The 57,671-nt window shown below is 47.7% G+C and carries 54 protein-coding genes and 1 other RNA gene; 6 read left to right on the forward strand and 49 right to left on the reverse strand.

Features of this window, described 5'->3' with window-relative positions:
• Window positions 1–117: 117 nt before the first annotated feature.
• Window positions 118–522, forward strand: coding sequence for an IS200/IS605 family transposase (gene tnpA / locus OCV62_RS10440; RefSeq protein WP_262586532.1), 405 nt, complete (start codon window positions 118–120; stop codon window positions 520–522).
• Window positions 523–774: 252 nt separating this feature from the next.
• On the opposite strand, the gene OCV62_RS10445 is transcribed toward tnpA, so the two are convergent.
• The 3 genes from OCV62_RS10445 to OCV62_RS10455 all read right to left on the reverse strand — a co-directional run bounded on the left by OCV62_RS10445 (window position 775) and on the right by OCV62_RS10455 (window position 4,685).
• A complete protein-coding gene (locus OCV62_RS10445; protein WP_161234254.1) occupies window positions 775–2,016 on the reverse strand; it encodes an IS256 family transposase in 1,242 nt (413 codons plus the stop codon).
• A 184-nt stretch (window positions 2,017–2,200) separates the two neighbouring features.
• Window positions 2,201–3,265: a Gfo/Idh/MocA family protein gene (locus OCV62_RS10450; protein WP_118497576.1), complete on the reverse strand. Its 1,065-nt coding sequence runs from the start codon at window positions 3,263–3,265 to the stop codon at window positions 2,201–2,203.
• Between the two features lie 40 nt (window positions 3,266–3,305).
• Window positions 3,306–4,685 (reverse strand): FAD-dependent oxidoreductase, encoded by a 1,380-nt coding sequence (locus OCV62_RS10455; protein ID WP_262586534.1) that lies wholly within the window; start codon window positions 4,683–4,685, stop codon window positions 3,306–3,308.
• A gap of 138 nt (window positions 4,686–4,823) precedes the next feature.
• Here OCV62_RS10455 and OCV62_RS10460 point away from each other — a divergent pair, with 138 nt between their 5' ends.
• Window positions 4,824–5,759 (forward strand): AraC family transcriptional regulator, encoded by a 936-nt coding sequence (locus OCV62_RS10460; protein ID WP_021914365.1) that lies wholly within the window; start codon window positions 4,824–4,826, stop codon window positions 5,757–5,759.
• A gap of 139 nt (window positions 5,760–5,898) precedes the next feature.
• On the opposite strand, the gene OCV62_RS10465 is transcribed toward OCV62_RS10460, so the two are convergent.
• The 3 genes from OCV62_RS10465 to OCV62_RS10475 form a co-directional block, all read right to left on the reverse strand.
• On the reverse strand, window positions 5,899–6,741 hold the full coding sequence (locus tag OCV62_RS10465; RefSeq protein WP_262586537.1) for a sugar phosphate isomerase/epimerase family protein: 843 nt from the start codon (window positions 6,739–6,741) through the stop codon (window positions 5,899–5,901).
• Window positions 6,734–7,621, reverse strand: coding sequence for a sugar phosphate isomerase/epimerase family protein (locus tag OCV62_RS10470; RefSeq protein WP_262586539.1), 888 nt, complete (start codon window positions 7,619–7,621; stop codon window positions 6,734–6,736). The genes OCV62_RS10465 and OCV62_RS10470 overlap by 8 nt, the downstream gene beginning before the upstream one ends.
• A 137-nt stretch (window positions 7,622–7,758) precedes the next feature.
• Complete coding sequence (locus OCV62_RS10475) at window positions 7,759–8,010, reverse strand: hypothetical protein (protein WP_021914362.1); 252 nt, start codon at window positions 8,008–8,010, stop codon at window positions 7,759–7,761.
• Between the two features lie 228 nt (window positions 8,011–8,238).
• On the opposite strand from OCV62_RS10475, the gene OCV62_RS10480 reads away from it, so the two are divergent.
• The gene (locus OCV62_RS10480; protein ID WP_262586542.1) at window positions 8,239–9,699 is read left to right on the forward strand and encodes a sulfatase family protein; all 1,461 of its coding nucleotides are present in this window, start codon (window positions 8,239–8,241) and stop codon (window positions 9,697–9,699) included.
• 195 nt (window positions 9,700–9,894) lie between these two features.
• Here OCV62_RS10480 and ilvA read toward each other — a convergent pair whose 3' ends face one another.
• The 23 genes from ilvA to OCV62_RS10595 all read right to left on the reverse strand — a co-directional run bounded on the left by ilvA (window position 9,895) and on the right by OCV62_RS10595 (window position 34,934).
• A complete protein-coding gene (ilvA, locus tag OCV62_RS10485) occupies window positions 9,895–11,106 on the reverse strand; it encodes a threonine ammonia-lyase (RefSeq protein WP_117959681.1) in 1,212 nt (403 codons plus the stop codon).
• Between the two features lie 16 nt (window positions 11,107–11,122).
• Window positions 11,123–12,067, reverse strand: a complete 945-nt coding sequence (ftsY, locus tag OCV62_RS10490; RefSeq protein WP_021914359.1) for a signal recognition particle-docking protein FtsY — start codon at window positions 12,065–12,067, stop codon at window positions 11,123–11,125.
• A 30-nt stretch (window positions 12,068–12,097) separates the two neighbouring features.
• On the reverse strand, window positions 12,098–15,655 hold the full coding sequence (gene smc / locus OCV62_RS10495; RefSeq protein ID WP_262586544.1) for a chromosome segregation protein SMC: 3,558 nt from the start codon (window positions 15,653–15,655) through the stop codon (window positions 12,098–12,100).
• A 14-nt stretch (window positions 15,656–15,669) separates the two neighbouring features.
• Window positions 15,670–16,362, reverse strand: coding sequence for a ribonuclease III (rnc, locus tag OCV62_RS10500; protein WP_262586659.1), 693 nt, complete (start codon window positions 16,360–16,362; stop codon window positions 15,670–15,672).
• A 5-nt stretch (window positions 16,363–16,367) separates the two neighbouring features.
• The gene (gene acpP, locus OCV62_RS10505; protein ID WP_021914356.1) at window positions 16,368–16,601 is read right to left on the reverse strand and encodes an acyl carrier protein; all 234 of its coding nucleotides are present in this window, start codon (window positions 16,599–16,601) and stop codon (window positions 16,368–16,370) included.
• A gap of 5 nt (window positions 16,602–16,606) precedes the next feature.
• On the reverse strand, window positions 16,607–17,617 hold the full coding sequence (gene plsX / locus OCV62_RS10510) for a phosphate acyltransferase PlsX (protein WP_412270912.1): 1,011 nt from the start codon (window positions 17,615–17,617) through the stop codon (window positions 16,607–16,609).
• A 276-nt stretch (window positions 17,618–17,893) separates the two neighbouring features.
• Complete coding sequence (rpmF, locus tag OCV62_RS10515) at window positions 17,894–18,076, reverse strand: 50S ribosomal protein L32 (protein ID WP_021914354.1); 183 nt, start codon at window positions 18,074–18,076, stop codon at window positions 17,894–17,896.
• Between the two features lie 2 nt (window positions 18,077–18,078).
• A complete protein-coding gene (locus tag OCV62_RS10520) occupies window positions 18,079–18,603 on the reverse strand; it encodes a YceD family protein (protein ID WP_021914353.1) in 525 nt (174 codons plus the stop codon).
• A 109-nt stretch (window positions 18,604–18,712) separates the two neighbouring features.
• Complete coding sequence (locus tag OCV62_RS10525; protein WP_262586548.1) at window positions 18,713–19,738, reverse strand: GDSL-type esterase/lipase family protein; 1,026 nt, start codon at window positions 19,736–19,738, stop codon at window positions 18,713–18,715.
• A 59-nt stretch (window positions 19,739–19,797) separates the two neighbouring features.
• Complete coding sequence (locus OCV62_RS10530) at window positions 19,798–21,348, reverse strand: MBOAT family O-acyltransferase (RefSeq protein ID WP_262586549.1); 1,551 nt, start codon at window positions 21,346–21,348, stop codon at window positions 19,798–19,800.
• Between the two features lie 38 nt (window positions 21,349–21,386).
• The gene (locus OCV62_RS10535; RefSeq protein WP_021914350.1) at window positions 21,387–22,595 is read right to left on the reverse strand and encodes an acetate/propionate family kinase; all 1,209 of its coding nucleotides are present in this window, start codon (window positions 22,593–22,595) and stop codon (window positions 21,387–21,389) included.
• A gap of 312 nt (window positions 22,596–22,907) precedes the next feature.
• Complete coding sequence (gene pta / locus OCV62_RS10540; RefSeq protein WP_021914349.1) at window positions 22,908–23,909, reverse strand: phosphate acetyltransferase; 1,002 nt, start codon at window positions 23,907–23,909, stop codon at window positions 22,908–22,910.
• Between the two features lie 374 nt (window positions 23,910–24,283).
• Window positions 24,284–25,909 (reverse strand): chaperonin GroEL, encoded by a 1,626-nt coding sequence (gene groL, locus OCV62_RS10545; protein WP_021914348.1) that lies wholly within the window; start codon window positions 25,907–25,909, stop codon window positions 24,284–24,286.
• Between the two features lie 31 nt (window positions 25,910–25,940).
• Window positions 25,941–26,228: a co-chaperone GroES gene (locus OCV62_RS10550; protein WP_021914347.1), complete on the reverse strand. Its 288-nt coding sequence runs from the start codon at window positions 26,226–26,228 to the stop codon at window positions 25,941–25,943.
• Window positions 26,229–26,710: 482 nt separating this feature from the next.
• Window positions 26,711–27,268, reverse strand: a complete 558-nt coding sequence (gene efp, locus OCV62_RS10555; RefSeq protein WP_117959621.1) for an elongation factor P — start codon at window positions 27,266–27,268, stop codon at window positions 26,711–26,713.
• Window positions 27,269–27,336: 68 nt separating this feature from the next.
• Window positions 27,337–28,875: a sensor histidine kinase gene (locus tag OCV62_RS10560; protein WP_262586552.1), complete on the reverse strand. Its 1,539-nt coding sequence runs from the start codon at window positions 28,873–28,875 to the stop codon at window positions 27,337–27,339.
• Window positions 28,868–29,545 (reverse strand): response regulator transcription factor, encoded by a 678-nt coding sequence (locus OCV62_RS10565; RefSeq protein WP_262586554.1) that lies wholly within the window; start codon window positions 29,543–29,545, stop codon window positions 28,868–28,870. Before OCV62_RS10565 ends, OCV62_RS10560 begins: the two co-directional genes overlap by 8 nt.
• Before the next feature lie 174 nt (window positions 29,546–29,719).
• Window positions 29,720–31,075, reverse strand: coding sequence for an MATE family efflux transporter (locus OCV62_RS10570; RefSeq protein ID WP_262586556.1), 1,356 nt, complete (start codon window positions 31,073–31,075; stop codon window positions 29,720–29,722).
• 146 nt (window positions 31,076–31,221) lie between these two features.
• Complete coding sequence (bilS, locus tag OCV62_RS10575; RefSeq protein ID WP_021915307.1) at window positions 31,222–31,737, reverse strand: flavodoxin family protein BilS; 516 nt, start codon at window positions 31,735–31,737, stop codon at window positions 31,222–31,224.
• A 51-nt stretch (window positions 31,738–31,788) separates the two neighbouring features.
• Window positions 31,789–32,583 (reverse strand): J domain-containing protein, encoded by a 795-nt coding sequence (locus tag OCV62_RS10580; protein WP_262586558.1) that lies wholly within the window; start codon window positions 32,581–32,583, stop codon window positions 31,789–31,791.
• Complete coding sequence (locus tag OCV62_RS10585; RefSeq protein WP_117959616.1) at window positions 32,576–33,421, reverse strand: DUF5685 family protein; 846 nt, start codon at window positions 33,419–33,421, stop codon at window positions 32,576–32,578. The genes OCV62_RS10580 and OCV62_RS10585 overlap by 8 nt, the downstream gene beginning before the upstream one ends.
• Window positions 33,422–33,428: 7 nt before the next feature.
• Window positions 33,429–33,836, reverse strand: coding sequence for a TFIIB-type zinc ribbon-containing protein (locus OCV62_RS10590; RefSeq protein WP_117959615.1), 408 nt, complete (start codon window positions 33,834–33,836; stop codon window positions 33,429–33,431).
• A gap of 237 nt (window positions 33,837–34,073) precedes the next feature.
• Complete coding sequence (locus tag OCV62_RS10595) at window positions 34,074–34,934, reverse strand: DUF368 domain-containing protein (protein ID WP_262586560.1); 861 nt, start codon at window positions 34,932–34,934, stop codon at window positions 34,074–34,076.
• Between the two features lie 168 nt (window positions 34,935–35,102).
• Here OCV62_RS10595 and ssrA point away from each other — a divergent pair.
• The 3 genes from ssrA (at window position 35,103) to OCV62_RS18810 (ending at window position 36,192) form a co-directional block, all read left to right on the forward strand.
• Window positions 35,103–35,461, forward strand: a transfer-messenger RNA (tmRNA) gene (gene ssrA, locus OCV62_RS10600).
• Between the two features lie 184 nt (window positions 35,462–35,645).
• A complete protein-coding gene (locus tag OCV62_RS18805) occupies window positions 35,646–35,990 on the forward strand; it encodes a P-loop nucleotide/nucleoside kinase family protein (RefSeq protein WP_465245354.1) in 345 nt (114 codons plus the stop codon).
• 10 nt (window positions 35,991–36,000) lie between these two features.
• Window positions 36,001–36,192 (forward strand): hypothetical protein, encoded by a 192-nt coding sequence (locus tag OCV62_RS18810; protein ID WP_465245355.1) that lies wholly within the window; start codon window positions 36,001–36,003, stop codon window positions 36,190–36,192.
• Window positions 36,193–36,265: 73 nt separating this feature from the next.
• Here OCV62_RS18810 and OCV62_RS10610 read toward each other — a convergent pair whose 3' ends face one another.
• The 20 genes from OCV62_RS10610 to OCV62_RS10705 all read right to left on the reverse strand — a co-directional run bounded on the left by OCV62_RS10610 (window position 36,266) and on the right by OCV62_RS10705 (window position 57,587).
• The gene (locus tag OCV62_RS10610; RefSeq protein WP_330667364.1) at window positions 36,266–36,628 is read right to left on the reverse strand and encodes an MGMT family protein; all 363 of its coding nucleotides are present in this window, start codon (window positions 36,626–36,628) and stop codon (window positions 36,266–36,268) included.
• A gap of 257 nt (window positions 36,629–36,885) precedes the next feature.
• On the reverse strand, window positions 36,886–37,275 hold the full coding sequence (locus OCV62_RS10615) for a tetratricopeptide repeat protein (RefSeq protein WP_262586562.1): 390 nt from the start codon (window positions 37,273–37,275) through the stop codon (window positions 36,886–36,888).
• A gap of 110 nt (window positions 37,276–37,385) precedes the next feature.
• Window positions 37,386–37,625: a DUF6061 family protein gene (locus OCV62_RS10620; protein ID WP_262586564.1), complete on the reverse strand. Its 240-nt coding sequence runs from the start codon at window positions 37,623–37,625 to the stop codon at window positions 37,386–37,388.
• Window positions 37,626–37,817: 192 nt separating this feature from the next.
• Window positions 37,818–38,792: an SGNH/GDSL hydrolase family protein gene (locus OCV62_RS10625; protein ID WP_262586566.1), complete on the reverse strand. Its 975-nt coding sequence runs from the start codon at window positions 38,790–38,792 to the stop codon at window positions 37,818–37,820.
• Window positions 38,793–38,924: 132 nt separating this feature from the next.
• The gene (locus OCV62_RS10630) at window positions 38,925–39,404 is read right to left on the reverse strand and encodes a GNAT family N-acetyltransferase (RefSeq protein ID WP_262586569.1); all 480 of its coding nucleotides are present in this window, start codon (window positions 39,402–39,404) and stop codon (window positions 38,925–38,927) included.
• Window positions 39,401–40,372, reverse strand: a complete 972-nt coding sequence (locus tag OCV62_RS10635; RefSeq protein WP_262586571.1) for an acyltransferase family protein — start codon at window positions 40,370–40,372, stop codon at window positions 39,401–39,403. Before OCV62_RS10635 ends, OCV62_RS10630 begins: the two co-directional genes overlap by 4 nt.
• 48 nt (window positions 40,373–40,420) lie before the next feature.
• A complete protein-coding gene (locus OCV62_RS10640) occupies window positions 40,421–42,622 on the reverse strand; it encodes a hypothetical protein (RefSeq protein ID WP_262586574.1) in 2,202 nt (733 codons plus the stop codon).
• A 315-nt stretch (window positions 42,623–42,937) separates the two neighbouring features.
• A complete protein-coding gene (locus OCV62_RS10645) occupies window positions 42,938–44,770 on the reverse strand; it encodes a single-stranded-DNA-specific exonuclease RecJ (RefSeq protein WP_262586577.1) in 1,833 nt (610 codons plus the stop codon).
• Window positions 44,770–46,947, reverse strand: coding sequence for a protein translocase subunit SecD (gene secD / locus OCV62_RS10650; protein ID WP_262586578.1), 2,178 nt, complete (start codon window positions 46,945–46,947; stop codon window positions 44,770–44,772). Before secD ends, OCV62_RS10645 begins: the two co-directional genes overlap by 1 nt.
• Before the next feature lie 12 nt (window positions 46,948–46,959).
• A complete protein-coding gene (scfB, locus tag OCV62_RS10655) occupies window positions 46,960–48,351 on the reverse strand; it encodes a thioether cross-link-forming SCIFF peptide maturase (RefSeq protein ID WP_021916041.1) in 1,392 nt (463 codons plus the stop codon).
• A gap of 90 nt (window positions 48,352–48,441) precedes the next feature.
• A complete protein-coding gene (gene scfA / locus OCV62_RS10660; protein WP_021916040.1) occupies window positions 48,442–48,585 on the reverse strand; it encodes a six-cysteine ranthipeptide SCIFF in 144 nt (47 codons plus the stop codon).
• Between the two features lie 223 nt (window positions 48,586–48,808).
• Complete coding sequence (locus tag OCV62_RS10665) at window positions 48,809–49,198, reverse strand: TIGR04086 family membrane protein (RefSeq protein WP_262586583.1); 390 nt, start codon at window positions 49,196–49,198, stop codon at window positions 48,809–48,811.
• 168 nt (window positions 49,199–49,366) lie between these two features.
• A complete protein-coding gene (locus OCV62_RS10670) occupies window positions 49,367–50,035 on the reverse strand; it encodes a 4'-phosphopantetheinyl transferase family protein (protein WP_262586585.1) in 669 nt (222 codons plus the stop codon).
• Window positions 50,036–50,130: 95 nt separating this feature from the next.
• Window positions 50,131–51,117, reverse strand: a complete 987-nt coding sequence (locus tag OCV62_RS10675; RefSeq protein WP_117959604.1) for a diaminopimelate dehydrogenase — start codon at window positions 51,115–51,117, stop codon at window positions 50,131–50,133.
• A gap of 85 nt (window positions 51,118–51,202) precedes the next feature.
• Window positions 51,203–52,210, reverse strand: a complete 1,008-nt coding sequence (locus tag OCV62_RS10680) for a peptidoglycan recognition protein family protein (protein WP_262586587.1) — start codon at window positions 52,208–52,210, stop codon at window positions 51,203–51,205.
• A gap of 185 nt (window positions 52,211–52,395) precedes the next feature.
• Window positions 52,396–53,661: a histidine--tRNA ligase gene (gene hisS, locus OCV62_RS10685; RefSeq protein WP_118497384.1), complete on the reverse strand. Its 1,266-nt coding sequence runs from the start codon at window positions 53,659–53,661 to the stop codon at window positions 52,396–52,398.
• A gap of 61 nt (window positions 53,662–53,722) precedes the next feature.
• A complete protein-coding gene (locus OCV62_RS10690; RefSeq protein WP_262586590.1) occupies window positions 53,723–54,622 on the reverse strand; it encodes a metallophosphoesterase in 900 nt (299 codons plus the stop codon).
• 16 nt (window positions 54,623–54,638) lie between these two features.
• Window positions 54,639–56,078: a M20/M25/M40 family metallo-hydrolase gene (locus OCV62_RS10695; RefSeq protein ID WP_262586593.1), complete on the reverse strand. Its 1,440-nt coding sequence runs from the start codon at window positions 56,076–56,078 to the stop codon at window positions 54,639–54,641.
• Window positions 56,075–56,764, reverse strand: coding sequence for a hypothetical protein (locus OCV62_RS10700; RefSeq protein WP_262586595.1), 690 nt, complete (start codon window positions 56,762–56,764; stop codon window positions 56,075–56,077). The genes OCV62_RS10695 and OCV62_RS10700 overlap by 4 nt, the downstream gene beginning before the upstream one ends.
• A gap of 67 nt (window positions 56,765–56,831) precedes the next feature.
• On the reverse strand, window positions 56,832–57,587 hold the full coding sequence (locus OCV62_RS10705) for a DUF5058 family protein (RefSeq protein WP_262586596.1): 756 nt from the start codon (window positions 57,585–57,587) through the stop codon (window positions 56,832–56,834).
• Window positions 57,588–57,671 lie beyond the last annotated feature (84 nt).

Here is a 57,671-nt window from a genome sequence, read left to right on the forward strand (position 1 = left end):
TTTGAACTTTTGCTGTTATAGTCATCTGTTCCATAGATGTACTCCCTTCATTGATATTTCACTAGATATAGTATATAATAATAGCTAGTGAATGTCAATGATTATCAGAGGTAGGCTATGGACAATAGATATAATCGTCATAACAGACGAAAATACAGTCTAAAAGTACATATAGTTCTTGTAACTAAATATCGTAAGAAACTACTAAAAGGTTCTATTACTGACGATGTTAAGCAAAAAATTTTTGATATAGCCAATACTCGTGGCTACGAAATAATCGCTATGGAAGCAGACAAAGACCACTTGCATTTCTTAATAAGTTATGATACGACTGATAGGGTTTGCGACATTGTTAAGATTGTAAAACAAGAAACAACATATTACCTATGGCAAAAGTATGGTTCGTTTCTGTCTAAACAGTATTGGAAGAAAAGGATATTTTGGTCAGACGGATACTTTGCTTGCAGTATTGGAGAAGTATCGTCAGCGACTATACAAAAGTATATTGAAAGTCAGGGTTAATGGCGAAAGATTCACAAGGCTCCTCCCACCACCTGAAGGTAGTGGGAGGAGCCTATGGCAAACGAAAGGATTTAATTTATGAAACTACTTTCGAGACTGTGAGAAAAAGTCTGTAAATAAGATTCTTCTATGATATGCAAGGGTGGCAAGCCTGAAAATCAGGCTTCTCACCCTTGTTTTATATATAACAGTTGTTGAATGGCATGTCAAGAGCAGGCGGTTTTCCGCCCGTCTTATTCGCCCGTTTATTCGTTACTCTGGGAGGCGTCCTTCGTACATAATACTCAGTTCACCATACACCTGTGCCCAGTTGCGGATCGTACTGGTCCATTTCTTTGTAGCTTCAAATGTGGCAAGATACAGTGCCTTTAATAGAGCTGTATCGCTTGGAAATACGCTTCTCTGGCGATTCAGTTTCCGGTAGGTAGAATTCAGGGATTCAATAGCATTTGTAGTATAAATCACCGTTCTGACCGTCGTTGAAAATTTAAAGATCGGCGAGATTGCGTCCCAGTTATCCTTCCAGCGCTTCATGGAATTCGGATATTTCGGTGTCCATTTTTCTGTTACACGCTCTAAGGCTGCCAGAGCTTTCTTTTCATCTGTGGCCTGATAAATGGTTTTCAGATCCGCAGCGAAGGCTTTTCTGTCTTTATCCGGGACATATTTCAACGTGTTCCTTACCTGGTGTACAATACAGCGCTGGTATTCCGTCTTTGGAAAAGCTGCTGCGATCGCTTCTTTGATTCCGGTTAAACCATCGGCACAGATGATTAATACATCTTTGACACCACGATTTTTCAGTTCATTCATAACGGAAAGCCAGTATTTTGCGCTTTCGTTATCGCCAACACTGATGGTTAAAACTTCTTTTTTCCCTTCCGTGTTGATTCCCAGAATCACGTAAGCAGCAAGCTTTCGGATCACGCCATTATCCCTTACAGAATAATGGATTGCATCAATGTAGAGAATGGGATAGACCTCGTCCAGTGGCCGGTTCTGCCAGTCTTCGATCTGTGGCAGGATCTTATCAGTCACATCAGAAATAAAGCTTTCAGAAGTTTCAAAGCCATAAATATCTTCGATGGTTTCGGAAATCTGCCGGGTAGTCATTCCTTTGGCATACATGGAAATGATCTTCTGATCAATATCGGAAATATCTTTCTGACGTTTTTTCACAACCTGTGGTTCAAATGTTGATTTGCGATCCTGTGGCACTTCGATTTCCATCGAGCCATACCGGCTGTTGACCTGTTTCCGCTTATAACCATTGCGATAATCATCATTATCTGAGCGTTCGGATTTTTCGTAACCAAGATGATCATCCATTTCAGCTTCCATCATTTCCTTAATGGTGCCGCCTAAAAGATCCTTGAGCGCATCCTGAATGTCTTCTGCAGACTGGATATCGTACTCTTCCAGGAGCTGATGGATGATGTTTCGTTTTCCTTCTGTCATTTGTACACGATGTACAGGTTTCTTTTGTCTTGCCATAATAAAAGGCCCTCCTAATGATATTTATTGTATCATAGAAGAACCTTATAAACATTATTTTACAGAAAAAGTTTCATACTCTCCTACTTTCAAAAAAAGCTTTTTCTCTTTTCGCTTCTTACATTTCCTTATATAATTTATAAAGAATATCAGCTTCTGTAAAAACTCCACTGCCGTCCGAATTTTATGACTCCAGCACTACTTCCCTGTGTGTTGCAGCGGAATCATAAATCGCCTGCATAATCCTGGAGGTAAGCACTGCTGTGTCAATGTGGGACGGCAGCTTTTCCCCGGTACGGATACAGCGCACAAACGAATTGATTTCCGTTTCAAACATATTTCTGGTCTTTGCTTCCGGTACATATTTGACTAATGCTCCGTGTTCTGTCGTGTAAAGGGTGAACTCTCCTCCATACGTCAGCCGAATACCGCCCTTATCACCCATAAAGTCTATAAACTGTTCATTCTCGTCAATGTTCTGCGCCCATGCACCGTGTACGGTAAAGACCGGGCCTTCTGTCCGAACCAGCGCCGTCACAGAATCATCCACATCATAAACACCGTCATACTTCGGAGGACCAGCCCACATATCCCGGTACACATAACCTTCCATATTTTTCCCGAGCTTGCAAAATGTTTCGCCGGACACCGTAAGGGGCTTGGGATCATTTAAACAATACATGACAAGATCGAGATAATGTACACCCCAGTCAATCAAAGAACCACCGCCTGCAATTTCTTTCGTTGTAAACGCACCGCCAAGTCCCGGAATCGAACGAAATGCACGAAAACTCAGATAAACATGATATACCTCGCCCAAACGTCCGTCCTGAATATACTCCCGAATCAAGTTTACCATATCGTTAAACCGGTTCACGACGCCGATATTCAAGGTCATTCCCGTTTCATGCTGTACCTTCTGCATTTCCAACGCTTCCGGATAGGTTCTTGCTGCAGGCTTTTCACAGAGTACATGCTTGCCCGCACGCATCGCGTCGATCGCAATAATTGTATGCATCCGATTGGGCGTACAAACAGAGATTGCTTCCACTTCCGGATCTTCCAATACCCTATGATAATCCTCCACTGCAATGCCGCAGCCATATTTTTCTACTGCTGCCTTTGCGCGCTCCGGAATAATATCGCAGAAATATTTGATCTCTACGTCCTCATTTTTTAAATATGCCGGAATATGTGCACTATTGGCAATTGTTCCGCAGCCGATAATTCCAACCATCACTTTTTTCATTTTCAGTTCCTCCTATTTGCATTTTCAATGAATCAAGGCATCACACAAAAGCTGCTCCAAGCTCCTGCATTCTTGCCCGTACTTCCTGTCCCTTTATTTTTTTGACAGAAACAGCGTTTTGAATCGACATGGCAGCTGCAATACCGGCTGCTTCTCCTGTACTGTGACAGCAGATCTGGATCCGAACTGCAGATTGCGCAATAAAATCCGAGCTGATACATCGTCCCGCAGTCAACAAATTGTCAAACCCTTTCACCACCAGACATCGGAAGGGAATTTCATACCACGGTTTATTTGTATCTCCATGGGGTCTGTCATCCCGATACAGCTCCTTCATACCATGCACATCTACCGGATAATTTGCCTGGCTGATGGCATCCTCGAACTTTTTTTGTTCCAGCAGGTCCTCGCCGGTCAGCTCATATTCACCCAGAATCCGGCGACTCTCCCGTACACCGACCATAGCAGAAATATTGGAAACATAGGCATTTTCACATCCGGGAAAATATTTTTTATAAAAGTTAAGCTGTCTTAAGATGACCTGCTTTCCCTTCAGATGGATCTGCGTCAATTGTTTTGGATCACAGGCATCCGTATATTCAAAAAATTCCGGATTGTTGAGTGCCACTCCGTCTGTTCTTCCCGGAACATCGAACAGCTGCCAGTAAACCATATCCTCATAAACGAGCTCACCTGCTTCGATCGCCTTTTCAAAAAATGGAGTCAGACCGCTGACCCGCTTATTGGTCACATCTGCATACAGATTCTTTCCATCCTTTCCGGACTGTGCTGTGTTTGGATCCTTTAAGCTGTCAAAGAACTGTCCCAGTTTCTTTTTATCCACACCGCCCAGCAGATAACGTAAAGACATCGGCTGATTGATCTTACTTTCAGGCGCCCCGGCTTCATATTCTGCTCCTGCCAGAACGGATAGAATTCCATCTCCCGTACAATCGCTAAATACCTTGCCGCTGATTCTGCGGATTCCGCCCTGACACATCACCGCAATATCGCGAATAGCTCCTCCGTCTGTCGCCACATCGCATAAAACGGCATCCAGCAGAATATCTACCCCATTTTCTGTACACATCTGCTCCAAAACTGCTCCCAGGATCAGCGGATCAAAGCTGTTTTCATTGATTCTGTCCGGCAGATATGCTTCCAGATGCTTCATCATATCCTGATGCAGATAGGAACATCTGGGTTCTTCCTTCATGTGCACACTCATCATTGGCAGCACAAGCCCGTTCACTGCACTGCCTCCAAGTCCTCCCAGTGCTTCCACCAGCAATACAGAGACACCCTCCTTTGCCGCCGCAACTGCTGCAAATACACCTGCTGTTCCACCGCCACAGACTACAACATCCGCCTGAAGATATACCGGAAGTCCTTTGATGTCGATAATTTCTCTCTTGTCCATCCTCCTTTTCTCCTTCTCTCACTCCTTGAATTGTTGTAATTTTACCGACATTTATTCATTCATTGACAAGCCATTTGTAAAACGTGTATAATTTAGTTTATTAAAATAGATATTTTAAACAAAGAGAGGACCTTGATCATGGCACGAGCAACCCATTTTTTTGACCAGTCAGACTCTAACAGATATAAGAAAAAATATCATCTGAGCATGGAGTTTCTGGACAAGGCCCTGAATCTGGGTTTGTTTCAGGTTTTTCAGGTCTGTGACCTGTCCTGCTCCTCTGACTATCAATGTCCTCCTCATCAGCAGATCTGCTTAGAAATCTCTTATATTGTATCCGGTCATGGAATTTACGAACGAAACAATGTTCCGTATGAAGTCACTCCCAATACCGTTTTTTTGGTAAATGATCATGATCTTCATGCTGTCCGTTCCTCTAAGGATGATCCCCTGCGCTACATGTGTCTCGGTTTTTCCTTTTGTAAGGAACATCCTGATTTTGAAAAATATCTTCCACTCTACAATTTTTTTGAACATCTTGAAAATCCCATCGCAGAAGATCACTTCAAGCTATTTGACTGTTTTACCCTTGCTTTAAACGAGATTTCCGCACCTACGCTGTTCTCCATGGAAATGTTGGAATCCTGTATCCTGCAGATCATTGTCCATACCTACCGCGATCTTTCCAATTATCGCGCCAGAAGCTATACGAATACCCTTGAGCTGCACGCATCCAATCCGCTTGCATATGAGATCTGCAATTATATCGATACAAACTTAACCGATATCAAAAAGCTTTCCGATGTCAGTCAGGCACTTGGATACAGCTATGCCTATTTATCCAAAATATTTTCCCAGTCCATGAACCTGTCCATCAAGGATTACTATACACAGCGCCGGTTTGAAACCGCTGCCAAAATGCTCGCTCAGGATTTTACAATTGCAAGGATCAGCCAGGTGTTACATTTTTCTGATGATTCTTCCTTTTGTAAAGCCTTCAAAAAATATTATCATACAACACCAGCCAAATACCGGGAGCTTCTGTCAGGCAGCTCAGACCGGCTCTCCATTTAGCTTCTTTTCCAATATGTTCTTTATACCTCGATCCAGATACCCGGCTGGCGGGAGGCTTTCAGACAGGCTTCCCGGACTGCCATGATCCTGACCGTCTCCGAATACGTCACAGGAGTGTTTCATTTTTGTTATCTGTTATTTAGTGGATCAGCTTCTGTAAAAACTCCACTGCCGTCTGAATATCCTTTTCCGGCGTATCTCCCACCTCTCTTTCCACTGTCAAAAAGCCGTGATAGCCGATTTCATCCAGCGCTTTTAAGTATGCCGCAAAGTCCACATTTCCGGTTCCGAGAGGCAACTCTGTAAAGGACGGGCTTGCCAGCATCTCTGCCTCTACCAGTCCATAAACCTCTTCGGGAGCTCTGTAATAGTTGCGTCTGCCGTCCTTTGCATGGGTATGGACGATGTAATCCTTCAGGTTGTATACCGCCTGCACCGGATCGTCCCCCGTCACCATGACGAGGTTTGCAGGGTCCATATTGACTGCAACACCGGTGGAATGCAGACCATCCAGGAACTTTTTCAGAACTGCAGACTCTTCCGGTCCTGTTTCAATTGCAAAATGTGCATCCAGGGAATCCGCATACTGTGCAAGCTTAAAGCATGCCTCCTGCATGATCTGATAACGTTCATTCGCCGGATCAGACGGAACAACACCGATATGAGTTGTCACAACGTTGGTTTCCAGCTCCTTTGCAAGGTCTAATATCCGCTTCGACTCCTCGATCAGCTCCGGATTCTTTGCAGGATCGTGGAAGCCTTTTCCGAGATCGCCGCATAAAGCGGAAATCACAAGTCCGTTGGACTTTACCATGTCCAGGAATTCTTTTCGCTTTGCACCGACCAAATTGTGGGGAGAAAGCTCTCCATAAGTCGCATAGACCTGAATGCCCTCTGCGCCTAGCTCCTTTGCTTTTTTGATCGCCTCCGGAATTGGAAGCTTAAACGATTCCAGCATTACGCCAATAGAAAAATCATACATATCTCTGTCCCTCCCCGATTACTTTGATCATATGCTGCAGATTTTGTGTTCCGATCTCAACACCCTCCAGAACAGGCTCCATTCCCTCAAACTCCAGAGAAACATAGCCATCGTAGCCGGATTTGCGGATTGCGGAAAGGATCTGGAACGTCGGCACATTTCCATGTCCGAAAATCGTGCCTCGCCAGTAATTGCCGCCTCTGGAAAGGTTATAGCCTTTGCCCGGGTCAAAATTCATGCCGGAGCGCACCAGCATGTCCTTCGCGTGAACGTGCACGATATAGTCCGAAAGTGCCGATACTGCCGTCGCACAGTCCTCATCCACAACTGTAAAATTGCCCATATCGCACAGAAATCCGTAATTGGGATGATCGACCGCCGCAAACAGCTCCAGCATTCTCGCGCTGTCCTGTAACAGATAGCCGTGGTTTTCGCTGCAGGTCTTCACACCGCGCTCCCTGGCATATTCTGCTGCCTGACGCACAAACGGTGCAACCGCTTCGATGACCTTTTTGTAGCTTTTGATCCCCGTATAGCCCTCATAATAGCCCCATGCGACGTCGTGGCGCAGCAGTGGGATCTTGCATTCTGCCGCAATATCGATATGCCTGCAGAGCCGTTCCAGCTCCTTTTCCGGCTCCTTCACGAAGAAATTTGCTCCCGTCGTGTAGATTGGAACCTCCAGTCCCTGCTCCTTTGCATGCGCATACAATGCCTTCGCATACTCCATAGGTGTGCTGCCGTCCGGTGTTTTATCATCCAACACCAGCTCTACCCCCTGGCAGCCATATTCCTTTGTCTTGTCGATGGCATCAAAGCGTGTAAATCCCCCGTCCTGATACAGCCTTTCAAAGCTGTAAGTACTGATACAACTCTTCATGTCCCTCTCCTTTTTCGGTTGTTGTGTGAAATGCCTTCCATTACCAATATATCAGATTCAGGAATGGGCGCAAGGAATATTTTTTACAAAAAAATTGTCCGTTTTTTGTTAAAAAACGGACAATTCTCTCTTTCTTCTCAGCCCTTCAGACCTCTGGACTGACGATCCATATCTTCTACTACAATGTCGTAGATCTCGCCGAGGGACGCGCAGTATTCCAGCACTTTCCAGGGCTCGTTGGTGTGAAAATGAATTTTGATCAGCTCATCGTCACCGACCGCCAGCAGGCAGTCTCCCTTGAAATGCTCGGTGAAATATTCGCTGATCTCATCCTCATCCAGATTTTCTCCTTCAATCAGGAGCTGTGTATCATATTTAAATTCCAGCATAATTGCTACCATCCTTTCTGTTGCTTGTTCTATCTTACCACAGTTCGTGCTGTCTGACTACTAAAACCTCGCATCGGGCAAGAAAATCCATTTTAAAAAGCACTTCTTTGCATTATCATGGACTATATTCTCAAACCGATATGCGTATTCGTGAGGTACATCCTTTCAGCAGAACCACAAAACGTGTCCTGCTGTCAGAAATCCCATGCCTCCAGAAAGGACACTTATATGAACCAACCGAACATCCTGATCCTTCATCTCGACCAGCTTCGACAGGATTGTCTGGGCTGCTATGGCAATCCGGACGTCCACACGCCCAATATTGATGCATTGGCGCAGGATAGCGTAACCTATCAGAATCATTACACGGTATATCCGATCTGCACGCCGTCCCGTTATTCGTTTTTCAGCAGCCTGTACGTACATCAGCACGGCGCATGGGATAATCACTCCACACTTCCTAATGGTTATCCAACCTTTCCAAAACAATTGCAGAAAAGTGGTTATCATACCTCAGCTGTCGGAAAAATGCATATGACTCCCACTTATCAGAATATCGGTTTTTCCGAAATGCAGCTTGCCGAGCAAAATGGAATCGGACGTTTTGAAGATGATTACCACCGTTTCTTGATGGAACATGGTAAAATTGACCGTTTTGATTTGCATCATCAATCCGATCTGTTTCGTCAGTCTCCAACCAGTCATCTTTATGACATGTGTCAATGCAGCGAATCGGATCTTGATCTGGAATTTTACTCCAGTGAATGGATTACTCAAAATGCTTTATCACAAATTGATGCATGGGATCCAAAACAGCCGGAGCTTCTTATGATAGGCTATATCAACCCGCATCATCCTTTTGATCCTCCCGCTCCCTATAGCACGATGTACAATCCGGACACGCTTCATCTTTTGCCCGGCTATCTGGATCAGCCAATTCCTTTTGATACACAGGCTAACGGAACGCCGGTTGATTATTCGACTATCACAGAATCAGAAATGCGTTCTATTATGGCTGCCTACTACGGAATGATCACCGAAATCGATGACGGAATTGGTTCCATTATACAAAAGCTGAAAGAAAAGGGATTATATGACAATACCATTATTGTTTTTACCAGTGACCACGGCGAATATCTTGGATATCACCACATGATTTTGAAATGCAATCACCTCTATGATCCACTGGCAAAAATCCCGCTGCTGATCAAATATCCCCAGCAGCAGTTTTGCGGCAATATCGATCCCTCTCTTTCAGAAAACATCGATGTTGCAGTTACCATTCTGGATGCCTGCAATCAGCCGGTTCCCGCATCCATGCAGGGGCTTTCCCTCCTCAGGAAAAAGCGGCGGAACTATGTTTTTTCAGAAGGACAATACGGGACAGAGCAATCCCCCAGTATTGGTTATATGTTCCGTTCCGATTCCTACAAACTGCTCGTACGCGGCAGCTTTAAAAATGCGGTTTTATATGATCTCAAAAAAGACCCTTATGAACAGCACAATGTTGCTCATTTGTCTGAATATCAGGAAATTTTAAAAGAATTTCAGGCTGCGCTTTCCGATTTCGTCCTGTTTCATTCACTCGGGAAAGTACATTGTGATCCAAGTGCACCGCAGCTGCGGGATCAGGAAGTTTTAAACAGACAGGCAGATGAGTTGAAAGCATTTATCCGTTCGCAGTGGTGATGCAAGTTCTGGCTTGCGCTTAAACTACGCCGTCACAGAACCGATTTGCAATTGTTTTTTTAAGCTGTAGTAAGACAAAACGAGCCATCCGAAACAGTTCAATCCGTTTCGGATGGCTCGTTGTTTATGACAATAGAATGCTCGCAGAGCGTGCATTCTATTGTTTTTCCTTTAAACCGCAGCCTTTCAGATCCGTTACATATTTGTCTGTACGACCTTCGGACGATATCCCTCTTTTTCCAGTGCAGAAATGATTTCCTGCTTATGCTCTGTACCAAAGCTCTCCATCGTAATACGCAGCTCTACTGCAGCGCTTCTGTTAATAGAAACAAACTGGTTGTGGGACAGCTTGATAACATTGCCGTGCTCTTTTGCAACGACGGCAGCTACCTTGCTCAGTTCGCCCGGCTTGTCCGGAAGCAGAACGGAAACCGTAAAGATACGGTCTCTCAAAATCAGACCCTGCTGTACGACGGAGGACATGGTGATCACGTCCATGTTGCCGCCGCTTAAGATCGAAACGACCTTCTTTCCCTTCAGGTCGAGGTGCTTTAACGCTGCAACGGTCAGCAGACCGGAGTTTTCCACGATCAGCTTGTGATTTTCAACCATATCCAGAAATGCACCGACAAGCTCTGCATCCTCTACTGTAATGATATCGTCAAGATTCTTCTGGATATACGGAAAAATTTTCGTGCCGGGCGTCTTTACTGCGGTGCCGTCTGCAATCGTGTTGACAGAAGGAAGCGTCGTCACCTTGCCATTTTTGATGGATTCCTGCATGCAGTTTGCATTTGCAGGCTCTACGCCGATCACCTTGATCTTCGGATTTAACAGCTTCGCCAGCGTGGAAACGCCGGTTGCCAGTCCGCCGCCGCCGATGGGAACGAGGATATAATCCACAAGGGGAAGCTCTTTGACGATTTCCATCGCAATGGTTCCCTGACCTGTTGCAACGGTAAGGTCATCGAAGGGATGTACGAAAGTATATCCATGCTCTTCCGCCAGCTCGTAAGCCTTTGCGCATGCTTCATCATATACATCTCCGTAAAGAACAACTTCTGCGCCGTATCCTTTGGTACGGTTTACCTTGATCAGAGGCGTGGTTGTCGGCATTACAATTGTAGCTTTCGCGCCATAACACTTCGCAGCATAAGCAACGCCCTGCGCATGGTTGCCCGCAGAGGCAGTGATAACGCCTTTTGCACGCTCTTCCTCGGTCAGAGTGCTCATCTTATAATAAGCGCCTCTTACCTTGTATGCACCGGTGAACTGCAGGTTTTCCGGCTTAAAAAATACCTTTGCACCGGTCTGCTGGCTGAAATAATCACTGTATACAAGTTTTGTCTCCAGCGTTACTCTGCGCACTACTTCGGAAGCCTCTTCAAATTTTTCCAATGTCAGCATCTTTTCTTCTTCCATTTTAGTAAACCTCATCCTTCTCTGTATCAAACAGTGCATTCACAAACTGATCCGGATCAAACTTCTGCAGATCCTCGATTTTCTCCCCGACACCGATATATTTTACCGGTACGTGCAGTTCTGACTGAATTGCTACCGCAATACCGCCCTTGGCGGTTCCATCCATTTTGGTCAGGATAATACCGGTCAGATCCATAACCTGCGCAAATTCCCGTGCCTGTACCAGCGCGTTCTGTCCAGTCGTGCCGTCCAGTACAACCAGATTTTCGCGATGGACACCGGGAAATTCCCGGTCGATAATCCGGTTCATCTTGCGCAGCTCTTCCATCAGGTTTTTCTTATTGTGGAGACGTCCCGCCGTATCGCATAAAAGAACGTCCACATGACGTGCTTTTGCCGCATTGACCGCGTCGTAAATAACGCTCGCCGGATCAGAGCCCTCTACGCCGCCGATCATATCGACACCTGCGCGGTTCGCCCATTCCTCCAGCTGATCGCCAGCTGCCGCACGGAACGTATCCGCCGCCGCGATTAAGACCTTGCGTCCCTGCTTCTTTAACTTGGAAGCGAGTTTTCCAATCGAAGTCGTCTTGCCGACACCGTTTACGCCGATCACCATGACAACGGACTGCTCTTTTTCAAAATCATAAGCTGTCTTGCCGACATGCATCTGCTCCCGGATGCTGTCGATTAAGATCTCCCGGCAGTCCTGCGGATCACAGATTCCCTGGTCATTGACCTGTTCTTTTAATCGGTCCAGAATCTCTTCTGTCGCCCGACCGCCCAGGTCGCCCATAATCATCGTCTCTTCCAGCTCTTCATAAAATTCGTCGTCAATGACGGAATATCCGGAAAAAACGGAGTCAAATCCTTTGACAATATTGTTGCGGGTCTTGGTCAGTCCCTCCCGCAGTCTGGCAAAAAAGCTTTTCTTTTCTTCTGCCATCCGCTTACCTCCTTTTTATCCTGATTACCATCAGGTCAGATCTTTATCTATCAGGTTGACGCTTACAAGCGTCGATACGCCTTTTTCCTGCATCGTGATTCCGTAAAGCCGGTCCGCCGCTTCCATCGTGCCGCGTCTGTGGGTAATGACGATAAACTGCGTATGGGCGGTCAGCTTATGCAGGTAGTGGGCAAATCTTCCGACGTTGCTGTCATCCAATGCCGCCTCGATTTCGTCCAGCAGACAGAACGGTGACGGTTTTAAGTTCTGGATGGCAAATAATAGCGCAATTGCCGTCAACGCCTTTTCCCCACCGGAAAGCTGCATCATGTTCTGCAGCTTCTTACCGGGCGGCTGCGCGATAATCCGGATGCCTGCTTCCAGGATATCCTCGTCCTCCATCAGCTCCAACGTACCCTTTCCGCCGCCGAAGAGCTCTTTAAATACCTTGTCAAACTCCCTGCTGATCTCTGTGAACTTCTCCTTAAACTGCCTGCGCATCGCCTCATCCAGCTCGACGATGATGCGTTCCAGCGTTTTCTCCGCTTCCACCAGATCGTCATGCTGTGCCTTCAAAAACGTGTAACGCTCCATCAGATTTTTATAATCTTCGATGGCGTTGACATTGACATCGCCCAGTCTGCGGATCGCTTCCTTAACCGTCTGCGTCTGCTTTTTCATCTCAGCAAGGTCGTTCATCGTCTCATCCCGAAGCTGCGCTGCATCCCGGAGGGTCAGTTCATACTCATTCCACATGTAATTGACCTGATTCTCCATGGACTCTTCCAGCTTTTCCTTCTGGGCATTTAAGCGGTAAACCTCTTTGTCCAGCGCGCTCATCCGTGCGGACAGCTCTTCGCGCTCCGTGAAAAAGCCTTTCTGCCGCTCTGTGAGTTCTTCCCGCTTTTTGCTGTCTGCATTCAGCTTATCCTGTGTATCCGACTGCGTCGTTTTGGAGGATTCGATGGTCTCCTGCAGCTTTTTGATGCTTTCTTCTTTCCCGGCGGCGTCTGCCACACCGTCTGTCAGGCTCTTTTTAACCTCTTCCAGCTCGCCCTCATACCGTGCGATTTCTCCGGCGATACGGTCTTCGTTTGCCTGATAAAATCCGAACTGCTGCCGGATTTTTTCCACATCCAGTTCTTTTTCATTCAATACGGCGGTCTGCGCAGCTTCCTGCCTGCGCGCCTCTTCCAGCTCCTTCGTAAAGCCTTCGATCTGTTCGTTTTTCTCGCCTTCCAGAGCCTCGGAACGTTCCAGCTCCTGCTTTGTCTCTTCCTTTTCTTTTCGGATCTGCAGCACCTGGGTTTCGATTTCGATCTCTTCTTTTTTGAGGTCTTCCACGCCTGCTTTCGTCTGATCCTTTTTCTCCTGAGCCGCTTCTATATTCAGGCGGGCAGTATTCTGGCGGATAAAGGCGTTTTGCAGCTCAGCGCGGCTCTTTTCCAGCTCTGTCCGGCATTCGTTCCGGTCTTTTTTGAGGTCTTCGATCGAAACGAGCAGTTCATCTACCGCTTTGGCATGCTCCTTTACCTTCCATTCCAGCTCTTCCATCTCGCGTCTGCGTCCCAGAAGGTTGCTGCTGTTTTTAAACGCGCCGCCGCTGATCGAACCGCCGGGGGATAAGGATTCGCCCTCCAGCGTCACAATCCGCAGCGAATAGTGGAATTTCCGGGCGAGCTGCGTTGCATGATCGACGTGATCGACGACTACGATTCTGCCGAGCAGCGATTTTGCGACATCGCTGTATTTTTCATCCGTATGTACCAGCGTATGTGCAAGTCCTAAAACCCCAGGCTCCTTTAAGGCTTCTTTCTGCCGGAATTCCTGCGCGTTTTTGATGCTGTTTAACGGTAAAAAAGTCGCGCGTCCGCTTTTGGTCTGCTTTAAAAACGAAATCATCCCTTTGGCGGTCTCTTCGTTATCCGTTACAATATTCTGGATGCTGCCGCCAAGGGCCGTCTCAATGGCAGTTTCGTATTTTTTCTCTACTTTAATGATGTCCGCGACAACACCGATAATGCCGGGATTTTTATCTTTCTGCTCCATGACGCGGCGGATGCTGCCGCCGTAGCCTTCATAGCGTTCTGTCAGGTTGCTGACCGCTTCCAGTCTCGTTTTGTCCTGATGATACTGCACCTGTGCATCCCGCAGCGCCTGATCCATTTTGGCGATCGTCTCCCGAAATTCGTTTAACTTCGCCTCCATCACCGTCTGGGTTTCCTTCCTCGACGCAATTTCCTGCGTCACTGTGTTAAAGGCTTCTTCCAGACTTTTAATGCTCTCTTCCTGCTGTACCTCGTCAGACTTGACGCGCAGCAGGCGGGAATTCAACTCTGCCCTCCGAATCTGAGCCTGTTCCAGCATCGTATCCTGGCGCCCCATCTTCGTCTTGATCGCCGCACGATCATTCAGCGCATCGATAATCGCGTTTTTGGCATCTTCGATCGACTGGTTTAAACCTGCAACCCGGCTCTGGATTTTTTCCAGTTCTGCAGCGGCGCTGTTGCGCTCTTCCTGCAGCTTTTCGAGCCGTTTTTGAATCTCGTTTCGCTGCTGCAGCAGCTTTTCTTTATCAGCGATTCGTGCGTCAATCTCCTTGCGCAGCGTCTCTTTTCTGCTCTGTAAATGCGCTTCATTGCCCCGGATGGAACGGATTTTTTCCTGCAGGACAGCGATTTCACCCTCCAGCTTTCCGCGCAGGACGGACGTATCTGTCAGCTGTGCCCGTGCCTGCTCCATCTGCCGTTCCAGTGCTTCGATCTGCGCCGCAATCCGGTCATATTCTTCCTTAATGCCCTCATATCGGGTCGTCGTATCCTTTAAATCTCCGTCCGCAATCCGGTATTTTTCTTCTGTATCGGAAAGCTGTGTCCGCGTTCTTTCACTTTCCAGCAAAAACACGTTAACGTCCAGCGCTTTCAATGTTTCCCGGTGTTTTAAATAAACCCGTGCCTTTTCCGCCTGTTTGCCCAGCGGTTCGACCTGTTTTTCCAGCTCGGACAAAATATCGTTGACGCGCACGAGGTTCTGCTGCTCGGATTCCAGTTTTTTTACAGAAGCGTCCTTGCGGCGCTTAAATTTTACGATTCCTGCAGCTTCATCAAACAGCTCCCGGCGCTCTTCCGGACGGCCGCTCAAAATCTTGTCGATCTGACCCTGTCCGATGATCGAATAGCCTTCTTTCCCGATACCGGTGTCGTAAAACAGCTCATTGACGTCTTTTAAACGACACGGTGTCCCGTTGATCAGATATTCACTTTCGCCGGAACGGTACAGGCGCCTCGCCACCGTCACTTCATCATAGTCGATTGCCAGCTGATGGTCGCTGTTGTCCAGCGTAATCGCCACATAGGCATAGCCCAGCGGTTTTCTCAATTCGGTACCGGAAAAAATAACGTCCTGCATCGTTGCGCCGCGCAGCTGTTTGATTCGCTGCTCGCCCAGCACCCAGCGCACAGCGTCTGCAACATTACTCTTTCCGCTGCCGTTTGGTCCGACAATACCGGTGATTCCGTTATGGAACTGAAACAGGATTTTATTGGCAAAGGATTTAAACCCGTGTACTTCTATACTCTTTAAATACATATATTATAGGCTCCTTAGCGCTTCCGAAGCTTCAGGATTGCTTCATAAGCCGCCTGCTGCTCCGCCGCCTTTTTGGTGCGGCCATGTCCGCTGCCGATCACTTCCCCGTTTCTGACTGCATCAACCCAGAACGACTTGTTGTGATCTGGTCCCTCTTCTCCTTTCAGTTCGTAAGAAAACTCCCCATCGCCTTCTGCCTGCAGAATTTCCTGCAGCACCGTCTTACTGTCATAGAACAGAATTTTATTTTCCAGATCGGATAAAATAAAGCGATGGATAAAATCATGTGCCGCGTCAAAACCGCCGTCCAAATACAGTGCGCCGATCACCGCCTCCATCACGTCCGAGGTAATCGAATCGCGGTTGCGTCCACCGGTCGCCTCCTCGCCCTTTCCAAGCAACATGTAGCGTCCCAGCTCGATATCCCGTGCGCAGTACGCAAGCGCTGGCTCACAGACCATCGAGGAACGCAGCTTCGTAAGCTTTCCTTCCGGCATCTGCGGATTCTCATGGAAAAGAAAATCGCTGGAAATCAGCTCCAGCACAGCATCTCCCAAAAACTCCAGCCGCTCGTAGTCCTTTAATTTGTTGATTCTCTGTTCATTGGCAAAAGAGCTGTGAGTAAGAGCCTGTTTTAACAGACTCTTATCCCGGAACTGATATCCAATCTTTTTTTCCAGTTCACCTATCGTATATTCCTCAGTCATATTGTTCACTCGTTCCTTGTCTTTCTGATCAGCTCTACCGCTTCTCCGACGGTTTTGATCTTTTCTGCCTCTTCTTCTGGTATTGCAATTTCAAACGTCTCTTCAATTTCCTGAATGACCTGGTAAAGATCCAGGGAATCCGCACACAGATCGTCGATAAAATTCGTCTCTTCCGTCAGTTCCCGCGGATCTACGCTCAAAATCTCTGCCACGATCTGTTTCAGCTTTTCAAACTCCATACCCCTTATCCTTCTTCCTTTGCAGCTGCAATGCTGGCTGTAATTTTCCCAACAACATCCTGCTCCTGGAACGTAATGCACTGCAGAATCGTATTTTTAATTTCTACTGATTTGGAGCTTCCGTGGGTCTTTACAACAAGTCCCTTCAAGCCAAGCAGCGGCGCGCCGCCATACTCTTCCAGATCAAATGCCTTTAGGGTCTGCTTCAGTGCAGGTTTTACCAAAAGTGCGCCAATCTTTGAACGCAGGTTTGTCATCATGCCGCCCTTTACTTTTTTGATCAGGGTTGCGCCGACACCCTCGTATAATTTCAGGATTACATTACCGACAAACGCTTCACACACAACGACGTCTGCCTTTCCTGCCGGGATATCACGTGCTTCGATACTTCCGATAAAATTGATATCTTTGCATTCTTTCAGCATCGGATAGGTTTCTTTTACCAGCGCATTGCCTTTTTCTTCTTCCACACCGATATTGACGATGGCAACTGTCGGGTTCTTTACTCCCATGACATTTTCCATGTAGATCGACCCCATTCTTGCAAACTGCACCAGCTGGGAAGGTCTTGCATCCACGTTTGCGCCACAGTCAATCAGCAAAGAACAGCCATTTTCTGTCGGGATAAGCGGAGCCAGAGGCGGACGCTCCACGCCCTTTGCCCTGCCGACTAACACCTGTCCGCCAACTAAAACCGCGCCGGTGCTTCCCGCAGATACAAACGCGTCGCATTCGCCGTTTTTCACCAGACCTAAACCTTTTACAATGGAGGAATCCTTTTTGCCGCGGATCGCATTGACCGGAGGCTCGCCCGTCTCGATCACTTCGGAAGCGTGTACGACTTCAATCCGCTCTGCCGGATAGGAATAGGCTGCGAGTTCCTTTTTCACAACGTCCTCCTGTCCTACCAGAAAAACCTTCACGCGTTCATCTGCATGAACTGCCTCTACAACACCTTTTATAATCTCTGTCGGCGCGTTGTCTCCGCCCATCGCGTCCACAGCAACTTTGACCAGCTCTGCCATCTTAAAGTACCTGCCCTTTCTTGTTTTTGTTACAGTTCGTTCGTGCCTCTTTGCAAATGGTGTGGGTGAACTGTAACATCTTTTACTATACTAAAATACCGTAGAAAAGTCAATTTTCCTGACGTTTTCAGGCAAAAAAATGAGGCTCCCGGAAGATTCCGGAAGCCCTTTTGTTTGCTCGTCTGTTATTCATAACAATAGAATGTCCACAAAACGTGTATTCTATTGTTCATGACAATAGAATCTCACAGAGTGTGATTCTATTATTTAAGCCTCAACCTTAACGATTTCGCGCTTGTTGTAAGAACCGCAGGCCTTGCAGACTCTGTGAGGCATCATCAGTGCGCCGCATTTGCTGCACTTCACCAGAGTGGGTGCGCTCATTTTCCAATTTGCCCGTCTCTTATCTCTTCTGGACTTGGAAGACTTATTCTTAGGACAGATAGACATCGTTACACCTCCTTATTCGCGTTAAAGACATCCATGATTGCCGCCATCCTCGGATCGGGAACAAAAGTATCGCAGCCGCATGCTCCCGTGTTCAAATCCTTCCCGCAGACAGGACACAGTCCCTTGCAGTCTGGTCTGCACAACACCTTCATAGGCCAGCTTGTCGTAATCTCATTATCGATCAGACTATCTATATTCAGCGAGTAACCTTCCATAAAAGCTTCCTGCTCTTCCAAAGCATCCTGATCAGCACGGTCAGGTGCCACCAGCTTTTGTACGATGGAAAGATCAAACGGAACTTCTACTTCTTCCAAGCATCTGTCACAGGGAATTCCTGCCACAAACTGCAGTTTCGCTTCCACAAGTGCTTCGCCCTGCGCGGTATTCGTCAGCTTCAGCAAAAGCTTACTGCTGCTCTTTACCGGATAAGAGCTTCCATCATGTGTAATCTCTGCAGTCTCCCACGCAAACTCCTGCGTAAGAACTTTGCCTTCGGATGTAAAAACATCTGTCACATTCACTAACATAGCATACTCCTAACGACATGGCAAAATCCAAACGGACTTCGTCCATACTCATACGATTATACAGACGCCTTTTGCCTTTGTCAAGATAATTTTCACTAATTCTTTCCGCTTACTTTTTTACGATTCCGTGTTCCATCAAGAAATTCTCCCAGACCTGATAATATTTCGCTTTCAGGTGGATCTGGTCAAATGTCCAATCCGCGTATAAATTGCCGTTTTCATCGCAAACCGCTTCGTTGACGTCAATATAAAAAATATCCTTTCCGTTTGCGAGTGTTTCGATTTCCACATTGCGGATATTGATGTTTGTGTTATTAAATACTGGATCGGAAGCGTTTTTCTGCCCCGCCACGCGCATGATTCCCTGCACGAAAATAATCGCGTCCGGCTGCAGCTCCCGAATCTTATATACCGCCCTCGCATAGGCTTCAAAAAATGATTCCGGCGTTCCCGTGCCCATTTCGTTGATGCCGATCATCAGATAGACTTTTTTGAACTGGTGTCTGGAAAGTGCCTGCTCCAGCGTCAGCTTTTCATCGCCTTCCCGGATAAAATCCTTCGGTTTTTCAAATAAATTATAGACCGTCAGAGATGTCTTGCTGTAAAAGGTCGCCACATCTGCCAGGTTGCTGTACTCGTAGAGTCCCTGTGTCCGGGAATCCCCGATAAACACGGCATCCGCAAAATACTCCTTGTCCACATGGGTAAATTCAAGCGGCTCCTCCTCTGCTTCCTGCTTCTCTTCTGCCGCCTTACCTGGCACAGCATTTCCGCTTACGCCTGCCTCATTTTCGTCTCCGGTTCCGTTTTTATGATCTGCATCCCGGTCAGCATTCTCCATCTGTCCGGCTTTTTCTCCCCCGTTTTCTTCATTCGCCTGCCCGCCGGTTTCCTCCGTTATTCTGTCTTTTTGCACATCTGCAGCATCCATCGCCGCCGTCTGTACGCTCCTGTCACTCCACGGATAAACGCCCTGTTTTAAATCTATAAAAACAGTCGCCAACGCAGGCTGCTTCCAGCTCGCCGGATTTTCTATTTCGCCGGATTTTACCCCATTGGCAACCCCGGCTCCCTCTATCACCAGTCCGCTGACGATCACTGCGGCCAACAGTGGACATTTTTTCCAAAAGCTCATATTTTCTCCATTCTGCAGGTGCTGCCGCGCCAATGAACCCGCACACAATCCTATCTTTTTTAAAAGTTCGCATACATGAACGGGTTGTTCGCCGCATTCGCCATCCGATATACGCTGTACCAGAAAACAACAAACAGTGCAGCGACTACTATCACATTTTTCCTGTGTTTTTCACACCACCGGTAAACCTGCGGGATGCAAAGCAAAACGCCGCCGACAAGCTCCGGGATAAACAGCGTCAGTTCTTTTGCGAAATCCCCGGGATTGACTGCGCTGCCCACGCCAAAGAACGGGAACAGCCGTGCGAAATAAACGCCGATTTCCGGCAGGGTCGGAATTGCAAACACCATCCAGGTCAGTGGAATCACGAACAGTACATATACATGGGATAAAATTTTGCTCTTTTTCAGCCATTTTCCGATCCACAGCTTTTCTATCACGACCAGTAATCCCAAAATCATCCCCCACAGGATAAAATGCAGTCCGCCGCCATGCCAGAAGCCGGTCACCGCCCATACGAGCAATAGGTTGAATACCGTGCGCAGCGTTCCCTTCCGGTTGCCTCCCAGCGGGATATAGAGATAGTCCCGAAACCACGAGCCGAGCGTCATGTGCCAGCGACGGTAAAATTCGCTGACAGAGCGGGACGAATACGGCTGGTCAAAGTTTTTGATCGCCGGAAGCCCGATCATCCTGCCGATTCCGACTGCAATCAGGGAATACCCCGCGAAATCAAAATAGAGCTCCATCGAATAGGCTGCCGCACCCAGCCATGCAAGCGGTGTCGAAATGCTTTCAAAGCCGATCGTCTGGATATCGTTCCACAAAAAGCCCAGCCGATCCGCCAGCAGCACCTTCATGCCCAGTCCGGCAATGATATATTTCAGCCCGTCTTCTGCCCTTGCCGCCTTCCAGACGCCAAACTGCTGCGCCTGTTCCATCTCGCTATATCGCATAATCGGTCCCGAAACGATCTGCGGGAAACAACACAAATATGCGCCAAACCGGAGAAAAGAACGCTCCGCGTGCCCGCTTCTGTACACATCAATCAAATAGGAAATGCTTTTAAACGTATAAAAACTAATTCCCACCGGAAGCAGCATATTTTCCTCGAACACATTGGAAAGCTTGAAAAAGATCAGAAGCGACGCGTTGCACAAAACGCTGACAGCCAGCCAGAATTTGCGCTTCTTGACAGTTTGGGGGCTGGCCGTGTTTCTATAGGGCTCCTCTTTCCTCTGATCTACGGTTTCCTCGAAAATCTGCAGTTCGCTCCAGTTTATGGTTTTCCTGCGAAGCCCCCTCACACCCGGATGCTCCTTTTTTCTATGAAGCCCCGACCTTCTTTTGCCGTCTGCATCCGGCTCCGTCGCCAGACCGTACCCGAACAGCCAGTTGACAACCGACATTCCGAGCAAAATCAGCACATGCGCAGGATCCCCGAGGGCATACAAAATCAAACTAAACGCAAACAGCACAAACATCCGAAACCGCTTCGGAACCGCATAAAAAAGGATCAGGAAAAGCGGCAGATATCGAAACAGAAATTCCAGACTGCTGAATACTAAGGTATGCAAACTTTCTAAATTTCCGATTTCAATTCCTGACATTTTTCCTGATCCCGTCCTTTATTTTCTGACTGGACGCCTTATTTGCCCTTTACAATCGCAAGGGTATGTCTGGCGATCTCCAGTTCTTCATTTGTCGGAATCACGAGCACTTTGGTCTTTGCAGATGGCGTCGAAACGATTCTCTCCTTGCCCCGGATATTGTTGGCTTCCTTATCCAGCTCTACGCCAAGATGTTCCAGATACGGGCTGCAGATCAGCTCACGGATAACCGGGCTGTTTTCGCCGATTCCCGCTGTAAAGCAGATCGCATCCGCACCATTTAATTCTGCCGCATATGCACCGATATATTTTGCAACCCGAAGGACAAACGCTTTGATCGCCCTTGTCGCAGCCGGATTATTTCCTTCCAGATAAGCGTCTTCCAGATCTCTGAAATCAGAGGAAAAACCATCTGAAAGTCCAAGCACACCGGATTCCTTGTTCAAAATTCTCACTACTTCGTGGATGTTCTTACCATCCTTACCTGCCATCATTTCCAGTACACCCGGATCTACATCACCGCTTCTGGTGCCCATAATCAGACCTTCCAGCGGAGTCAGTCCCATGGAGGTATCTATACATCTGCCGTCCTTGATCGCAGATACGGACGCACCGTTTCCAAGGTGGCAGATAATCAGTTTTAACGATTCATACGGCTTGCCCAGGATATCCGCCGCACGTCTGGAAACGTACTGGTGGCTCGTGCCGTGGAAACCGTATCTTCTGATTCCAAACTGTTTGTAATAACGGTAAGGAATCGCATATAAATAAGCCTCTTCATCCATCGTCTGATGAAAGGCAGTATCAAATACCGCTACCTGAGGAACACCCGGCAGCTGTAACTCACAATCTTCAATTCCCTGCAGGTTCGCCGGATTATGAAGAGGCGCCAGTACGGTACATTCCATAATCGCTTCTTTTACCTGCGGTGTGATCAGGGTTGCTTCTGAAAAATGCTCGCCGCCGTGTACAACACGGTGTCCGACTGCACCGATCTCGGACAGTTCTTTTACCGCGCCGTCTTCCGGATTCGTCAGTGTCTGCAGCATCAGACGGACAGCATCCTTATGATCTGCCATCGGAGCGTCCCATTTACGCTTTTCATGACCGGTCAGTGTGTAGCTGATCCGGCTGCCAGCGATACCAATTCTCTCACATAATCCTTTCGCTGTCAATTCTTCTGTTTCCGAATCGATTAACTGGAATTTCAGCGAAGAACTTCCGCAATTTATGACAAGAATTTTCATTTTTGTATACCCCCGTTCGTGTTATTTGAATCTCACCTCTCCATAATAACAAAAACCATCCCAATTTACAACTAAAACCGAGACGGTTTGCACAATTTTATTCCCAGCAGGCTGTTAGACTCACGGGCTCGCACCGGCACACTTTACTTCCTGCTGCGCAGGCTGCCCGTTCGTTAATGATGCAAAAAAACAAATGCCGCCCTATACGGGCGGCGTTTATTTTTCTATTGTATCAATTATGTCGTGAGCATAGCTCACTCGGTAACTTCGCCGTTCTTCAATCATGCAAGCATGCTGACTCACTTGCGCGCGTTACATGAGCTGTGCCTGAACAGCAGTTAATGCTACTACTCCGACGATGTCTTCCCAGGAACAGCCTCTGGACAGGTCGTTTACGGGCTTTGCAATACCCTGCAGCATTGGCCCATAGGCTTCCGCCTTTGCCAGTCTCTGTACCAGCTTGTAGCCGATATTGCCGCAGTCCAGGTTCGGGAAGATCAGAACGTTTGCCTTACCTGCAACTTCGCTGCCAGGCGCTTTGGATTTTGCAACAGAGGGCACAATCGCTGCGTCAGTCTGCAGTTCACCGTCCAATGTCAGTCCGGGATACTGTTCGTGTGCAATTTCTACCGCTTTTACAACCTTATCTACCAGAGGATGCTTTGCGCTTCCCTTGGTGGAATGGGACAGCATCGCGATAATCGGTTTTGCGCCGACAAGGGTCTTAAAGCTCTTTGCACTGGTGTCTGCAATCGCTGCAAGCTCTTCAGCGGTCGGATCCTGATTCAGGCCACAATCTGCAAACAGGAACGTACCGTGCTCGCCGTATTCACAGTTGGGTACATCCAGAATAAAGAAACCGGATACCAGCTTTACACCGGGTGCGGTCTTTAAAATCTGCAGCGCCGGACGCAGGGTATCTGCGGTTGCATGGCATGCACCCGCCACCATTCCATCTGCATCATTTGCTTTTACCATGATAACACCAAAGGTCATGTTATCGGTCAGCAGAATCTGACGTGCCTTTTCGGGCGTCATTCCCTTATGCTTTCTCGTTTCGTATAATAACTGAACGTATTCGTCCAACTTCTCACATTTCGTAGGATCGATCACGCGCACACCGGTCAGATCAACTTCCAGCCATCCTGCACCATCCATGATCTTTTCTTCATTGCCAACCATAATAATGTTGGCAATCCCCTCTTCGATAATATGGGATGCTGCGATCAGCGTTCTCTTGTCATTCGTCTCCGGAAGTACGATCGTCTTTCTGTCCGATCTGGCTTTTTCTTTGATGATGTCAATATAAGACATTCTGCTTCTCCTTTCATTTTCTGATTTTCACGTTTTCGTTCTCGATGTCTGATAGATAAATTATAACATTTTCCCCATTCGAGACAAGGCAAATTTCTCAAATCTTTGTATAAAATGAAGGACACAGTTCACTCGTAGATCTCCACAAGCAGATTTCATGCTTGCATGAAAAGATGCTTATAGAGCTCTACGAAGGGAGCGCCATTTCATGAGCAAAAAGGAGCCGCGCAGCAGCGAAAAAGCTACGAAGCTGCGTTTTTTGCGAATGATGTGACGCGGGCGAACTGGGCAAACCAGCTCCGGACACAAAAAACTGCCGCCGGCAAAACCTGCCGGCAGCAGTTTTTCATGTTTCTTATAAAAGTTTGTGCAGCTTACATCATACCCATGCCGCCTGCACCGCCGGCGGGCATTGCAGGAGTGTCTTCCTTAATGCTTGCAACAACGGATTCGGTTGTCAGCAATGTGCTTGCAACGCTGGTTGCGTTCTGCAGAGCGCTTCTGGTAACCTTTGCAGGGTCCAGAATACCTGCGTCGATCATATTTACATAAGTCTCATTCAGGGCATCAAAACCGAAGCCGATCGGGGACTCTTTTACCTTGTTGATGATAACGCTGCCTTCCAGGCCTGCGTTTGCTGCGATATAGTACAGAGGAGCTTCCAGAGCCTTCAGTACAATCTTCGCGCCGGTCTTCTCATCGCCTTCCAGTGTATTTGCCAAAGCTTCTACATCCTTTGCAGCGTGGATATATGCAGAACCGCCGCCTGCGATGATACCTTCTTCTACTGCTGCACGGGTAGCTGCCAGAGCGTCTTCCATACGCAGTTTTGCTTCTTTCATCTCGGTTTCCGTTGCAGCGCCGACACGGATCACTGCTACGCCGCCAGCCAGCTTGGCAAGTCTCTCCTGCAGCTTTTCTCTGTCGAAATCAGAAGTGGTCTCTTCGATCTGCTTCTTGATCTGTGCAACTCTCGCTGCGATTGCAGCCTTGTCACCTTCCCCGTCAACAATGATGGTGTTCTCTTTCTGAACCTTAACAGATTTTGCACGGCCGAGCATATCCATTGTGGTCTCTTTTAATTCCAGACCGAGTTCGGAGCTGATCACCTGTCCGCCGGTCAGGATTGCAATATCCTCCAGCATAGCCTTTCTTCTGTCGCCATAGCCAGGCGCTTTAACAGCTACTACATTGAAAGTGCCGCGCAGCTTGTTAACGATCAGGGTGGTCAGAGCCTCGCCCTCTACATCCTCAGCGATGATCAGCAGCTTTGCGCCGGATTGAACGATCTGCTCCAGTAAAGGCAGGATCTCCTGAATGTTAGAAATCTTCTTATCGGTAATCAGGATATACGGATTGTCCAGAACTGCTTCCATCTTATCCATATCAGTAGCCATGTATGCAGAGATATAACCTCTGTCAAACTGCATACCTTCTACCAGATCCAGCTCTGTCTTCATGGTCTTGCTTTCCTCGATAGTGATAACGCCATCGTTGGAAACCTTTTCCATCGCATCTGCAACCATCTGACCAACTTCATCGCTTGCTGCAGAAATCGCTGCAACTCTTGCAATGTGGTTCTTACCGTTGACCTTCTGGCTCATCTTCTGAATGGAATCTACGGCACACTCGGTTGCCTTCTGCATACCTTTTCTTAAAATGATCGGATTTGCACCTGCTGCCAGGTTGCTCATGCCAGCGCCGATCATTGCCTGTGCCAGAACAGTTGCGGTTGTGGTGCCGTCACCTGCAACGTCATTGGTCTTTGTTGCAACTTCTTTTACCAGCTGTGCACCCATGTTCTCGAATGCATCTTCCAGCTCGATCTCTTTTGCGATGGTCACACCATCGTTGGTGATCAGCGGAGCACCGTAGGATTTATCCAGTGCTACGTTACGTCCCTTGGGTCCAAGGGTTACTCTGACGGTATTTGCCAGCTTATCAACGCCGGCTTCCAGTGCTGCACGCGCTTCTGCGCCGTATTTAATTTCCTTTGCCATAATAAATCAGCCTCCTAATTCAAGTTTAAACTTACGCTTCGATTACTGCCAGAATGTCTGACTGCTTTACAACGATATATTCTTCGTCATCCAGTTTCACATCAGTACCTGCGTACTTGGAGTAAATGACCTGATCGCCAACCTTAACTTCCATTTTCACTTCTTTGCCGTCCACCACTCCGCCGGGGCCAACTGCAATGACTTCTGCCTGCTGGGGCTTCTCTTTATTCTGTCCAGGAAGAACAATTCCGGATTTGGTTGTCTCTTCTGCAACCAGCTGCTTTAATACAACTCTGTCACCTAACGGTACTAACTTCATGATAACTGCCTCCTTATATGAAAATTCATACTTTCGTATTTACTGTTAGCACTCATTTGTCCTGAGTGCTAAACACTATATGTATATTATGTTTCTTCGGTCGATTATGCAACACAGCTGAGCGCCGTTCATGTTCTATTTTCTTTTATTTTCTTTTATTTTCTCGTTATTTCTTTCATTTTCATATCAGGTTTATGAAAGTGGAATTTCATACTTTTTTTAGAATTTCACTCTGCCGCAGCAGGATCCCCACAGAGTATTTTGCATCGTATGGGCAATTTCATTTCTTATACGCAAAAATTCTATACACAAAAAGGCACATGCAAAAGCTGTTACCCTTTTCCATGCGCCCTGTATTTTCCATTCCTGACAACAGAAAGTTCGTAGAACATGCATTCTATTGTTTCAGATTTCGAAAGCTGCTTCCTGTATAAAGAAGCTGCAGCCTGTCGATAAACCAGTCTGTCCAATATTGCCAGAATTTATACTCTGGACAGATATTCACCGGTTCTGGTGTCGATCTTGATGACATCGCCTTCGTTTACGAACAGCGGTACATAAACCTGTGCGCCGGTCTCAACGGTAGCAGGCTTATTTGCGCCAGTAGCGGTATCGCCCTTGAAGCCAGGCTCGGTCTCAGTAATTGCCAGCTCTACGAACAGAGGGGGCTCCACTGCGAATACGCTGCCGTTATGAGAACAGATCTTGCAGACTTCATTCTCTTTTACGAACTTCAGAGCATCGCCGATGGCATCCTGGTTCAGAGAGATCTGGTCATAGGTTTCCATATCCATGAAAGTATACAGATCGCCGTCGTTGTACAGGTACTGCATATCTCTTCTCTCGATACGGGCAGTAGGACATTTCTCAGTAGGACGGAAAGTCTTCTCAACAACACCGCCGCTCTTAATATTCTTTAACTTGGTTCTAACGAAAGCAGCGCCTTTACCAGGTTTAACGTGCTGGAACTCAATAATCTGGTAAATATTGCCCTCAAACTCAATGGTAACGCCGTTTCTGAAATCACCTGCAGAAATCATATAAAATCTTCCTCCTAAATAATCACGGTTTCAATACTATACAAGTGTATCCTAAAAAACCTCATATTTCAACTGTTTTTTTCAGAAATTGCAGGGGTAATCTCCGATTCTTCCCCGGCAAGCTCCAGTTCAAACCAGAACCTAACGCCGTTTTCGTAATTGATTACGCCGTATTTCTGGTTCATCGACTCCATAATTGCCTTGACGATCGACAGTCCGATACCGCTTCCGCCGTATTCCCTCGTTCTCGCCTTGTCCACCTTGTAAAACTTCTCCCACAGATGCGGCAGGGAATCCTCCGGGATCGGCATACCGGTATTGAACACCGAAACTCTGGCATGTCCGTCCATTTCCTCGATCTTTACCTCGACAACCTTTTCTTTTTCGCAATGGTTGACTGCATTGGAAAAATAGTTCATCAGGACTTCTTCGATCTTGAATTCATCGCCCCAGACATAGATCTCCTTCGTCTGATCCATATGGACGAAAATGCCGTTCTGCTTCGCAAGAAGATCTGCGGACTGCAGATAATTGTGCACAAGTGCCGTGATATCAAAGCGCTCCATCGAAACAACATCGTTGCCGGATTCGAGCTGGTTGAGCGTCAGAAGCTTTTTGACCATGTTGTTCATCTTCGCCGCTTCGTCCACAATGACGTCGCAGTAAAATTTCCGGCTCTCCGGATCGGAATTGACGTCCTCCAAAAGTCCCTCCGCATAGCCCTGGATCAGTGCGATCGGCGTTTTTAACTCATGGGAAACGTTCGACAGAAACTCCCGACGCATCTGGTCGATCTCTTCTTTTTTCTGGATGTCCTTTTTTAATTCATTGTTCGCCGTTTTCAACTCTGAAATCGTATGCTCCAGCGTATCGGAAAGCTGATTGATATTCTCGCCGAGAATGCCGATTTCGTTTTTGCTGTTTCCGCTGTAACGGGCTTCAAAATCCAGATGGCACATTCGTTCCGAAATGTCCGCCAGCTGAAGAATCGGCGTCGTCACCCTGCGGGAAACAATCCAGATCACAATACCGCTGATAATTGCTGAGAAAATACCGACGCTTGCAAGGAACGTATTCGCAATTTTCGCACTGTCCCGGATTCCTTCCAGCGCACTTCTTACAATAAAAAAGTATCCGCCCGTCAGAATGCCCCAGCTTTCTATATATTCCATTTGCGCCCGACTGTCTGAAACGCGTGCGACAATATAATTATTGCCGTTTTCCATAATCTCGTACTTCTCGCCGCTTAATGCAAACAGATGCTGTAAAAGCTGCTGCTTCAAAAATTCAGAACCGCCGCCGGAGTCCGCAACCACCTCGGAATTCGCATTAAGCACGAGCAGAGACAAATTATACTTCGAGCACTGCTGCTGGAGAGAAAGCTGATATTCGTCCGTATCAATCTCGTCGTTTGCGACCGCCTCTCCCAGTTCCTCATACATCCGCATCAGAACTGCTTTTTTATTCGAGATATAATATTTCTGCAAAAACCCGCTGTTTAAAAACCAGCAAAGCAGAATCGTCCCCGCCATCAAACCGATAAAAATCCCTGCAAACTGTTTGCGGATGGACGTCCGCTTTGCGGTCTTTTTCTCTTTTTTATGCATCGAGCTTATACCCCATTCCCCAGATCGTCTTGATCAGTTCGCCTTTATCTCCCAGCTTGCTGCGCAGCTTTTTTACATGTGTGTCGATCGTGCGGGCATCGCCGAAATAGTCATAATTCCATACGTTATTCAGTATCTTTTCTCTTGAAAGAGCGATTCCTCTGTTTTCCATAAAATAGGTCAGCAGTTCGAATTCCTTATAGCTTAAATCAACATTCCTGCCGTCGATCTCCACCATATGCGCCGCTTTGTCCAGATGGATTCCTCCAACGTCCAGCACCTCATTTTCCTGTGCGCTTTTGCCGGTGCGGCGCAGAATCGCCTCTACTCTCGCTACCAGAATCTTCGGGCTGAACGGCTTGGAAATGTATTCATCCACGCCCAGATCAAAGCCCTGCAGTTCATCCTTTTCATCGCTTCTCGCCGTCAGCATGATAATCGGCACTTTGGAATAGGATCTGATCTCCCGGCATACCTGCCAGCCGTCCATCTTCGGCATCATCACATCCAGAATCATCAGAGCGATATCCTGATGGGCAAAAAAGACATCCAGTGCCTCGCTTCCGTCTCCTGCTTCCAGTACCTCAAAATTTTCTCTCTGCAAAAAGTCTTTTACGAGTTTGCGCATTCTGTTCTCATCGTCTACCACAAGAATCTTCTGTCTGTCCATATATCCTCCTCATCTGCCGCAGCGCGGCAACCATCATCACTCATCTATCCGCAGTGTAGCAGAAAAATATGTCAGAAATGTGAACTTGCGATACCAAGGGCAAAAAGTCAGAACTCCGATGTAAGCTTGTTTACAGGAGGTTGTTTGACCTTTGTACAGGTATCCCCAAACCGCTTACAGATGCTCCCGTTTTCCGGCAAAGAAATCTTCCACCCGCCGCATAACATACAGATACGCCGGAATCAGGAACAGATCTGCAAACAGCCATGCCAGCGGGTTTGCAAAGCACACGCCCAGAAATCCGAACACCGGAACAAGCACGACGCCTGCGATACCGCGGGCGATCATTTCACTCACGCCGGAGAAAATGGCCAGCGTGCTGAAGCCGATTCCCTGAATCAGGAAGCGGACGTTGTTGACAAGAATCAGGAACGTATAGCTTCCGCTGTTGATCAGAAGCATCTGCTGAATCCGGTCCATCAGCTCCGGATCGGTTCCGTCCACAAATAAAAGCGCCATATACTTACCGGCAACTGCCAGGATACCGAATGCAATAAGTGCATACACGATCCCGTAAATATTTGCCATCCGAAGTCCTTCGCGGATTCGCTTCGGCTTCTTCGCGCCCATGTTCTGCCCTGCCCAGGTCGCCATCGTTGCGCCCAGCGCATCGGACGGGCAAACGAAAAATCCGCTGATTCTTCCGGAAGCCGTAACCGCTGCAACCGCAGTGGAACCGAGCGTATTGACCGCGCTCTGCAAAATAACGCTGCCGATCGCCGTAACGGAATACTGCAATCCCATCGGAACACCCATTCCTGCCAGACGAAGCATCAGTTCCGGGTCAGCCTTTCCTTCTGTTCCCTGCATCCGCAAAATCTCGTATTTGCGGATCATATAGACCAGACAACAGATACCGGAAATTGCCTGAGAAATCACGGTTGCCAGCGCTGCGCCCGCAACACCCATTTTCAGTACCAGAATACAGAACAGATCGAGTACAATATTTAACAGTGCCGACATCACCAGAAAATAAACCGGTGTTTTGGAATCTCCCATCGCACGGATAATCGCTGAAGTCAGATTGTAGAGAATTGTCACAGGAATTCCCGCAAAAATGATGACGATATACATCCATGCATCGTCGATGATATTTTCCGGTGTCCGCATCCACTGCAGGATATTTCTGCACAGAAGCACCGTCACGATCGTGAGCACCACTGCAAAGATCACAGATACCCATGCACTGTTGGCTACACAGCGGCGCATTCCGCTCTCGTCCTTTGCTCCAAACCTCTGCGCAATCGGAATCGCAAAACCGCTGCAGATTCCCATACAGAACCCGATAATCAAAAAGTTGATCGAGCCGGTGGAGCCTACCGCCGCCAGCTGATCCACGCCCAGAAACTTTCCAACGATCGCAGTATCCACCAGACTGTAAAACTGCTGGAATAAATTTCCCAGTAAAAGAGGGATAGCAAATTCCAGAATCAGTCTTCCGGGCTTGCCTTCTGTCATATCCTTTACCATAAAAAATCCCCTTCCCTTTGTAAATTACTCTGTGTAGTATATACCACAGACAATTTCAAAAGCAATGGGGATTTTTGCATTTTACATGTAAAAAAATGATCCTTCTATTTTGTGGCACCAAACGGCGCTGCACATTGGATTGCACGTCATGATCCGATCCGTTTCCAGACCTGTACCGCAAAATCTGCTGCCGCTGCCTCATCTGCCCGATCCGGATGCAGCATCGCCCGGTCGAAATTTCGGATCATAGCCTGAATCTGTTCGGTATTTTGTCCGCTCTTTGCCATTTCCTCGTAGCGTCTGCGCACCTGAATCGGCATCTTACCCTGGCAGAGAAATGCATCCATATATTCATTATCTTCCGGAATCCATGTTTTTACCCGGTCGATCACCTTCTGGTAATAGGCAGGATCGTTTCCCATCCCGCAGGTTCCGAACAGGGCGATCTTTTTGCCATGCAGACCTGAAAGCAGTTCTACTGTCTTTTCGTCACAGTCGCCTCGATCCACCCAAAAACCGACAAAATAAAGCTCCGCGTCCTTTTCCCGATATTCGTCAATATTTTTTAAGTCCTTGGAATCGCCAGGAATCGCCGCAAAAATCTGTGTTGCAAGCTTTCTGGTATTTCCTGTCTGACTGGAGTAAATCACAATTGTCTGCATAAAGTATCTCCTTTCTCAACAATAGAATGCACGCTCTGCAGCATTCTATTGTCATAAATGATATCCTGCCGGCATACCGCCGCAGCATAATCCCCCGCCTCCACAGCAGAGGTTGCAGATCAGGTTTGCCAGACACAGCTTCCAGCAAAATCCGCTGCCACTGGATACCGGCATTCCACCATACTGCGTCTGTCGTCCGGTATACCAGCTGCCGCCGGACTCCATCCGCTGCCGCCAGCCTGCGTATTCTGCGTTCTGCGGTTCCATCTCCGTCGCCTTTTTCGCCTGTTCCAGCGCCGCCGCATTATTTCCAAGTCCCTGATTTGCGATGGAGCTGTAATAATACCACTGCGCGCTGTGCTGCGGAATATTGTTCAGCACATTCAACGCTTCTTTATAATGTCCACTGCTGATATAGTTAAGCGCAGCCCTGAAATAAACGGATTCTTCGTCATCCGCACCGGCGTTTGACCGTCCATAGCCATTCTGTCCATAGCCGCCCGCTGAACTAAAGCCGCCAAAGCCAAAGCCGCCGAAAAAATCATCGAACCCGCCAAAATCACTATAACCTCCGTAGCCATTCTGTGCATTCCCGCCATTTCCATAGCCGTTGTTCCCGTAGCCATAGCCCTGATTGCCGTAAGGGCTGCTGCCCTGCTCGCGCTGCTTCATGATCTGCTGGTACGCCTGCTGGATTTCTTTAAATTTTTCTTCCGCCTGCGCCTTGTTCGGATTGTTGATATTGGCATCCGGATGATACATCCGGCTCAGTTTCCGATATGCCTTTTTGATTTCTTCCTCCGACGCATCCTGAGACACGCCAAGTACCTGATAAGGGTCACGCATCCTTTTGTTTCCTCTTTTTCTGTATCATCTCATAACGGCACCATACGCCGGAATACAGGATGTTGCGTAAAATTTCCGCATGCTCCAGTATCGGAAGCTTTTCAAATATTCTGGAGCACTCCGCCATCATCATCTGCAGAATCTGATAGGCTTCCTGTTCGAATGCTTCGTCATCGGAAAGCTTCTTCCTGCGCAGTAAAAATACGTTGTAATTGCCGTCTTTTTCGTCCTTTTCCATATCCTCGTAGGCATCCATCAGATAAATAAACTTTCCGAGGAAAAATCCCATCCTGCGCAGGTCGTCTTCCCATTCATCCTTCCGACAGGCGAGGATTTCGCCCATAATTTCGCCAAAACAGCCGCTCGCCAGATCCACGTCAGGCTCCTGCGCCTTTTCGTACAGATGGATGTGCTCCAACAAGGTATAAATATGCTCCGCTTTCTCCGGATAGCGCGCTTCCACCATTTTGTCACGGCCGCGCAGCGCTGCCGCCCGCAGACGCCCTTTCCATTTGCGTTCGTCCGTCCAGTCGTCCAGACATTTATAATAAGACAGTAATAGATTCATATCCGCCGCGTAATCGGTAAACACGCTCCGACTCGTCGCATGCGCTTCAAACGGATGCGCCACGCATTTGCAGGTGGAGCTTTCCACCGGCTCGTCATACAGCGCAGACAAAAGCAGCGCAACAAACGTCATGTCGTAGCTTAACGTCAGCTGTCCGCGTCTGCCGAAGCGTTCTTTCAGGCTCTGGCAAAGCCCGCAATAATAGGACTGATATACGTCAAATTCCCGAAATTTCAATTCTTGTTTATTTACGATAATATATCCAAACATAGGCTTCTTAACTCTTCTTTACAAATCTGGTATTGCATTTAGGACAGCGGATTTCAATTTTGCCGCGCCCCCTGGGCACACGGATTTTCTGTTTGCAGCCAGGGCATCTGTAAATATGGTAAATTTTGCGCTGTGCAAGCTGGGATTTCCAGGAAGCAAGCTTTCTCCGGATTCCCGCCGTCATCTTCAGATATTTCTGGTTTTCCGCGTAGCGCTTTGAAATATTTTTGGAAAACATCCGGAAATAATTGTAGACGATTCCGATCACCGCCAGCAAGAACCATGCCTGATTTCTGGAAAACAGGGAAATGATCAGAAACACCATGCTGACTGCCGAAAGCATCTGTCCCATCTGATCTGCCCCGTAGCGTCCCTGCATAAACTGCATCATTTTATTTTTCCAATTGTTTTTCATGCTGCCTCTCATTCCGCCGCCAGGTTTGCGGCTTTCTCTTCTGATACCAGTCTATCTTACTGCATTCCGCCCAAAATGCAATATACCAGTCGGGAATTAAATATTAAAAAAGGATAAACTTTCCTTCGACATCCCGTTTTCCACAATGCTGCGCACCGCCCATCCTCAGTCAACATACGCCGCACGCTGCGCTTCCTATACGGAAAAAAACTGGCTGCCGCCCCACAGCGTCGCTCGTTACATTTCCTCCAGCATGGAAAACAGTAGTGCAGTCCCGGCGCCTGCCGTCAGGCAAAGCAGGCTCACTGCCGACGTTTTCGGATTTCCAAACGCAGAAAACGGCACAATCACCAGCGTCGCCGCCAAAACAATCCCGATGATCCCATGAAACACAACCGAGTAATGTCGTTCCAAAAGCCGCGTGATCTGTTTTGCCAGAAGCACCATCGTCACGCCTGCGCTCAGCACCGCCGGAACAACCGCAGGCAGGTACACTGCTCCGACGTCTTCCATAAACGGCGTATAGAGCCCAAGCGGCATCAAAAGTGCAGAAAAACTCATTCCGGGCACAATAATGCTGAGCGCCACACAAAAGCCGCAGAACAGATTTCCAAAAAGCCCCTGCGGAATCGAAACGCTGATCCGACGCACGAGACTCAAAAGGATCAGCACCGTAAAAAACGCCCCCGCCAGCGTATACAGATCCCACCTGCTCCTTCCTTTTTCTCCTGCCTCCCGAAACATCGACGGCAGCATTCCGACGATCAGCCCGACAAACAGGCACACCGACAAAACTTCATAGCGTGTCAGGAAAAATCCGATCGCACGCGCAGAGAGCAAAAATCCGCCCGCTGCCCCCAAGAGCACCGGAAGCAAAAGTCTGCCGTATTGTGAAAGTGCCTCCCTGGGGTTTGACAAAAATGCCATAATCGGTTCGTAAATGCCAAACACTACGCTTAAAACACCGCCTGAAATTCCCGGAAGCACTGCCCCGATCCCGATCATCGCGCCCTGCAGCAAATGCAGCACAAACTTTTGCAGCTCCGATCGGTCTGTCAAACTGCGACGGCACTCCGGATTGCTTTTCTTTTTTGCCATCTGACCTCCTGATCCGTACAAACAATTCTTGCTGGAACGTTACAAGTTCACACGCAGCATTTCATTCGTAATATTATTTTATGGGGAAAAAGGTATAAATATGCGTTAAATCGAAGCAGCAAAGGCATTGACATGCCGTCTGTAAACCTTTATAATAATTCTGATCAAGGGCTAGTCAAGGTTTCGACAGGGGTCTTGCAGCTGGAGAAGCTATCCGCAGGTGATGCGTCAAATCACAAATTAAATACAAACGCTAACAACGAATTAGCATACGCTGCCTAATGGCAGCTGTCCGACTTAGAGCACTCACACTTTAAGACCCGGGCATCAACTATGTGAGAAACGATGCAGGTTAAGCTTTGTCCCTGCAGGCGTATCATGAAGCTACCGAATGGATCAGGGTGTCTGCTCCCGGATTCAGGAGGGAACGTGCCGGAGCAAGACCGGCGGCAAATAGACAGACTATGATAGTAGAAGGACAGGGAATGGGCTTTTGGACACGGGTTCGACTCCCGTCTAGTCCACTAAAGCTAAACAAGTCGAACTCTGTATATGATATTATCGTATACAGGAATATGTTTTGTTTAGTGTATCGAAGGAAATAAAAGTAACGACATTGTATGTTACGAAAGTGATATACAGTGTCGTTATTTTTTTGCTATAATGTGGATATGAATTTAACAAATCTGAAGTTGTGGAGGTAAAATATAGATGAATCAAGGTAGAATTATTGTAATCACAGGTGCGCCGGGGACAGGAAAAACTACAACGGCATCTGCTGTTGCAAAAGAATCAGATTTGGAAAAGTCTGTGCATATGCACACAGATGACTTTTATCATTATTTGAGTAAAGGGGCAATACCACCGCATTTGCCAGAATCAAATGAGCAAAATTTGATTGTCATTGAAGCGTTTTTAGAAGCTGCGAAGCGATATGCTCGTGGTGGATATGATGTAATTGTAGATGGCATTGTAGGACCGTGGTTTTTAGAGCCGTGGCTCAACATTGTTCAAGAGCATTATGAAGTACACTATATCGGTTTTAAGGGCAAGTAAAGAAGAAACTATGAAGCGAGCTATCGAACGCTCAAAGTTAGACAGAGAAACAAATATTGAATTAGTTGAAACAATGTGGAAGCAATTTTCCAATTTAGGAATCTATGAATTAAATGTTATAGATACAACTACGCATTCAATCAAAGATACTGTTTCAGCAGTAAAAGAAAAAATAGCAAGCGGTACGGCTTTACTATTTTAGACAATTCCAGTTTGTAGAAAAGAGAATGGCGAAAGCTGTTGCTTTGACAAACTCGGAAATTTCACATTATCTATTACAATGTAAATAATGCTTTTTCGTAGTCATTAACATAATACTTAATATTGGTTCTACCTTTTTGAATTACGATATGTCCCTCTTTTTCAAGCATCTCCTTTTGTGCCTCAACGCCTCCTGGATACTTTGCATTTAATTCCCCCTTTGCATTTAATGTTCTCCAATAAGGGGTTTTATCTTCTGCACGCTGATAACTAGCCCATGCAACTATCGAAACAAAAATTCCAGCTGTAATTGGCTCTGTAAAATCAGCACCATTTTGTTTAGCAAAGAATTCCCTTATTGTACCTACTGTAAGTAATTTTCCACAAGGTACAAGTTGCATTACTTTGTCGTAGTCAATAGGTGGGGCAAAATACATTTTATCTCCACCATATTTTTCGATGCTCTTTTCATCTGTTATGATTTAAACTTTTGGCATATCCTTACTATCCATAAGCATAGCATTAAAATCTTTTTTATCTTCATTTGCCATAATGTATCACCTCCAAGCCAATCATATCTTAATAAACGAAACCATACAATGAGACAGTTTTAAAAATCCTTACGAAACTTCAAATTTTCATGTGTTCGACAAACTTGAAGTTGACGAACTGTTGATTATATTGCGATGCGTAATTACAATGCAATTCCAAGTTCTTTGCATTTCTCGATTGCCAAATCATCGTTTTGCAATGCAGCAAGTCGATACCAATGCTTAGCCTGTTCGATATCTCTTTCCACTCCGATTGCATCTTCATAAAACTCTGCCAAATTGTATTGTCCATCTCTATCACCATGCTCTGCGGCACGGCGAGTCCAATATAGTGCTTTTTCCAAGTCCTTTTCAACACCAAGTCCCTCGTAATAGAAATAGCCTATTTGACATTCAGCAAGGGGATAGCCCTGCTCCGCCAATACCAAATGACCTTCAAAGCATTTGTCATATTGTTTTGTTTCCCAATACTTTTCAATCAGCTCATTGCAAATGTCAAATTCCTTGCAAGGTTTGTAATACGCACCTGCCATATATTCATACCTCCATAAATGCCGATTTGATAATCTTTTGAACAAGTCTACCATATGGGTTATTCTACCACATATTCATCCTTAATTCATCCAAATTTTTCACGATTGATTTACCACACATCTAAACAATCTTCAGCATCCATCCAAGCCTGCATCTCGTTATCCAGGACCAACCGGGCATACTCCATAGGGGTGTCAATGGCAAGAGCATTCAATGCACACTGTGAATTAGGTGTAGTCTTCAATCCATCCTCTGCCTTATTACAGTCAATTCGTAAAAGCATATTATCAAAAGTGGTTATATCAATGCTATTGCAGCGTTGGTTATATGTAGCATATATAAATTTCATAGCTTTTTTATCCTTTCCGTTTTATTACAGATAAGCTGGTTGTGTTGGTAAATTATTATGTGTCCTAAAATTATCCTTTAGAACGTGAAACACAGGTGTTTTTCTCTATAATTTTCGATTATATGGCAGTTTTACAAAAAAGGCATGTGAAACTAAACAATCGTTTCCACACGCCTTTTTATAAATAACTGTTTAAATCGCGCCGATCATGCTCAGGTAATACTGATACAGTACGAGATTGGTATCGTCCTTATAGTGTACGCCGTCCGACGCATGGACGCCGACGCCCATCAGGTAATCGTGGCTGTCCAGCCAGATAATCTGCGGAATCAGCTGTCCTTTTAAGCGGTCGTTGAACAATTTTACGCGTTCTTCCGTCATCCCATAACTGTTTGCCCAGACCGGATTGACAGACGCATAATAAATCTGCGCGCCCCTTGCACTCCAGACTGCCGCCCAGTAATTGACATCCTTTGCATATTTATCCGCATCGGAAAGATCGTTGACACCCATGTTGATGATAACTCTGCTGCCTTTGCCGATGATCTTGTCCGCCTGCGGGATCCCAGTGTCGTGCAGCCATTCGTGCCGGCTTCCGTTTTTGGCAACGACTGCTGCCGCGCAGCTGCCCAAGTTGCGCTCTACCGCATCCTTGAGCGTCACCATCCGGGAATCCCCAATGAAGACGATTCCTGCCGCCACTGACGGCTGATTTGCGGCTGCTGCCGCGATCTGCGCCTGCTGGGCCGCCTGAGCCTGCGCTGCTGCGGCTTGTTGCGCTGCTGCGGCCGCCTGAGCCTGCGCTACAGCGATCTGATCCTGCGTCGCATACGTTGCCGCTTCATAGCGGACATAGCCAATCTGGCTGCCAACCTGTACAAAATACCAACCGGTGTTGGTCTGGCCCCAGCCCCAAACGGTATTTCCTGCCGTCACGGACGTAAGCTTTGCTGCGTTATTGTCCGGCAGCGTCCGAACAACAGCATTTTTTGTCACATTCATCAGTCTCGGCGCACTGAACTGCTCCACCACAAAGCCCGGCATCTGAATCTGTACGGATGTCAGTGTCTCTGCCGCCCGCAGCGTCGTCTCCGGCACGCATACCCCAAGCGCTGCCGCCAGAACTACAGCCAGAATTTTTGCCGTTTTTTTATTTCTTTTTTTCATGCTCCCTCTCATTTCTGCCCTGAGTGCAGGACTGGTGGTTTTTATGTCTTCTGCATTGTATATCCATCATACCAAATATCGACGAAAAGCAAAAGCGATTTTGTTGCTATGGCATAAATCTGTCCCAGAAGCTTATTCCATCTCCTGCACCATATGATAAAATACACCTTCCCCGGCTGACGTCGTCTGACGGATCGGCTCACCTTTAATCACAAAGCCCGCCTTTTGATAGCAGCTGACCGCTCTTTTATTCCATGTCCGGACCTCCAGATACAGTGGCTTTTTTCCAAACAGTTCTTTCGATATTTCACAGGCAGTTTTCGTCATCTGCTGCCCATAGCCTTCGCCGCAGCAGTCAGGATTTACGCCGATTCCGAAAAAGATTTCTGTTTCCTCTTCGTATAAATTGATAAAACCGACCAGCGCCATTTCGTCATAAAAAGAGTAAAAATGGTTCGAAGGATTGGCAAACCCAAAGCCTCTTTTTTTCTGTTCCTCATACGGTGTAGAATCATACACTGCATATTCTCCAGGATATTTCCACTCCGTAATCACATATTTTTCTTCTTCTGTTGTTTTATGATAAGTAAGCATAATTCCTTCCACACTCATCTCCCACTCAGCGCAGCCGCTGCTTTCCATAAAAGATCAAACAGCATATGGATTACCCAGGCAAGCGCAACTGCAATTGTGGCGGCAGCCACGATCTGCACAACATTTTCCTGCTGCGGCAGCCAGTCATTGACAACGCGGTAAAACACAAACATATGGCACAGATACAGCTCCAGCGAAAAGCTGCCCACTGCTTCCAACCACCGGATTTTCTCATGCAAAAATGCGCAGCCCTGCACCATCAGATACGTCCAGATCAGCCCTGCAAGCAGACCGCTGCGGATTTTTTCTTCCAGCGGATGGATCACGGTATAGCCTTCCAGCCCCGTTTTGACGACAAAATACATTCCGACCGCCAGTGCCAGAAGCTGTAACGGATACAAAAACCCCGCCGCCTTTAACAGCTGCCTTTCGTACTGCGCAAGCAACATTCCAAACAAAAATGTAACATTGGAAATGTACCAGAACAGCGCGCGTCCCTGCCAGATCAGCAGTCCGGAATACGCCGTCAGGCAGAGTGCCATCAAAAGCATCCGCACCCACGATCTGTCAGAAAGCCGGTAAACAACGTAAAACGCCAGATAAAAGATCAGAATATTTCGGATATACCAATACTCTGCCCCGGTCAGGAACGAAACCCATCCTGTCATTCCCGAAATTCCACCGTCATAGACCGCAATCAGTCCCACAATCAGAAGATACGGTAAATAGACAGTTTTAAAACGTTTCCACAAAAATGTTCCGTTGATTCTCTTTTTTCCAACACTTTTGACCAGTCCGTAGCCGGACACTGCAAAAAATAAATCCACACCGTAAACACCGAACCTGCCCAGCCCATATTCCAGCAGATCGCTGTGAAATATCTCCCCAATCCACACTGCATAATGGCTAATCAGAACCAGGAAAATGGCAATTCCGCGCAGCATCAGGCTCTGTTCCTTCGTAAGAAAAGCTTTTCTCTGAGTCATTGTTTTCTTCTTTCATTTATTCCTTTCAAATGCAGAAAAATTCAGGTTTTAAAATCGCAATGCTGCCCGGATCGTTTCATATAACGCCGGGTTTCCGGTCTGCAGGTTGATGCTGCCGTCCTTATTGACCAAAATCAGAAACAGCACCGCTGCCTGAAAGAAAATCGCTGCCTTCAGCCAGGCAACATACAGGCCATAGACCTTTTTCTGCCGCGCCGCTTTCGCTGCCCCAAGCACTGCCACAACCGCCGCCAAAAAGATGCCAAAGGACACGTCGCAGCCATAGCGGATCAAAATTCCCGCGCCGTTTGCATCCACACAGCCAATCACAAGCGCTGCTGCAAGAGAAACGCAGCAAAACCACGTCAGTTCTTTGGAAAGTACACCGTTTTTTTTGAGTCTGCCGAGCAAAAAAATCCCCCAGGTCAGCATACTGCAGGCGAAAATCCCGCCAAACCAGCTTTCCGTTACCAGTTTTCCGAGATAATCCGTCGCAATCGACGCGCTCTGCAAATACGGAAACTTTCCTTCCAGCTGCATCGGCTCGAACAGGAAATACCAGATTCCATACAAAATCCGCTCCAAATTCGTGCCGCGGTGTGTCATATCGTTGCTCGTCATGCTATAGGACGCACCAAAATCAAAGGGGGAGCCAAACCGCAGCACATTATACGCCATCAGTCCGGCCGCAATCAGCACATAGGGCACAACAAGCGCAGCTGTCTGTCTCCATCCCTTCTTTGAAAACAGCTCTCTTTTTACAAAGACCCTCTCCCAGAACAAAACAACCGCCAGTACTGCAAACAGGATAAACTGGGGCCGACATCCTGCCGTGAGAGCCATACAGAAAGAGCCAAACGCATACAGCCCCACCGCTTTTTTCGGACGGTTCAGCCCTGCCAGATACAGCCAGAGTCCCCCTGTTGCAAACATCGCGGACGCAACAATCGGCACATGGTAAAGATCCGGTCGAATTAACAGATAAAACATCGAATAGCTTCCGACGAGCATCCCGGTTCCTACCGCCCACAGGTAAAAGGGCTGCTCCTTAAAATACCGTTTCATCAGTTCATAGACAAACCCAGCCGCCGCAATGATAAATCCTGCAAAAAAGACAAATACCGCCACATAGTTTTGCAGTGCGCCCCCCGTCAGCAGATAATAGGGCAAATACAATAGCAGCACTGGGACAATACCGAAATACACATAATATTTCCCATTGTAATAGGCATAGTCCGCCCGATAGCCGATTCCCGCCGCCTGCAGTGCGATGGTATCATAGGGATTTTTCATTGCTAAAAGCGCTTCTTCTGCATCCCCGACACTGACCTTCCCCTCCGAAAGTGCTTCCGCCAGCTCCTGGTACTGTGCGTGATGCACTGCCAAGTTCTGTCGACATGCCGGATTGATGCGGACGAAGAAAAATGCCCCTGCCAGCAATATTGCTGTAAACCCCAATACGACTACAAACCGCTTTTGACGACCGCGCGCATCCTGCGCGTCAAAGCTGATCTGATGCAGCCTGCTGTCTTTTTTCAGCAAAAGCATTCCAAACACAGCCGCCCACAAAACCACAAAGCGTCCCGCTCGAAAGTGGAACGGAATCGTTCCATTTGCAGACAAACCATGATATTTTACAACCAGCTCGCCATAGCTTCCTGCGGCAGCATTTCCAGAGGCGTCCGCCGTCTGGATGCGGATATAGAAATCCGACACCTGTCCATACGGATACACCTTTAAATACCGATTTTCCGGAACCGACTGCAGCAAAATTCGCCCGTCGCCCAGACTATAAGGATAGCTGTTTCCCTCGTCCCGTGCAAATACCTCTGCCAGAACAGGCTGATTGTACAAAAAATCCAGATTCAAAAAAATCCGTTGCAGCGAGCCTTTATAATTTTTTACCCGCAGCGTCAGGCTGCCGTCCGGGACGTGCAGATAGCCCGCGTCATCCAGATAACTGCCGTCAAGCAGGTACAGTGCGCTGCCGCCTTCCGTGGTCTGATCGCCTGCTGCCGTCGTAGCGCTGTCCGCCACGTCCTCACCGCTATCTGCTGCCGCAGCGTCGTTCGCCACGTCCTGATCCAGCTCCTCGATCGCCGTATAACCCGCGAGAATTTCCGCCCGCGCAGTCAGATCCTCTGTTTTTTTTGTCACCGTCGTCCAGAACGAGAACTGATACGGTATCAGTTCCAATAAAAGGGCTGCCAGCAATGCTGCAGCCGCCTTTTTTATCCATTCAGAGCGCATCTTGCCTCTCCCTGCTTTCTGATTTTTCTCCTGCCTGCCATACAAAATATCCCATATGTCATAAAACAGACTTTTGTTTTAGTGTAGCATAAAAAAAAGAAAGTGAAAAGCTCTGCATTTTTCATGCAGAGCTTTCACTTTCTTATGAGGGGGGAGATAGTGAGTTGTTCTACTATCTGAAATCTATGATACCCGAAAATTGTGAGCATTTTGTGTACAGTTTCTAAAAAGCTTCTTAAAAGTTATAAACTGCGTCTAAAATCCATTTCGCGTTGTCAAAAAATATCAGCTTTTCGCCACCATCGCGCGGCTCTGTTACCGGTACTGCTGCATCACAAGCTGCAGCTTCGTATTTCCCTGCCAGGTATTGACGCCCGGATAATACACGACGTCAAAATACAGAGGACTGCCTTTTCCGCTGTACAGTCCGTCCAGCGCAGTCTGTCCGTATTTTTCCGCCGCATAGGCTTCGAAATTGTCCTTTCCGCCAAAATACATCATCTCCCAGCGTTTTTGCTCGCTGTCCTCCACCGTAAAACGAAGCACATTTCCTGCTTTGCCGAGTGCACGAGCCGAAACAAACTTCAGATCTTTTTGTGCAAATACCGGCTTCGAATTGCCTGTTCCAAAGGGCTCCAGCAATTCCAGCTCCTCCACCAGCCTAAACGATACATAGGATACCGGCATTGGAACATCGATATGGATTTTTTCCTGCAGATCGTCCTCCGTCAGCGTACATATTTCATTGATCTTCTGACGGAACGGCTCCACATCCTCTTCCCGCATGGAAAGCCCCGCCGCCATCTTATGCCCGCCATATTTGGTGAAAAAACTGCTGCATTTCGTCATTTCTTCATAAATATGATAACCTTCAATCGAACGCGCGCTGCCTTTTACGCCCTCTTCGCCTCGGGTCAGCACAAAGGTCGGGCGATAATAGCGTTCCCGGATTCTTCCTGCGATGATACCGGCGATGCTCTCATGGCAGTCCGGCAGGAAAACAACCAGAACACGGTCGTCCTTTAAGGGGCCGGATTCGATCATCTCTACCGCTATTTTGACATATTCCTCTGTCATTTCTTTCCGGCTGTCGTTTAACTGCTTCAAAAATGCTGCCTGCGCTACCGCAGCTTCTCTTGTTTTGCTGTCCAAAAGCTCCATCGCGCGCTGCGCGCTGTCCAGACGCCCGGAGGCGTTCAGGCACGGACCGAGCACAAAGCCGATATGAAATGCCCCCAGCTTTCCATCCTGCCAGGGTAAAATCTGGTTGACCTCCATCAGCGCATGCAATCCGACATTCTGTGTCTGTTTCATCAGCTCCAGCCCGTGCCGCACCAAAATCCGGTTTTCCTCCCGCAACGGCATAACGTCGCAAATCGTTGCAAACGCCGCAAATTCCAGCAGTTCATCCAACAGGCTTCTTTTTCCGGATGTTAAATCTGTTGAAATCCCGTCAAAGCCGAACTCTGCAAATAAAAGCTGCATCAGCTTAAATGCAACGACCGCACCACAGATCTCCTGGAACGGATAAGTGTCTCCCGGCTGCTTCGGGTCGATGACCACATCCGCAGGCGGAATTTTATACCGCCGTCTGGATGTCTCTCCTGTTTCCGGATCCGGCTCTGCAAGGGGTTCTTCCTCATATGGAATTTCATGGTGATCCGTAATAATCACAGTCATTCCGTATTTTTTTGCCTGCTCAATCTGTGCATACGCTGCAATGCCGTTATCGCAGGTCAGAATCGTGTCGATCCCATCTGCGTAAGCTTCGTCTACCAGATGTTCGTTTAAACCATAACCATCCTTCATGCGGTGTGGAATCATCGTATCCACCACCGCGCCGCAGGCTTCCAGACCGCGCTTCAAGATATAAGAAGAACAGATGCCGTCCGCATCATAATCTCCGATGACACGAACCGGCATCTGTCCTTTGATTTTATCTTTCAGCAGCAGCACCGCCTCGCGGCTTCCTTTTAAAAGTGCCGGATCATACAGATCCCGGATCGTGCCGTGGAGATACTTTTCAATTGCTTCATCTCCTTCGATGTCCCGGTTTCGTATGACGCGGGCCAGCACCGGGCTGATGGAAAATCTCTGCCCGATGCCATTAAAATCCGCCTTTTTTGCGGCAACGTACCATTTTGCCATTATTTTGCTGCCTTTTTATTCTTCTCTGCTTTCTTTCCGCCTACTCTGGTGCGCAGCAGATACCAGAACGCGCTCGCCAGGCAGATGGAGGAATAAGTACCGCATGCTATGCCGACCATCAGGGGCAGTGCAAACTCTTTGATACTGGACACGCCCAGGATGTACAGCACTGCAACCATAATAAAGGTCGTCAGGGATGTGAAAATACTTCTGGACAGTGTCTGGGAAATACTGCGGTTTACAATCGCCGCAAGCTCTTCCTTTGTCTTATAAGAGGTCATGTTCTCACGGATACGGTCGAAGATAACGATGGTCGCATTGATCGAATAACCGACAATCGTCAGCATGCATGCAATGAAAGTATTGCCGACAGAAACTCTTGCCGCCGCATAGAACGCAAGTACAACCAGTACGTCGTGTACCAGTGCTGCTACACTGCTGGCACCGAATCTGACATCCTTGAAACGGAACCATACATACAGAAGCATCAACACGGTAGATACCACAACCGCAGATACTGCGCCGGTACGCATTTCAGAGCTGATGGTAGAGCTGATGGTCTCTGCTGTGATCTTTTCCGGATCTACACCAAATTCCTCTTCCAGTCTGGAATTTAATTCTTCTCTCTGGGAAACATCCAGCGTTGCAGATTTGAAAATAACCTGATTGGAGCCCTGCACCTTCTGGGTCTGTACGTTTGCATCCTTGCTGATTTCCTCGATGATCGGAACGACCTTTTCATCCAGCTCTTCGATGCTCATATCTTCGTTAAACTCTACACTGGTAGAAGTACCGCCCTTGAACTCCAGGCTGTAGTTTAACGCATCGCCGCCATTGCCCTTATGCACGCCCATCGTCACAAAGCCCGCAATGATGACAACTGCAGACAGGATGAAGAAAATCTTCTTTTTGCCCAGGAAATCGATTACCTTTGTCTCTTTTGCACGGCCATAGAATTTCTCATTACGGATACCCATCGCATAAAATGCGTTCAGGATCAGCTTGGTTACAACCAGCGCAGTGAACAGGGAAACGACGATACCGAGCGCCAGGGTCTGGGCAAAGCCCTTGACGGTACCGGTACCCATAAAGTACAGTACAACAGCTGCGATCAGCGTCGTTACGTTGCCGTCGATAATCGCGGACAGTGCTTTCTTAAAACCGATCTGAATCGCAGATTTTACAGTTTTGCCAGTTGCGATTTCTTCCCGGATTCTGGCAAAAATAATGACGTTTGCATCGACCGCCATACCGATCGACAGGATGATACCTGCGATACCGGACAGGGTCAGGGTAACATCAAAGCCATTCAGCAGCAGAACAACCAGCACCGTGTAAATGCACAGTGCGATGGAGCTTGCAACACCGGGAATCCAGTAAACAGCGATCATGAAAACAATAACAATCGCAAGACCAATTGCACCGGCAATCAGGCTCGTACGGACCGCTGCAGATCCGAGCTGTGCGCCTACTACGTTGGAACGCAGCTCCTCCAGCTCCAGCTTCAAACCGCCGATACGGATGGTAGAAGCGAGGTTTTCCGCCTCTTCAAAGGAGCTCATGCCATTGATGACTGCCTTGCCGTCTGTGATCTCCGCCTGTACAGACGGTGCGCTGATCACCTGATTGTCATAAACGATGTAAATAACATCATGGTTCGGATATGCTGCCTTTGTCGCATCAGCGAACTTTTTGGTTCCATCTGCAGTCATAGTCAGAGATACAACAGGCTCCTGATTATTCATACTATTGGTCTGATAGGCTGCCTGTGCATCTGCTACATCCGTACCGCTTAATACTTCCTTACCGTCCTTATCCAGGAAGGTTAAGGAACCGGGCTTACCCAGTTCTTCCAGAATCGCATTTGCGTCAGTTACTCCGGGAATTTCAATATTGATCCGGTCGGAGCCCTCCTGATATACCTGCGCCTCTGTGGAATAATTGTCTACACGCTGCTGGAGCTTATATATGGTATCTGCCATATCCTCCGAGCTGGGTGCTTCGTCTCCCACCACCTGATAGGTGATGCTTACGCCGCCTGCCAGATCAAGTCCCTGCTTAATATTTGCAGCAGAGCCTGTCTTTGCGCTATCCAGTCCGAATACCGCAGTCCAGGTACCTGCCAGCAGAAACGCGATTACACAGACAAGTGTAATGATGCCTTTCTTCTTGCTCATTTTGCGTACTCCTTATTCTTCTTCGTCGGCCAGTGCCGCTTTTATCATAATCGCGCATTCCACGCGCTTTTTCTGAAGCTCACAGCCAAGCTCGTACACATCGTCGATCTTTCCGTGACAATTATAGGAATTGGCAGCACAGCCGCCGCTGCAGTAAAATTTTGCAAAACAGCTTCTGCACTTTTCTTTGGCGTAAACATTACAGCATTTGAACTCGTCCACGATGTCAGGACGCACAATGCCTTCGTCCACGTTGCCCATCAGGAACTTCTCGTTGCCGACGAACTGATGGCAGGGATAAAAATCGCCCCATGGTGTTACCGCCAGATACTCTGTACCCGAGCCGCAGCCGGAAAGGCGCTTTGCCACACACGGGCCGCCGCTTAAATCGATCATAAAGTGGAAGAAGTTGACGCCTCTGCCCTCTTTCTGACGCTTTAACAGCTCGACTGCCAGCTTGTCATATTCCTCAAGCAGCTGCGGAACATCTTCCGGACGCAGCGCATAGGGCTCTTTGGGATCTGTCACAACCGGCTCTACCGAGATCTGCTCAAAGCCAAGGTCTGCCAGATGCTTGACATCCTCGGAAAAATCCAGATTATTATGCGTAAAGGTACCGCGTACATAATAATTGGTCTGATGACGGCTTTCTGCCAGCTTCTGGAACTTCGGTACAATCAGATCATAGCTGCCCTGCCCACCCCTAAACGGACGCATTCTGTCATGTACCTCTTTCCGACCGTCGATACTCAAAACGACATTGCTCATCTCTTTATTCAGAAATTCCATAATTTCATCATTTAAAAGCACGCCGTTGGTCGTCAGGGTAAAGCGGAATTTTTTGTTATGAGGCTCCTCCAGGCTTCTGCCATATGCAACCAGATCCTTAACAACCTGCCAGTTCATCAGCGGTTCTCCGCCGAAAAAGTCTACCTCAAGATTTACTCTGCTGCCGGAGTTGGCTACCAGGAAATCCAGCGCCTTCTTGCCGACTTCAAAGCTCATCAGCGCTCTTCTGCCATGATATTCGCCCTCTTCTGCAAAGCAGTACTGACAGGCGAGGTTACAGTCATGGGCAATGTGCAGGCACAATGCCTTGACTACAGTCTGGCGCTGTTTGAAATTGCCGATATATTTTTCATAGATGTCTTCTGTAAACAGGACATTATCCTGCGCCAGCTCCAGAATCTCCTCTACCGCCTCACGCACCTCGTCGTGGCTGTAGGTCAGCTTCTGACAGGCTTCCACTGCTGCTGTCACGGTATCCACATCCCGAATGCCGCCGGAAACAAGCTGTTCCGCCAGAGGGATTACATCATAAACCACATCGTCTACAATATGCACGCTGCCGCTGTTGACGTCCATAACGATATTGTAGCCGTTGTTCTTATACTGGTGTATCACTTTCCAAAATCCTTTCGTTTCTCGTATTCCTCTTAAACGCATAATAAGCAGCGATATGCATCGCTGCTTATATCTCGTCGCGTCGTCTGCTTATTTCATCTTCTCGCAGCTCTGATTGCCAACCGTGCAGGATGTCTTACATGCGGACTGGCAGGATGTCTGACACTCGCCGCATCCGCCCTTCTTCATGGATTCCTTCAGGTTTCTTGTTGTTAATGTCTTGATGTGCTTCATCTCACATAACCTCCTTATGTGTCACGCCGAAAAAGGCGCCGTCTTTTCGAAATTTAATTTATTATAGCATAGATTCTTCTATAGGGGAAGTGTTTTTTTTAAAATGAGCTGCAAAGCGGCAGAACTCATGTTACCGTTTACCCGCGCCATTCGCAATACAATAGAATGCACGCTCCGCGAACATTCTATTGTCATGAACCGCGTCTTTGCCCTTCTCCCGGCGTCAGCTGAGCATCCCGCCCAGCATTCCTGCGCCGCTGCAGATCATCAGTGTAGTAAAAAAGTGATTACCGACATCCTGAAGACCGTGATTGACTATCAAAGTCAAAGCTGCCAGCACACAAAAATACAGACTCCCGGTCAAAAGTCCCCATAAAAAGCGCCGATCCTGCATTCCTTTTCCGGCAAGCCAACCGGAAAGTCCCGCTGTCACCGCATAAATTACAAGAATTCCGATCGACACTGCCTGTGCGGAAAGCTGCATCCGATACAGCAACAGTGCCAGAAGTAATAACAGCGCCCCGGCCATAAGATACGACACCAACAGGCTTTTTAACAAAACAACCGGCATCCGCGCACCGGTTTGTGAAATTCCGGTTTTCTTTTTTTCCATGGACATGCCTCCTGCTGCATACCGCCTGCCAGGCGGCAGACAGTGCTTTGCATTTCTTCACGTCCCATGTATATTCCCCGTCAGCTAAAAACTTTCCGATAAGAGAAATTTTTTATAAAAACTTCCGGCGTTTCAAGGCTTTCCCGGGCAATATCCGCACAGAAACCATCACACCTCTTCCGGGCAGCTGCAGGCGGATAAAAAATAATCCTCCAAAACCGGGTATTCACAAAACCTCGATCCCCAACCGGGTCGGTCTGCTTCCTCGACCCTGTTTTGGTTCCAGTCTACCATCAGTGCACGCAAATCTCTCGAAAGCCCGGTTCCGGTCAGCTTGACATAGCTTTCCTTGACTGTCCATTCCCGTAAAAATCGCTCCGTCTCTGCTTCTGACAAGAACAGTTCTTCCTTCTTGTCAAACTGTTTCTTCCAGGCCTCCAGCTGTTCCTGTAGATAAAACTTCTGCAAAACGCTGCGCCGGATCTTTGTTCTTTGCTGAAGATCCACGCCCACCGGGCAGTCAGAAAAAGCGCACACCGCATAATCTCCCGAATGGGAAAGGCTCAAAAATGCCCGTCTCCCATCCTGTATAAAAAGATACGGCTGCCCGTTTTTGGTATAACACACCGGGCAGCCGTCAAATCCGTTTCTGCGTTTCGCCTCTTCTGCCAAAAGACCTGCCGTCAGACTTGCCGCACGCTGTTTTGTCTGTCTGCACGACAATGCTTTTTGTCTGCGAACCTCATCCAGCTGTGCGAGCGCCTTTTTCTGCATCGTCTCATCAAAGAGCGGCCGGATATCCGCCAGATAAATTTTTACTTTTCCGTTTTGAACCATCCGGTCGTTCCTTTCTGTCTACGAAAAGCATCCTGCGGCAAAGTGGAATTTTATTCCCTTCCCTGCCGCTGATAAAAAGCCTTTCGAGCTACGTTTTACAGCAGATGTGCGCGCAGGTCTTCTGCACTTCTGGAAGAAAGATAAGCCGGAGCGATATCAAATACAGTCTTACAGCCGCTCATGCCCTCTTTGCTCATGCGATAAGCGGCTCTTGCATAAGCTACGATAACAGAACCGGTAAATTCCGGATTGGAATCGAGCTTTAAGTTGTATTCGATCACATGCTTATGCTCGTTGTCCATTCCGGTCACGCCGGTGCGAATGACACAGCCGCCGTGGGGAAGTCCGCTGTGATCTCTCTTCATCTCTTCCTCAGAAATGAAATGTACGGTTGTATCATAGTCTGCAAAATAGTTCGGCATGGTCTTGATCTCTTCTTCGATCTTTGCAAGATCTGCGCCCTCTTTGGCAACAACAAAGCACTCTCTCGTATGCTTCTGTCTGGTGGTCAGTTCAGGATTTTTGCCGCTTCTGACCGCATCGAGTGCCTCCGGTACCGGAATGGTATACTGTCTGGCATCCTTTACGCCCTCAATCCGGCGAACCGCATCGGAATGACCCTGACTGACGCCCTTGCCCCAGAAGGTATAATCCTGTCCTTCCGGCAGAATACAGTTTGCATATAAGCGGTTTAAGGAGAACATTCCAGGATCCCAGCCGCAGGAAATAATGCCGATTTTTCCGCCTTTTTTTGCAGCAGCGTCAACGTCTGCGAAATGCTCCGGGATTCTTGCGTGGGTATCAAAGCTGTCTACAACGTTGTAATCCGCTGCATATTTGGGGGTCTGAGCCGGCAGATCCGTCGCGCTTCCGCCGCAAAGAACCAGCACGTCGATCTGATCCTGCATATGCTCCAGCTCAGAAGCTTCCAGCACCTTTACGCCTGCAGTGCGTACCTTTACGTTTTCCGGATTTCTTCTGGTAAATACTCCGACCAACTCCATATCCTCATTATGGGCGATTGCGCTCTCTACGCCTCTGCCCAGATTTCCGTATCCTAAAATTCCGATTCTGATGCTCATTTTTTCTCCTTACCCGCTATTATGTCTGTGCGATTTTTTTGTCGCGTTTATTTTAGCACAAACCGTTTTCATAGAAAACCTTTTTTTAGACTTTTTCCCCACTAATATAGTCGGAAAGATCCTGCTTTAACTGTTCCCAGGCATCCTCATGCTCCGCATAATACAGCGGACAGAGCTTTCCGCCCGCATCATAATGGCGTTTTACATCCGAAACATCCAGATTGTATTCCTCCATCAGCCAGCCCAAAAGCTTTAGCAGGGACTGATAGGTTGCATCCGTAAATTTTCCGTCCTGGTCCAAATAGCAGCATTCAATGGAAATCGAGTGGTCGTTTTCCCCAATCACCGCATATGCCATCTCATTTAACGGAATACACTGGACAATCTCGCCCTCATATCCGATCACAAAATGTGCGGAAGCTGATGTCAGCCCGGTCTGTGCCAGTCCTTCGAAATAGTCCCGGTTCTGCCGTGCAGATGTCCCAGGATTCGCCGTATAATGCACATACAGCTGCGTAACCGTCGAAAGCGCATCCTGCGGTCTGGAGTATGGATTCGGTGTCAGGAGTGCTTCTTCCATCGGCGGTTTCTCGCACTTTTTTTGTTCCAGAATCTGGGTAATCCGGGAAATCGCCCCGGTTTCCGTACTCTGATTCTTCGAAATGCTGACGAATTTCCAAACCGCAAACGCCGCCAGCACTAAAAACAGCAACGCAGCAATATAAACCGCAATGCTTTGCAATTCTTTCTGCAGGCGGGTTCGACGACGGCAGCTCCTTTTCCTGTTCGCAGCAGGCGGTACAGGGCGGCGCCTGGCAGGAGCTTCATATTGTACAGCAGCACGACGGCGGATGGACGGTTCGTACTGCGTAGCGGATGAACGGCGTGCCGGCAAGTCGCTGTAGCTCTGGCAATCCCGCGCACGCGCCGTTTTTTGCTCCATACGGTTATCCCAGTCATCGAACAGCGGCCGTTCTTCGCCCCATAAAAGATCCAGTTGTCCTGTTTTTCTGTTCTTCGTATATTTTTTCGTCGTCACCGGGCTATCCCACAATTTCAGCTCCGGTTCCGAATTTCTTTTTTCTTTTGTCATATAAAAAACCGCTCCCTTATATCCTGTCCGGCAGTTTGCCATACTCGTCAGGATATCACAGGGAACGGTTTCTTTTCAGAAAAATTTCCTAAGATTTTCTTAAATCATCCAATGCTGTCTCAAACAGGCACGCAGCGCTTTGACGCAATGATTCACGACAACAGAATGCTCGCAGAGCCTGCATTCTATTGTTTCTCGATCGGATTTTTATAAAACTCTACGAAATCCGTGTACCCTTCTTTGGTCAGCTGTTCCTTCTGGAACTTCTTGTTTTTGTTCATGCGCGCAACCAGAATCTGATCGCCGTTCTTTCTCGCTTCCTGCGCCTGTGCGATCACTTCGCAAAGGCGGTCGCCGGATACACCTTTTTCGATCAGGTATGCGATCTTTTTCGGCTGTCCGGGAATCTGGAATCCGTTTTCCATCATCAGCAGGATGATGCGCTCAAAGCCGATGGAAAATCCGCACGCCGGAACGTCTTTTCCGGTAAATTTGCCTACCATCTTGTCGTAACGACCGCCGCCTCCGCAGCTTCCTCCAAACTGAGGGATGGCAATTTCGAAAATGGTTCCGGTATAGTAGGACATACCGCGCACCAGAGTCGGATCAAAGGTGATCTCAAATTCAGACGCTTTTGTGGCGCGGACGCTGTCAATGATCTCGGAAAGGTTCTGGGAAACCTCAGGCTCGAGGAAATCCCCCAGCTTTTCTGCCAGCCATGCTACGCTGTTTCCGTTTGCGGTCAGCTCATCAAACAGAGACATATATTTGTCAGCCGCTTCTGCTGCGAAACCGCTCTCTACCAACTCAGCCTTTACACCATCTGCGCCGATCTTATCCATCTTGTCCAGAATGATAAATACGGTATCATAATCTTCTTCTGCAAAGCCGCTGTAGGCTGCCATTGCCTTTAAGATTCTTCTTTCATTGATGCGGATGACGAAATCCTGAAAGCCGAGCTTGCCAAGGGTCGTAGTCGTTGCCAGAATCAGCTCGATCTCCGCCAGATTGGAAGGCTCGCCCAGAATATCAATATCACACTGCATAAACTGACGGTACCGACCTCTCTGCGGACGGTCAGCTCTCCATACATTGCCGATCTGAAGCGCCTTAAACGGGGACGGAAGCTCGTTTGCATGATTTGCATAAAAACGAACCAGCGGAACCGTCAGGTCATAACGCAGACCGCCGTCTACCAGATCCATCTCCTCTTTTGCTTCCGCAAGATTTAATTTCTCGCCGCGTTTTAAAATTTTAAAAATCAGTTTTTCATTTTCGCCACCCTGCTTGCTGTTTAAGTTGCCAATGGATTCCACACAGGGTGTTTCAATAGAAGTAAATCCAAATTTTCCGTAGGTTTCCTTAATCACGTTGATGCAGTAATCCCGCAGCTGCATTTCTGCAGGCAGAATATCTTTCATACCGGTGACAGGCTTTTTATTCAGTGCCATTTTACCGTTCTCCTTTGTTCGCAGTCCTATCGTTTCCGATTTTATACTATTTGAACGTTTTTTACAAGTAATAAATCGCTCCTGTTTCCGCACACAGGCACGCCAGCCGCGCGTTTGCCCGAACAGTACGGTAAGAGCAGCCGCAGTCGATATCATAATACAGACAGTTCTTCTGCGGATCATAATGCTGGTAAACCAGACCGCCGTTATACATCATGTAATCCTTGGACAGCGTCGGCGTATGCCCCGCAACGATCATCCCGTTTTCGATTCCCCCTGCCAGATACGCATCTTCCCGCGCGCGGAGATAAAAATCTTCGACACAGGTATATTTTCCGGTCAGACCAGCTGTCGGGAACTGCTCCAGATATCCGGCATGTACCACTACACATTCCCTCTCCGGCAGGGAAAATCTGCAAAAATAGGGCATTGCTTCCATCCTGACTGCCCACCGCCGCAGATCTGCCATGGAAATACACTGTTCTGTGATCAGCTCCTCCAGCGTCCCATAATGATCGAACACCCGGATTTGCTCTGTCTGTCGGTTATGCTGTTCTATCAGGTTCTTTGTCTCCTGATAGAGATGCTCCAGATCTTTGCTGCTGCTTTCATCGATCACAAGCTGCCGCTTCTCCTGCACTGCCAAAAGCAGCTCCAGATAACATAAAAACTCTTCCTCATGATTGCCGCGCAGCAGCAGAATATTTTGAGGAACCTGCTCCATCCAGCATAACATTTCATAGTTTTGACTTCCACGGTCAATATAATCTCCCGCCAGGATCAGCTTATCCTGATCCGAAAAGCCGATCTTTGCAAGCATCGCATTCAGCTCGTCAAAGCAGCCGTGCAGATCGCTCATGATATAGGTATATCCAGCTTCTGTTTTTCCTGTTTTAGGGGACAGCTTTTTACCTGGTATCTTTTTTTTGAACCACCTTGTCCAGTGTTTTAAATTGGTCATATCTCTCTTTCTTGAACTACTTCTCTGCGCAGATCAGATTCTTATAGAATTGCACCGCGCCGGGCAGGCAGTTATATTCTATGCACTCGTTCAGACCATGCATGCCCTTCATCTGCTCCGGTCCGAAGACCACAGGTGCAAAGCGGATGCAGTTGTCACATACCGGACTATAGAACTGTGCATCGGTAGCCCCGGTCATTACATAAGGGCTGGATGGCAGTCCCGGAAAGGTCTGTGCAATTACCTGTTCCATCAGACGATACCCCTCACCATGGATATCTACGGGCTTTGTATAGTCATTGGAATGGATAATTTCCGTCTCTAAACCGTATTTGGAAGCCAGATTCCTGATAATTTCAAGACTTTCCTTTTCTCCCTGATGAGGAATAAAACGCATATTGGCTCCAAGGGTTGCTTCCTGCGGAATCACATTATATGCATCGGAACCGGACTGCATGGTAAATGCAATTGTCGTCTGCAGCATAGCTCCTGCCTGTGCACTGATCTTCGGAAGTACCACTTTTAAGAGCGGCTTAAACAGCCACATATTTCCAAGCACCAGCTTTAACCCGAAAGAGGCATATGGTGCCAGAGAAGTAAACATGGCAGAAACCTCCGGAAGCATCTTCTTTTGGAACGGTGAATGCTTCTCTACTTCGGTTACAAAAGCACAAAGGCGTGCAATCGGTGTTCCCTTAGACGGCGCGCTGGCGTGTCCTCCATTACTTTTTGCAGTAAACTTCACATCGGCTTTGCCCTTCTCAAAGACACCCACCATTGCAAAGTTTCCAGGAATTCCTCCAACGGGTTCCGTAATGATAGCTCCACCCTCGTCACACAGAAGGAACAGCCGGATTCCTCTTCGCTGCAGTTCCTTTACAAGCTTCGGTGCTCCGTCTCCTGCCCATTCTTCGGTACAGGAGGATGCCAGATACACGTCCGTCGGCGGCACAAAGCCTTCCGCAAGCAGTTCTTCCACGGCCTCCAGAAAAGCCATTACCGTACACTTCGTATCCGCCGTGCCCCGTCCCCATACCTTACCATCTGCAATATCTCCGGAAAAAGGAGCGTGAATCCACTCTCCCTCTGCCGGAACGACATCCTGATGACTCATCAGAAGGATCGGCTTTTCGGAGGATTTTCCCTTCCAATAATATAACAGATTTCCGTCTATTTCGGTTTTCTGAAGCTCTTTATGTACCAACGGGAAAAGCTCCTCTAAAACCTTATGAAATCCGAGATATTTCTCTATTTCCGTCTCTCCGGCATGTGAGGTCGTGTCACACTGTACCATCTTAGAAAGCTTTTCGGCAAGCCGAAGTGCCTCTTTTTCATCTGCATCCGGCTTATAATTTGAAGTTTTCTTCGGCATCAAAAGCGTCCGGACTATTGCAATCAGCAACAATAAAATGATGATCAAAAGGATTCCCAGTAAAACTAATCCTGCATTTTTCATGATTTCCTCTCCTTCTTTCCCTTCTTAAAGAAAATCCACGCTACCAGAATGGCAACTGCACCAGACGGGATAATCATAAAGCTGGTTGATCCGATCAGTCCCGGCGCAAAAATAAACAGCGCACTCATCAACACAAGCGGGAATACAGCGATATGCATATTCTTACGGTAATATTTATATGCCATCGCTCCAAATAACGCCGGAACCACGTTTTCAAACGCCGGCTGCAATACTTCACTCTGTAAAACCGGCTGCAGCGGAACCATTAAAAGGACGCCGACTGCCAAAACCAGAATCGTAACAAGGGATGAGGTTGCAATGGAAATCGTAGAAATGATTTCATTTTCCGGTGTTCCGGTCTTCGCTCCAACCATATCACGCGCATTGACTGCACACGGAATCTTCATATTAATCAGATTACCGGTAATAAATGCAAGGTATCCGCCACCGGAACCCAGCATCGGTGTGTAGATCAAAAACTCTGCCACACTGCTCACCAGCCATACCAGTCCTACGGACAAAAAAGCTCTTGCCACCGCTCCAAGATCCGGATAAGCTCCTAAAATTTTTCCCATCAAAAACGGTGCCCCTACCAGCATAACCAGTGTCACGGCACTTACTACTCTTCCGATTACATGCGTGCGTTTCCGGTATTCTTCCCACGTACTTGTTTTATTTTCTTCCATAATTCTCCTGTCCCTTTCTTAAAATTGTGATCCACTTCTATGTATCTGCTTTTCTTCATCTATCTTATCAGATCAGCCCGACAATCACAGCGGCTGTCATACCGGCAATCATACTTCCCGCAATGGAAAAGCTGTCTACCCAGCCAAGCTTTTTCTTTTCAGACAGAAATACGAAGATTCCCATTACCAGTGCAGAAACCACCATAACCACAAGCGGAATGATATCACCATGAAAGGTAAACAGACCATTTTCAGAAATGAAGCCTCCGATGTAACGGCCAATGTAGGTACTTACAAGTCCAATGAACATTGCTGTCATCGCAAGATCTGCAAAACCGGCCGTTCCCGACTTGCCGGAGGAGGAATTCTTCGTGAGCTTCTGTGTATACTTCTTATTTAAGAAAATCGATAATACCATGCCCCACATAATACAGATACTCATCAACAGAGCAATCGTAGAAAATGACGTTGCTGTCATTTCAGATGCAGAAAGTGTCGTCATTCCCACCTGCTCCGCTGCTGCCTGCGCTACCTGTGTCTCATAATGAAGCGCTCCAATCACGGAAAGACGAAGCCACGGCCACGGTGTTCCCAGACTTCCGGAAAGTGCAATGACTCCCAGCAAAATTCCAATACTCGGCAGTACCGAAAAGGTTGCACTTGAAATAATGGTCCGTTTCATTTTTGTTTCATCCATTCCCAATGCCTTGCCCGCTCGATAAGCTCTGATGAGGAAAATCACACAGACGACTGCCACAAATGCAATGATCCCGCCGCAAATGAGGTACATGGGCGCGCTGTTCAACTGATTTAAAATCGTCATAACTCTACACTCCTCTACTTTTATTTTTGACAATAGAATGCTCGCAGAGCGTGCATTCTATTGTTGATTTAATCTAACTAAGAT

The organism is Gallintestinimicrobium propionicum, from assembly GCF_025567525.1.
Classification (GTDB): domain Bacteria; phylum Bacillota; class Clostridia; order Lachnospirales; family Lachnospiraceae; genus Gallintestinimicrobium; species Gallintestinimicrobium propionicum.

What these genes read in the sequence shown, in the direction of transcription:
- OCV62_RS10535 (WP_021914350.1), bottom strand. Translation starts at nt 22,595, where the DNA reads ATGAAAATTCTTGTCATAAATTGCGGAAGTTCTTCGCTGAAATTCCAG.
- OCV62_RS10620 (WP_262586564.1), bottom strand. Translation starts at nt 37,625, where the DNA reads ATGAAATTTATATATGCTACATATAACCAACGCTGCAATAGCATTGAT.
- OCV62_RS18805 (WP_465245354.1), top strand. Translation starts at nt 35,646, where the DNA reads ATGAATCAAGGTAGAATTATTGTAATCACAGGTGCGCCGGGGACAGGA.
- OCV62_RS10585 (WP_117959616.1), bottom strand. Translation starts at nt 33,421, where the DNA reads ATGTTTGGATATATTATCGTAAATAAACAAGAATTGAAATTTCGGGAA.
- OCV62_RS10595 (WP_262586560.1), bottom strand. Translation starts at nt 34,934, where the DNA reads ATGGCAAAAAAGAAAAGCAATCCGGAGTGCCGTCGCAGTTTGACAGAC.
- ilvA (WP_117959681.1), bottom strand. Translation starts at nt 11,106, where the DNA reads ATGCTGACATTGGAAAAATTTGAAGAGGCTTCCGAAGTAGTGCGCAGA.
- ftsY (WP_021914359.1), bottom strand. Translation starts at nt 12,067, where the DNA reads ATGGCAGAAGAAAAGAAAAGCTTTTTTGCCAGACTGCGGGAGGGACTG.
- OCV62_RS10640 (WP_262586574.1), bottom strand. Translation starts at nt 42,622, where the DNA reads ATGCGCTCTGAATGGATAAAAAAGGCGGCTGCAGCATTGCTGGCAGCC.
- OCV62_RS10705 (WP_262586596.1), bottom strand. Translation starts at nt 57,587, where the DNA reads ATGACGATTTTAAATCAGTTGAACAGCGCGCCCATGTACCTCATTTGC.
- OCV62_RS10635 (WP_262586571.1), bottom strand. Translation starts at nt 40,372, where the DNA reads ATGACTCAGAGAAAAGCTTTTCTTACGAAGGAACAGAGCCTGATGCTG.
- OCV62_RS10525 (WP_262586548.1), bottom strand. Translation starts at nt 19,738, where the DNA reads ATGAGCTTTTGGAAAAAATGTCCACTGTTGGCCGCAGTGATCGTCAGC.
- acpP (WP_021914356.1), bottom strand. Translation starts at nt 16,601, where the DNA reads ATGGAGTTTGAAAAGCTGAAACAGATCGTGGCAGAGATTTTGAGCGTA.
- OCV62_RS10445 (WP_161234254.1), bottom strand. Translation starts at nt 2,016, where the DNA reads ATGGCAAGACAAAAGAAACCTGTACATCGTGTACAAATGACAGAAGGA.
- OCV62_RS10480 (WP_262586542.1), top strand. Translation starts at nt 8,239, where the DNA reads ATGAACCAACCGAACATCCTGATCCTTCATCTCGACCAGCTTCGACAG.
- secD (WP_262586578.1), bottom strand. Translation starts at nt 46,947, where the DNA reads ATGAGCAAGAAGAAAGGCATCATTACACTTGTCTGTGTAATCGCGTTT.
- OCV62_RS10615 (WP_262586562.1), bottom strand. Translation starts at nt 37,275, where the DNA reads ATGGCAGGTGCGTATTACAAACCTTGCAAGGAATTTGACATTTGCAAT.
- OCV62_RS10675 (WP_117959604.1), bottom strand. Translation starts at nt 51,117, where the DNA reads ATGAGCATCAGAATCGGAATTTTAGGATACGGAAATCTGGGCAGAGGC.
- OCV62_RS10680 (WP_262586587.1), bottom strand. Translation starts at nt 52,210, where the DNA reads ATGACAAAAGAAAAAAGAAATTCGGAACCGGAGCTGAAATTGTGGGAT.
- OCV62_RS10455 (WP_262586534.1), bottom strand. Translation starts at nt 4,685, where the DNA reads ATGGACAAGAGAGAAATTATCGACATCAAAGGACTTCCGGTATATCTT.
- rnc (WP_262586659.1), bottom strand. Translation starts at nt 16,362, where the DNA reads ATGACTGAGGAATATACGATAGGTGAACTGGAAAAAAAGATTGGATAT.
- OCV62_RS18810 (WP_465245355.1), top strand. Translation starts at nt 36,001, where the DNA reads ATGAAGCGAGCTATCGAACGCTCAAAGTTAGACAGAGAAACAAATATT.
- groL (WP_021914348.1), bottom strand. Translation starts at nt 25,909, where the DNA reads ATGGCAAAGGAAATTAAATACGGCGCAGAAGCGCGTGCAGCACTGGAA.
- OCV62_RS10565 (WP_262586554.1), bottom strand. Translation starts at nt 29,545, where the DNA reads ATGGACAGACAGAAGATTCTTGTGGTAGACGATGAGAACAGAATGCGC.
- OCV62_RS10610 (WP_330667364.1), bottom strand. Translation starts at nt 36,628, where the DNA reads ATGTATTTTGCCCCACCTATTGACTACGACAAAGTAATGCAACTTGTA.
- efp (WP_117959621.1), bottom strand. Translation starts at nt 27,268, where the DNA reads ATGATTTCTGCAGGTGATTTCAGAAACGGCGTTACCATTGAGTTTGAG.
- pta (WP_021914349.1), bottom strand. Translation starts at nt 23,909, where the DNA reads ATGTCTTATATTGACATCATCAAAGAAAAAGCCAGATCGGACAGAAAG.
- OCV62_RS10580 (WP_262586558.1), bottom strand. Translation starts at nt 32,583, where the DNA reads ATGCGTGACCCTTATCAGGTACTTGGCGTGTCTCAGGATGCGTCGGAG.
- OCV62_RS10670 (WP_262586585.1), bottom strand. Translation starts at nt 50,035, where the DNA reads ATGGTTCAAAACGGAAAAGTAAAAATTTATCTGGCGGATATCCGGCCG.
- OCV62_RS10470 (WP_262586539.1), bottom strand. Translation starts at nt 7,621, where the DNA reads ATGAAGAGTTGTATCAGTACTTACAGCTTTGAAAGGCTGTATCAGGAC.
- OCV62_RS10450 (WP_118497576.1), bottom strand. Translation starts at nt 3,265, where the DNA reads ATGAAAAAAGTGATGGTTGGAATTATCGGCTGCGGAACAATTGCCAAT.
- OCV62_RS10695 (WP_262586593.1), bottom strand. Translation starts at nt 56,078, where the DNA reads ATGAAAAATGCAGGATTAGTTTTACTGGGAATCCTTTTGATCATCATT.
- OCV62_RS10700 (WP_262586595.1), bottom strand. Translation starts at nt 56,764, where the DNA reads ATGGAAGAAAATAAAACAAGTACGTGGGAAGAATACCGGAAACGCACG.
- OCV62_RS10520 (WP_021914353.1), bottom strand. Translation starts at nt 18,603, where the DNA reads ATGTTAGTGAATGTGACAGATGTTTTTACATCCGAAGGCAAAGTTCTT.
- OCV62_RS10630 (WP_262586569.1), bottom strand. Translation starts at nt 39,404, where the DNA reads ATGAGTGTGGAAGGAATTATGCTTACTTATCATAAAACAACAGAAGAA.
- smc (WP_262586544.1), bottom strand. Translation starts at nt 15,655, where the DNA reads ATGTATTTAAAGAGTATAGAAGTACACGGGTTTAAATCCTTTGCCAAT.
- OCV62_RS10460 (WP_021914365.1), top strand. Translation starts at nt 4,824, where the DNA reads ATGGCACGAGCAACCCATTTTTTTGACCAGTCAGACTCTAACAGATAT.
- OCV62_RS10570 (WP_262586556.1), bottom strand. Translation starts at nt 31,075, where the DNA reads ATGGTAAAGGATATGACAGAAGGCAAGCCCGGAAGACTGATTCTGGAA.
- OCV62_RS10475 (WP_021914362.1), bottom strand. Translation starts at nt 8,010, where the DNA reads ATGCTGGAATTTAAATATGATACACAGCTCCTGATTGAAGGAGAAAAT.
- OCV62_RS10690 (WP_262586590.1), bottom strand. Translation starts at nt 54,622, where the DNA reads ATGACCAATTTAAAACACTGGACAAGGTGGTTCAAAAAAAAGATACCA.
- rpmF (WP_021914354.1), bottom strand. Translation starts at nt 18,076, where the DNA reads ATGTCTATCTGTCCTAAGAATAAGTCTTCCAAGTCCAGAAGAGATAAG.
- scfA (WP_021916040.1), bottom strand. Translation starts at nt 48,585, where the DNA reads ATGAAGCACATCAAGACATTAACAACAAGAAACCTGAAGGAATCCATG.
- bilS (WP_021915307.1), bottom strand. Translation starts at nt 31,737, where the DNA reads ATGCAGACAATTGTGATTTACTCCAGTCAGACAGGAAATACCAGAAAG.
- OCV62_RS10530 (WP_262586549.1), bottom strand. Translation starts at nt 21,348, where the DNA reads ATGTCAGGAATTGAAATCGGAAATTTAGAAAGTTTGCATACCTTAGTA.
- OCV62_RS10645 (WP_262586577.1), bottom strand. Translation starts at nt 44,770, where the DNA reads ATGGCAAAATGGTACGTTGCCGCAAAAAAGGCGGATTTTAATGGCATC.
- OCV62_RS10465 (WP_262586537.1), bottom strand. Translation starts at nt 6,741, where the DNA reads ATGTATGATTTTTCTATTGGCGTAATGCTGGAATCGTTTAAGCTTCCA.
- OCV62_RS10590 (WP_117959615.1), bottom strand. Translation starts at nt 33,836, where the DNA reads ATGAAAAACAATTGGAAAAATAAAATGATGCAGTTTATGCAGGGACGC.
- hisS (WP_118497384.1), bottom strand. Translation starts at nt 53,661, where the DNA reads ATGGCACTGAATAAAAAGCCTGTCACCGGTATGAAAGATATTCTGCCT.
- OCV62_RS10625 (WP_262586566.1), bottom strand. Translation starts at nt 38,792, where the DNA reads ATGAAAAAAAGAAATAAAAAAACGGCAAAAATTCTGGCTGTAGTTCTG.
- OCV62_RS10550 (WP_021914347.1), bottom strand. Translation starts at nt 26,228, where the DNA reads ATGAAGTTAGTACCGTTAGGTGACAGAGTTGTATTAAAGCAGCTGGTT.
- OCV62_RS10560 (WP_262586552.1), bottom strand. Translation starts at nt 28,875, where the DNA reads ATGCATAAAAAAGAGAAAAAGACCGCAAAGCGGACGTCCATCCGCAAA.
- OCV62_RS10665 (WP_262586583.1), bottom strand. Translation starts at nt 49,198, where the DNA reads ATGGAAAAAAAGAAAACCGGAATTTCACAAACCGGTGCGCGGATGCCG.
- tnpA (WP_262586532.1), top strand. Translation starts at nt 118, where the DNA reads ATGGACAATAGATATAATCGTCATAACAGACGAAAATACAGTCTAAAA.